We start from the raw sequence: 55308 nt of genomic DNA on the forward strand, positions 1-55308 counted from the left end.
CCGAGGTCTCCAAGCGGCTGCGCGCGCTGCACCGGAACACGCTGCCGATCCCGAAGGGCGTGGACCCGCGCAAGGCACGGCCGGACCGCAAGGGGATGCGCGGGCGCTGAGCCGGCTCAACCTGCGCCCGGCCCTACCGCCCGGCCTCCACCGGTACCCAGTCCCGCCCGAACCACCGCCGCGCCCGGTCCGCCCCGAACTCCTGCTTCTCGACGCCGTTCGGCAGCGACGGCCCGTCCATCCCACCGAACGGCGCCTGCCCGGGTAGGAAGGTCACGTCGACCTTCGCGACCTGCCCGCCGCCGAACTCCATGTAGCAGATGCCCTGCCCGCCGTATTCGGCGTCGGAGGTGGCGCCGCGGGCCCGCTCGATGAGCTGCGCGGCTACCACCCTCGCCTGGCCCTCCGAGAACACGCCCGCCTTGGGCGTGCCCACGCTCGTCACGTCACCGATCGCGAACACGTCCGGGAACTTCGTCCGCAGAGTCCTCGGGTCCACCGGGATCCAGCCGTCCTCGGTCAGCCCCGCCTCGACCACGACCGGCGGCGCGACGTGCTTGGGCACCGCGAGCAGTAGGTCGAAGCCGATCTCCTCGCCGTCGCCGAGCACCGCGACCCGACGCGCCGGATCCAGCGAGCGCACCAGGGAGCCAGGGTGCCACCCGATCCCCCGCTCCTCGAACGCGGCAAGGATCGCCTCCGACGCCAGGGGCGACGGCGGGATCGGCCTGGGCAGCGGCATCACGAGATCGATACTCGAGCGCCGGCGAAGGCCACGTTCGGTCAGGAAGTCGTGCACCAGCAGCGCGGTCTCGCTCGGCGCGGGCGGGCACTTGAACGGGGTCGAGGTCACGGCGATGACCACCCGGCCGCCGTCGAAGGCGTCGAGCGCATCACGCGCGGCGATCGCGCCCGGCACCGTGTAGAACTCGTGGCCCGCCTCGACCAGGCCGGGCGTCGCGGACGGGTCGAGGTCCGCGCCGAGCGCCACCACGAGCACGTCCGCCGCCAGCGTCTCCCCCGAGTCCAGCGCCACGGTCCGCGCGACCGGGTCGATGCCGACCACCTCGGCGCGCACCATCCGCACGCCCGGATGGGCGACGTCCGCGTACGCCAGCTGGACCCGCTCGGCGCTGGTGCGTCCGAACATGAAATCGAGTTTCGAGAACCCGAACACGAAACTCTCCGCACGGTCGACGAGCGTGGTGTCCACGTCCTCGCCGAGCGCCTCCGAGAGCTTCGACGCCACCTCCAGGCCACCGAAACCGGCGCCGAGGATCACCACCCGCAATCCGGTCTTGGTCACCCGGTCATGTTCGCATCGCGGGCGGAGTCTGGTCTGGCGAACGGGTCAGCCAATCGGAGTCCGGGTGGTCGCCACCCAGGGCTCAGTTGGTCGCCGTGACCAGCCAGGCGCGCGCGACGAACCGGACGACACCGTCGACCATCCGCTCGCGCACCTCAGCTCGTGCCTGCTCGACCGCGGTGTCCCAGCCCGCGGCGCCGAGGCGAGGTTCGAGTTCGGCGCGCAGGGCTCGTCCGGTCTGTCCGCCGAGCACGATCGCCAGCCGCTCCGCCACGCCGTCGCTGCCGTCCACGCCGTAGTCGCAGACGCCGTCGACCGGCTCGACCGCCACGTCGCGCCAGCCCGCGTCCGCGAGCACCTGGCGCACGTGCGCGGCCTCGCCGAGGCCCAGCGGGCCCGGAACGCCCGACGGCGGTGGGCCGGGTGGGTCCGCCAGCCTCGCCAGGAGCGTGCGCAGACCGAGTTCGAACAGATCCCGCTCCTCCTCGCGCCAGCACACGAACGCCAGACGGGCGTCCGGCGCCGCGGCCGTGCGCAGGTTCGCGAAGGCGGCGCACGGGTCGGCGAAGAACATCACCCCGAACCGGGACACGACCCGGTCGAACGGGGCGCCCGGAGCAGCGGCGAAGAGGTCGCCGTCCTGCGCGTCGGCGACGATCACCGAGGCTCCGGGCACCCGGAGCCGGGCCGCGGCGACCATGTTGTCGGAGATGTCGACGCCGACCGGATGCGCACCGGCAGCGGCCGCCGCCTCGAGCAGGGTGCCGGTGCCGCAGCCCACGTCGAGGACGCGCTGACCGGGAGCCAGTTCCGCAGCGGCGAGCACCGCCGTCGTGAAGGGTGCGAACGCGGCGTCGTAGATGCGCTGGTGCCGCACCCAGCCCGCGGAGCCGGACGCCCAGACCTCACGCATGCCCTCGTTGCCCATCCGGCAAGGGTAAGGCGCCGCCCCCGGGCTGGTCAGAGCCGAACGATCCTGGTCTTCGCCCAGATGTCGTGCAGCCCGCGCCCGTCGGGCCCGGTGATCACCGGCGGCAGCACCAGGCCGATCGCCACCGTCCGCACGGCCGCGCGCAGCGGCCCGGGCGCCCCGCCCTCGATCCCGCGCACCCCGATGCCGAGGAACCGGTGCCCGATCGTGAACCCGATGGTCGCGACGAGCAGATACGTCATCAACGCGAACACGCCGAGCGTGGCGAGCGGGTGGTAGTCCAGGAACGCGTAGCTGATGACGCTCGCGAGGGCCCAGTCGAGCGCCAGGGCGACCAGACGCCGACCGAGCGGCGCGTTCGCGACGTTCGCTGCGCCGTCGGGCGTTGCTCTGCCTTTCGTCCCGGCCGGTCCACCACTCATACTTCGAGAGCGTAGTCCCGCGGCGGCTCCGGACGAGACGGCCCGACGGCGCAGGTTGCGTCGCGTTTAACATGGCGGACACATACGGGTCACGGTAGGGAAATGCCGCGCACCTACCGTGTGTCCGAACCCAGGACGGGTGTCCTAGACCAAGGAGCAACGGATGTTCAGTACTGCCGAGGAGGCCATTGCCTTCACCAAGGAGCAGGGCGTCAAGTTCGTCGACGTCCGGTTCTGCGACCTGCCGGGGGTGATGCAGCACTTCAACATTCCGGTCGAGGCCTTCACCGAGGACGCCTTCACCGAGGGGTTGATGTTCGACGGGTCCTCGATCCGTGGCTTCCAGGCCATCCACGAGTCGGACATGAAGCTCGTGCCAGACGTCTCCAGCGCGTTCGTGGACCCGTTCCGCGCGCAGAAGACCCTGGTGGTCAACTTCTCCATCGTGGACCCGTTCACCGACGAGCCCTACTCCCGCGACCCGCGCAACATCGCGGCCAAGGCCGAGGCCTACCTCGCCTCCACCGGCATCGCGGACACCGTCTACTTCGGCGCCGAGGCCGAGTTCTACATCTTCGACGACGTGCGCTTCTCGACCAGCGCGCAGCACTCCTTCTACTACCTCAACTCCAACGAGGCCGCGTGGAACACCGGCCGCGAGGAGGAGGGCGGCAACCTGGGGTACAAGACCCGCTTCAAGGGCGGCTACTTCCCCGTCTCCCCCAACGACCAGATGGCGGACCTGCGCGACTCGATGGTCACCCAGCTGCAGGAGGTCGGCCTCGAGGTCGAGCGTGCGCACCACGAGGTGGGCACCGCCGGCCAGCAGGAGATCAACTACCGCTTCGACAGCCTGCGCGCGGCCGCCGACGACGTGATGAAGTTCAAGTACGTCGTCAAGAACGTCGCCTGGGAGGCCGGCAAGTCCGCCACGTTCATGCCCAAGCCGCTGTTCGGTGACAACGGTTCCGGCATGCACTCGCACCAGAGCCTGTGGAAGAACGGCGAGCCGCTGTTCTACGACGAGCGCGGCTACGGCGGCCTGTCCGACATCGCCCGCTGGTACATCGGCGGGCTCCTCAAGCACGCCCCGTCGCTGCTGGCGTTCACGAACCCGTCGGTGAACTCCTACCACCGCCTGGTCCCCGGCTTCGAGGCCCCGGTCAACCTGGTCTACTCGGCGCGCAACCGCTCCGCGTGCATCCGGATCCCGGTCACCGGCACCTCGCCGAAGGCCAAGCGGGTCGAGTTCCGCGTGCCGGACCCGTCGTCCAACCCCTACCTCGCGTTCTCCGCGATGCTGATGGCCGGCATCGACGGCATCAAGAACCGCATCGAGCCGCCGGAGCCGGTCGACAAGGACCTGTACGAGCTGCCGCCCGAGGAGCACGCGCAGATCGCCCAGGTGCCGGACTCGCTGCCCGCCGTGCTGGACGCGCTCGAGGCCGACCACGACTTCCTCACCGAGGGCGACGTGTTCACCCCCGACCTGATCGAGACGTGGATCGACTACAAGCGCTCCAACGAGGTCGACGCGCTGCGGTTGCGCCCGCACCCGCACGAGTTCGAGCTGTACTACGACATCTGATCCGAGGGTTTTCACCCTCTGTCAGTAGTCGCCGAGAACGGCCTCTGACCTGCACAAACGTCTTTCACCGTTTGTCAGCGTCAGGGGTCGTTCTTCGTTGGCCTGCGGCCGAGCGCGAGCGTCATGACAGCCGATCGCACGCTCGGAGCACCCATCAGTCGAAGTAGTCCTACTCTCACCCACTAACGTTTGCCGTTAGTATCGTCACGCGTTAGTACAGTCCCGTGATCCGGTCCTTCAAGAACACCGACACGGAGAAGGTCTGGAACCGCGAAACACGTCCGATCACTCGGACCCGAACTGCAACGCGCCGCGCAGAAGAAGCTCCGCCTCCTCAACGCGGCCTCCGAACTGAACAGCCTGCGGGTGCCACCCGGCAACCGCTTGGAGAAGCTGGTCGGCGACCGTGCCGGCCAACACTCCATCCGCATCAACGACCAATACCGGATCTGCCTCGTCTGGACCGATACCGGCCCGGCCGACGTCGAGATCACCGACCACCACTGATCAACCAAGGAGAGGAGACCGATCATGACTGCGACAACCAAGGCACACGACCCGATCACTCCCGGCGAGATCCTGCTGACCGAGTTCCTGGAGCCGCTGGGCATCACGCAGTACCGCCTCGCCCAGGCCACCGGTCTCCCCCAGACCCGGATCAGCGAGATCGTTCGCGGCAAGCGCGCCATCACCACAGACACCGCCCTGCGCCTGTCCAAGGCATTCGGCGTCGACGACCGGTTCTGGATCAACATCCAGACCGACTACGACCTCGAGGTCGAGCGCGACCTGCACGCCGACGAACTGGCAAAGGTGACCGCCCTGGTGGCGAGCTGAAAGTCGGCCGCCGGAGGCCCCCGCCGTCGGACCGAGGTTGCTCGGGCCGGCGGCGCTTCCGCGTCAGATCAGGGCAAATGGCCGACGGCGGAGCCTTGGTTGAGCGGACGGCCGGAGGCTGGGTGTGGCTCACCTCCGCGCCGGTCAGGCGTCGAACCCGGTCGCCCGGATCATCCTGGCCGGAACCCCCGCGACGATCGTGTTCGCGGGGACGTCCCTGGTGACCACTGCTCCGGCCCCGACGATGGCGCCGTCCCCGATCGTCACGCCGGGCACCACCGTGACGTTGGCGCCGAGCCACACGCTCCGGCCGATCACGACCGGCGCCGGGATCATGTCCCCGCGCCGGGCCGGGTCGACGCCGTGGTTCAGCGTGGTCAGGGCGCAGCCGTGTCCGATCAGCGCCCCGTCCCCGATCGTGATCCCGCCCGTGTCCTGGAAGGTGCAGCCCATGTTGATGAAGACGTCCTTGCCGAGGGTCAGGTTCTTGCCGAACTCGCAGTAGAACGGCGGGAACACGGTGACGGACTCGTCGACCACCCGTCCGGTCAGTTCCGAGAGGAGGGCCTGCACCTCGTCGGCTGGGTGGTAGCCACTGTTGAGGTCGGCGACGATCCGGAGGGCATCCTGCGCGACCCGGTGCATCAGCAGGTGCGCCGGCGAACCCGCCTCGATGAGGGCACCGGAGCGTACGTGATCCAGGAACGCGGGCAGGTCCATGGGCCCTGACCATAGCTCGCCGGTCGGGGAGCCACCCGCGCAGAGTCGCTGCGACCGTACAGCTCACGTCCGCTCTGGGACATCATCAGTTGTGGCAGGGACTTCCTCACCATCGAGGACCCAGCGAACACCCCTCGGGGTGTCGACTCGTCATGCCCGCCGCCTGGCCGACTCCGGGGCCCGCGATCTTCGCGACCTGCCGCTGGGCCCCGAGCGAGTCAGGCGCCCTCAGCGCGCAGCTGGGCCGGCTCCGGGATCACCTGTGGCGAGCCTTGGGCTGGGTCGAGCAGGTCGAGCAGCCTTGCTGCTGAGGCATCGGCCTGATTGGCGGAGACGACGGAGACGACCCACTCAGGTGTCGACGCGCGTGGTAGGTGGACCACTGTGAGACCGGCGGCTTGGGGCTTCTCCGCCACATGTTGCGGTACGAGCGCGATTCCGAGGCCGCGATGGATCAGGTCGAGGAGCGTGTGGATGTCATCGACGGTGCACCGGACTCTTCTCGAGACCCCATGTGCCGAGCAGGCCGCGTCGTTGAGGGATCGCACCCCCCACGACTCGCGGAAGTCGATGAACTCGTGATCGCGTAACTCGGCCCATTCCACGCCCCCGGTGACCCCGAGGGGATGCCCCGGTGGTACCAGCAGTACCACCGGCCGCCGCCCGAGCTCCGCACTGTGGGCGGTGGCCAGGTGCTCGGTCGTGGCAACGAACGCGACGTCCAGCTCGCCTGTGCGGACCTGCGAGACGAGGTCATGCGAGCCGGCCTGGGTGAAGTTGATGTCGACGAGCGGGTACCGGCGATGGAACCGCTCCAGCAGCGGTGGCACGTCGACGATGCCGAGGCACTGCTCGGCACCGACATGCAGCCTGCCGGAGAGCGAATGGGTCGCACGCACGACGGCGTCGCGGCCCGCGGCCGCCTGTGCGAGCGTCGCCCGCGCGAACGGCAGCAGAGCGAGCCCGGCATCCGTGGGATCCACGCGGCGGGTGGTACGGGTGAAGAGCGGTGTGCCGAGCTCGTCCTCGAGGTTGCGGATCGCGGCGGACAGACCCGACTGCGAGACACGGCAGACAGCCGCTGCGCGGGTGAACTGCTGTTCATCCGCGAGGGCGACGACGTATTCCATCTGCCTGAGATCCATTGATCGATGTCCTTTCTGAATCGCATCACAACTAGTTGTTTTACTTCTACCCTGTCGCTCCCTAGCGTAGATGTACAAGGCATCGAACGAAGGGCACGTCTTGCAGCAACGAAACCTGGGCACGCACTCCGTCAGCGCGATCGGACTCGGCGGCATGCCGATGTCGATCGAAGGGCGACCCGATGCGGCCCGGTCGATCGCAACGATCCACGCAGCCCTCGACGCCGGCGTCACGCTCATCGACACCGCCGACGCCTACCACCGTGATGCCGGCGAGGTCGGCCACAACGAAGAGCTCATCGCCCGAGCGCTGCGCAGCTACCCCCGATCGGCCGATGAGGTGCTCGTTGCGACCAAGGGCGGGCACGTGCGCCCCGGTGACGGCACCTGGACCCTGAACGGTCGGCCGGACCACCTGAAGGAGGCGGCCAGAACGTCAGCGGGCCGGCTCGGCGTCGAGGCGATCGGTCTCTACCAGTTCCACCGGCCCGACCCCGACGTCCCCTACGCGGACTCGATCGGCGCGCTTCGCGAGCTCCTCGATGAGGGCGTGATCATGATGGCGGGCATCTCGAACGCCACCATCGCTCAGATCGACGAGGCCAACGAGGTGCTCGGAGGGCGTCTGGTCTCGGTCCAGAACCAGTTCTCGCCGGCCTTCCGCTCCAGCCTGGTTGAACTCGACCACTGCGCTGCTCTCGGCGTCGCGTTCCTGCCCTGGTCGCCGCTGGGCGGCATCAGCCGCGCGGCCGCGGTGGGCGAGCGCCACACGGCGGTCCAGTCCGTCGCGGACGCGCACGGGGTGAGCCCCCAGCAGATCGCGCTCGCATGGGAACTGTCTCTGGCGCCGGTCGTCATCCCCATCCCAGGCGCCTCCCGCCCCACCAGCATCACCGACTCGGTCCAGGCCAGCGAACTGGTTCTGGACGCCGACGAACTCGCCGCCCTGTCGAGCATCGACTGACCCTTCGCCGCGCCACAGCACAACCCCTCTGAAAGGACATCCTTCGTGAAGACTCTCACTCTGCCGGGGACCGAGATCGTCGCTCCCAACGTCGTGCTCGGCCTGATGCGCATCGCCGACAAGACCGACGAGGAGGTGCGTGAACTGGTCGGCACCGCCCGCGACGCCGGCATCGACTTCTTCGACCACGCCGACGTCTACGGCAACGATCTGCACGGGTGCGAGCGCCGCTTCGCCGAGGCGATGCAACTGACCCCGTCGCAGCGCGACGAGATCACCATCCAGACGAAGGCGGGAATCGTACGGGAAGGTCCCTACTTCGACTTCTCCTACGAACACCTCATCGAGTCCGTCGACGGGTCCCTCGCAGCCCTGCAGACCGACCACATCGACATCCTGCTGCTGCACCGCCCCGATGCACTCGTCGAACCGGAAGAGGTCGCCCGGGCGTTCGACGAGCTCCAGTCCTCCGGCAAGGTGCGTGCCTTCGGTGTGTCGAACCAGACGCCGCGGCAGATCGACCTGCTACGCAAGTACGTGCGCCAGCCGATCGTTGCCAACCAACTGCAACTGTCGATCACGCACGAGCCCATCATCGCCCAGGGCGTCGCCGCGAACATGCTCGCCGAGCAGCAGTCCGTCACTCGCGACGGCGGCGGCATCCTCGACTACTGCCGCCTCCACGACATCACGATCCAGGCGTGGTCCCCGTTCCAGGCCGGCTTCTTCAACGGTGTGTTCCTCGGCTCGCCCGACCACCCGGAACTCAACGCCGTGATCGACCGCCTCGCCGCCCGCTACGACGTCCCGCCGATCGCGATCGCGACGGCGTGGATCACCCGCCACCCGGCCCAGATGCAGGTCGTGCTCGGGACGACGAACCCCGAGCGTGTCGCAGGCGCCGCGCAAGGTTCCGAGATCCCGCTGACCCGGGCCGAGTGGTACGAGCTGTTCCGCGCCTCCGGGCACCTCGTTCCGTAGCGGCCGTCCCACGTCAGGGTGCCCGCAACGCCAGTCGTCAGCGAGCACCACCCACCATCCAGCACCAGGAGAACGTGTCATGACTCAGGACTCCGTCACCTACCGCACCCTCGGCCGCAGCGGTGCTGCCGTCTCCACCCAAGCGCTCGGCACGATGACATTCGGCGCCGAGGCCGACGAGGCCACGTCGCACGCACTGCTCGACGCCTACGTCGCCGCGGGTGGCAACTTCATCGACACCGCCGACGTCTACAGCGCCGGGGTCAGTGAGGAGGTCATCGGCCGGTGGCTGGCCACCCACCCCACCGAGGCCAACCAGCTCGTGCTCGCGACCAAGGGGCGCTTCCCCACGGGCGTGGGCCCCAACGACCTCGGAACCTCCCGGCGCCATCTTCGAGCCGCCCTCGACGCCTCGCTGCGCCGGCTCGGCGTCGATCACGTCGATCTCTACCAGCTGCACGCATGGGACGCGATCACCCCCGTGGACGAGACGCTGCGGTTCCTCGACGACGCCGTCACGGCCGGCAAGATCGACTACTACGGGTTCTCGAACTTCACCGGCTGGCAGCTCACCAAGGCCGTCCACATCGCGCGAGCGCAGGGCTGGGCGCTGCCCGTGACGCTCCAACCGCAATACAACCTCCTCGTCAGAGGGATCGAGCTCGAGATCGTTCCGGCCGCCCTCGACGCCGGCATCGGCCTGTTGCCGTGGTCACCGCTCGGTGGTGGCTGGCTCAGCGGGAAGTATCGCCGTGATCAGACGCCCAGCGGTGCGACGCGTCTCGGCGAGAACCCGAACCGCGGAATGGAGGCCTGGGACAAGCGCAACGCTGACGAGCGCACCTGGCGGGTCATCGACGCGGTCACCGCCGTGGCCGACGAGCACGGGGTGACACCGTCGCAAGTGTCACTGGCTTGGGTCGCCGCACAGCCCGGGGTGACGTCGGTCATCCTCGGCGCCCGAACGCTCGAACAGCTCGGCGACAACATGGCCGCCGCCACGCTTGCCCTGACCGCCGAGCAACTCGATCGACTCACCGCCGCAAGTGCCCCAGACATCGAGGACTATCCCTACGGCGTGGGAGGCACGCAACAACGCCACCGCAACCTCGGCGGCGGACGCTAGAACCGTACGCTCTGCGCGCCAGCGTCAGGCAACGCGTTGCGGCACGGCCTCCCACTCGTACCCGTCCGCGTCGGTGAACGGGTCCGCATCGGTCCCGATCGCCAGCCGGTGGGACCCCGAGCCTTCCGGGGACCGGCCGACCTCCTTTGCCGCCGACTTGCGCGGGTACAGGGCCAGCGTGATCCCACCCGAGGCCGAGCCGAACTCCGCGTACTTGCCGCCGAAGCTGCGGGTCGCCTCGAATCCGTGCTCCACGTAGGAACGCTTGCTCGCCTTCACGTCGGCGACACCGAGCAGAAGCACGATCTCATCGAACGCGGGGGCAGCCGGACCCGTGTCCTTCTTCGCCGAGCTCGCGAACTTCCAGATCGCACCGTCGGGCGACTCGAGGATGGCGCCATAGCCCCAGAAGGACTTCTCTGCCGGCTTGAGCACCCTCGCACCGGCGTCGACGGCGGCGCTCACCAGCGCGTCGACGTTGCCCGGCTGCGCGGTCACCAGGGAGATGGAGTACCCGCGGAAGCCCTGGCTCGGCGCGCCACCGGCGCGCACGCCGATCCGCTCGCTCACGCCGAGGGCGTCACACACGGCGGCCGTTGCCGGCGGGTCGGTGGACTCGAGGGTCAGGGACGTGATGGAGCTCATCGGATTCACCTGTTCTGGTCGACTGGGCCGGAGCGCCGAATCAACCGACGAGGTGGCGATCTGGCGTTTCCACCACGCTAGGTCGGCGCCAGTGGCCGGTGCTTCTCGATTCCTGACCAGCCTCCGACCCGTGGGGGCCTCTCATGGCGCGGGCTGCACGGGGCGATGCACCAGCTCTCGCAGGTGACGGGCCAGCAGGTCCGGCTGATCGAGCGGCACGAGGGTCGCCGCGTCCGGGATGCGCACGAGCTCGGCGTCGGGCAACAGGTCCGCCAGGCGCGGGCCGTGCTCGGCGGGCATCATGCGGTCGTCCTCGGCCCACGCCACGAGGGCGGGACCGGTGAACGCGGCCAGTCCGTTGGACCAGTCCCGAGTGGCGGGGATCGGGAACCGGGCGCTGAACCGGCGCAGGTCCTCGCGGATGCCCGCCTCGCGTGAGGGTTCGAACCATCGACGCATGCGTTCGTCCGGGATGGGATGGGCGGCCATCGAGGCGGCGAGCCGGCGCCGCACCGCCCGCACCTTCGTCAGCTGCCCCTGGACGGCGAGCCCACCGGGGATCCTGGCCATTCGCGCCAGCATGCGCCCCGGTTGCCCGGCGGGCACGTTGTCGAACGCCTCACAGGCGACCAGGGCAAGCCGGCTGACCCGATCGGCGAGGCCCAGCTCGACGATGATCTGCGCGCCACCCCAGTCGTTGAGCACCAGCGTCACGTCATGCAGGTCGAGCGCGACGAGCAGGTCCGCCACGAGCCGGGTCAGTGACTCGTTGGTCAGGTCGTTCCCGGGTGCCGGTCGGCGGTGTGCCCCGAGCGGCAGGGTCGGGGCGATGCACCGCATGTCCGGCAGCCGCTCGATCACCCCGGCCCAGATGCTGGCGTCCAGGAGTGGCCCGTGCAGAAGCACCAGCGCGGGTCCCTCGCCGCCGGTGTCGGTGACGTCGAGGGTCGCGGTCTGCAGGTCGATCGCAGTCATGGCCGTCACCGGATGCGCTGGTGGATGGTGACCAGCACGCCGTCGCCGTACGTCGTCGCCTCGGTCAGCCTCCAGGTGCTCTTGTCGGGTGTCTGCGTCCACAGGGTCCGGCCGAACCCGAGGATGACCGGCGAGACCATCAGGTGGATCTCGTCCACCAGGTCGTGCGCGAGCAGGCCCTGGGCCAGCTGGATGCTTCCGGCCACGGAGATCTCGCCGTCGACCTCCGTCCTGAGCCGGGACACGTCCTCGACGAGGTCGCCCGAGAGCACGGTCGTGTTGGTCCACGTCGGGTCGGTGAGGGTGCTGGAGACGACGTACTTCGGCATGCTGTTGTACTTGTCGGCGAGCTCGCCCTCGTACTGCGGCCAGGCCTGGGCGAACCCCTCGTAGGTCTTGCGACCGAGAAGCAGCGCAGCGGACTGGAGCGCTTCGACCTCCTTGAACCGCTCGCCCTCGGCGCCGCGGTCCACCATGAAGCTCCAGTCCGGGTACTTGAAGTCCTCGCCTCCGGGTGCCTCCACGACTCCGTCGATGGAGATGAACTCGGTGATCACGATCTTGCCCATGTCAGTTCTCCTTGATCCTGTCGCCGGAACCCACTGTGTCGAGGAGCCGGTCGAGGGTGGCGTCGAAGCCGGTGTGCACCTCGACGCTCCGGTCCCCTCGCGGTGCCAGCAGCCCTTGCTCGTCGGCGCGATAGAGGTCGGCGACGCTCGTTGCGATGTGCGGGCGCAAGCCCGCGTCCTCCAGTGCGCCGGCCCAGGCCTCATCGGGAAGCGTGGCGACGTGGAGCTGCCGGCCGAGCGCCGCACCGAGCGCAACGGCGACCGCGCGCTCGGTGTACGCGGGGCCGATGATGTCGACCGCTTCGCTCGCGGCAGGCGGCGAGAGGAGTGCGTCGGCGGCGACGGCCCCGATGTCCTGGGTGGCGACCATCGGCTGCGCAACGTCGGCGGATGCTGCGAACACCGGGTAGACACCGCTCCCGCGTGCGACCTCGATCAGGTCGGTGACCTTCTCCTGGAAGTGGCCGGGACGCAGGGCCGTCAGGGTCGTTCCGGTCGCGAGCAGCGCCTGCTCCAATCGGTGCAGTCCGGTGATCGGCCCGGTTCCTTCGGCCAGATCGGCCCCGCCGGAGGAGAGCATGACCACATGCGGCACCTGTCGGTCGGCGACCGCACCGGCGATCGAGTCGATCAACCGATCGGCGTGCACGTCGAGGTCGTCGACGGTCAGGTCGAACGGCAGCAGCACGAAGAGTCCCGAGCAGCCGTCGAGCGCTTCGCCCAGGCCGGCCCGGTCATCGAGGGTGACCACACGCGCTTCGGCACCCCGTGCCTGCCAGGCCTCGGCATCGGCCTGACGGCGAACCAGGACTCGAACGTGCGCACCCGCGGCGAGCAGGCTTCTCGCCGTGGCCGATCCGACGCGGCCGGTCGCTCCTGCGACGACGATCGTGCCCACGTCAGTTCTCCTCGATGAAGGTGCGTAGCGCGTCGGCGAGCACCTCGGGGGTGGTGCTGTGTTCCTCACCGGGCACCGGCTTGAGGGTCGCGGTGGGCAGGTGCGCGGCGATCGCCCGCGCCGCGTCGGCGAGGAACGGCCAGGTGTCGATGCCGTGCATGGCCAGCACGGGTACCTCGACCCGGTCCCAGAGATCGGCACGCAACGGCCTGCCGGACATGGCGTCGCCGACCTGACGGCCGTCGTAGGCGATCGTCGGGGCGATCGCCTCGAGGCCTGGCCAGAAGTCCTCGTCCCGCATCCCGGCGACCATCTCCTCCGGCATCATCACGGCCGCGGTCATGAACAGGGCAACGGCATCGCCCGGCCTGCCGTCGGCCACGGCAGCCTCGAGGCGCTCGACGTAGTCCGGAGGCAGCGGCGGCCGTGAGTCGTCGGTCACGGCGTTCGCCTCGAACACCGCCAGCCGCGCGATCGGGACGCCGGACTGGGCGGCGTTCAGGGCCAGGTTGCCTCCGGACGACCAGCCGAACACCGTCGCCGGACGGCCGTGGCCGGCCTGGTCGATGATCGCTGCGAGGTCTTCGAACTCACGCCCGACGGCGTAGGGCAGCTTGTCGCCGCTCTCGCCGCGTCCGCGGCGGTCGTAGTTGATGACGAGGAACTCCTCGGCGAGCAGGTCCGCCGTCCTCTCGTTCTCGGGGGTGCTGGCGCGGTAGGCGGTCGCGCCGTCGATGATGACGATCGGATCGCCGTCACCCCACGCCGTGTAGGCGATGGTGGTGCCGTCGACCGAGGTGACAGTGCCGTCGGACATTGATGCTTCTCCTCATTGTTGGGATTCGCGGTGTCGATCACCGCGATGAGTTGACGTTAGGAATCCACCGGGTCCCGTGGCTTGTACAGGAGCGACATCGGCTCGGCGGCGGCGTCGCGCTGCTGGAGCTGGGTAGCGGTGCGGCCGATGAACCGCTGTAGCGACCGCGCCAGATGCGGCTGGTCGTAGTAGCCGAGCCGGTGCACGGCGTCGAGTGGTGCGGCGCCCTCGCCGAGCAGCACGGCCGCTTCCCGCGCCCGGTGGATCTGCCGGATCGCCCCCTGGGTGAGCCCGGTCGCCGCGGCCACCCGGCGTTGCACCGACCGCGAGCCCACCTTCGCGATGCCGCCCCACACCACCTCGTCCACGAGCGGGTCCCGGACGAGCACACCGGCGCCGACCAGCTTGCGGACCAGGAGCTCGGCATCGTCGAGGTCGGGGATCTCCCACGCCTCGTCCCGCAGCTCGAACGTGCGCCCGGTGACGCGCGGGCTCTCCAGCTCGCTGTCGACGAGGCCGGCGATCGGCAGGTGCGGCATGGACGTCCCGTGCGCGAACGTGATCCCGAATGCCTCGGAGTCGCCGGCGATCGGTACCGTGGAAGCGGTCGTCTCCGGGCCCCGGACGGCGGCATGGACCACACCCTCGTCCTCCCAGAACACGAGCTCCCAGGTCGACGTCGCGACCGAGGTCATGGTCCCGACACCGCAGGTGCGACCGCGCCAGACCCGGTCCACATAGGGCGAGTCAGAGCCACGGTGGACGCTCTCGATCTGCATGCCACACCTTTCGACAGGAGTGCGGGAACCAGCGAAGATCCGTTGACGATATGGGCGCGTCAGCCGGCCCGCGTCGGCTGTTGAACGTAAGCGCCGCTACGTCGCCCGACGTACCCGAGCACGCCAGGTGATGCTCCCGCGATCAGCCTCTCCTCGGAAGTGCCGAAGCCGGCCCGGTCCGCGTCCGGGCCGCATCGACGTACGTCACACGACGTAGGCGAAGTGTCGCGGCTCGCGGTACCCGGTCGGTCCCCGGACGCGCGAGCGTAGATCGTCAACGAATCGATCAAGGAGGTCATCATGAAAATCCGCCGCACCGCGTTCGGCCTCGCCGCCGGCGTGCTCGCGCTCGCCCTGCTCGCACCGGCCGTACCCGCGCACGCATCGCCGCCGACATCGACATCATCGGTCACGCGATGGGCCGAGTGTCACGCCGTCGCCGTCCCCGACGATCCGGACCGACCGGGTCGCGATCTCACGGCGATCGCTCGCGCCACCGCCGGCGCGGACGTGATCGGGCTCGGCGAACCCGGCCACACGATCGGCGAGGTCACCACGCTGCAGGCCCGTTACCTGCGCCACCTCGTCACCCACGAACGGGTCCGGGCGATCGCGTTCGAGATGGACTGGACGCTCGCCCTCAGCGTCAACGACTATGTGCTCGGCGTCCGCGACGACCTCGACGCCGTGCTCGACGTGCAGGAGCGGATCTGGCAGACCGCCGAGGTGCGCGACGTGCTCGAGTGGCTTCGCCACTACAACGACACGCACTCCGACGACGTCCGGGTGGCCGGATCCGAGTACTTCGCGACCGGCCAGGCCGCCTACGACGCTGTCGAGGCCTACGTCGCCGCCAACGCACCCGACCGGATGGCCGAACTCCTGAGGCACTTCGAGTGGGTGCGACCGGACCCGGACGTCGACATCGGCACCCACCTGGGCGAGTACCTCGCGATCGTGGACAAGGCGCCCTACGTGGAGGCCGCAGCCGCGGTCGAGAGCCTCGTCGAGGCGATCGGAGCCAGCGACGGACACGACCTCGCCGCGCACCACGCCCGGCAGATCCACTCCTGGTATGAGGGCTTCAGTCTGGCGTGGGGCGAGATTCCGGACTACCGGGACGCCCGAGCCGCGGAGAACGTTCGCTGGTGGCAGCAGCACACGGGGGCCCGCACCATCTACTGGGCGGTGTCGGCGCACGTCGCCGACGCCCCGCAGCTGACGATCACCGAGCCGGGTGAGCCGGACATGACCCTGGCAAGTGCCGGGTCCCACCTCGAGGACTGGTACGGGCGAGGCTATGTGACCATCGGGTTCACCTTCGACCACGGCACCTACCTCACCGACGCCGGCGCGACGATCGAGTTGCCGCCGGCGACTCCTGGCTGGTTCGAGCAGCCGCTCGCCGACGTCAGGTACGCCCAGTTCGTGCTCAGGCTCGACCGACACGTCCCACGGCCGGTGCGCGACTGGCTCGATGCCCCGCTGACGACCCGGGGCCTGCCCGAGTACGGAAGCGAGTCCGTCGCCCACGGCGGCACGCTCCGGGATTGGTTCGACGTCCTCGTCCACACTCAAGAGGTCACCCCCGCCGAACGCCTGTGAGCACCGGTGTCGTGGTCGGTCGTCACCGCGGCCGACCGCGACAGCAGGTCGGAGAGCCGCCGACGGCGTTGGTAGGACAGCGCGGCGAACGCCAGCGACACACCCCACAACGGCCAGAGCAGGTGCGGTAGCGACACCAATGGAGACCCGAGGACCCGGTCCCAGGCCCCAACGGGGGCCTCGAGCATGCCGATCAGGACGGCTCGCGACGCGGCCAGCACCAGACCGGCGACGGCCATCGCCGGGATCACGGCGAGGTCCACGGGTACCCGGCGCCCCGCGAGTCCCACCATCCAGCGTGGGAACCGCTCACCCCAGGGGCGCATGAGTCCCCAGGTCAGGATCGCGCCCGTGATCGAGGCGAAGGCCAGGCCCAGCCCAGCGAGCCGGGTCATCTCGTCGAACCCACCGAAGCCCGGTGCCTCGACGAACATCAGGAGCCGGCTCGCCGCGTACACCAGCGGCGCCTCCATGGCGATCATGGTCCACCGGCGGTTCCGCGCGGTGGCCGCAGCCAGCGCGGACCGGACGTCGGCGGGCGGTTCGGCGGGTGCCCGCCGCCGCACCGCGAGCAGCAGCGCCACGACACCGACGGCGACCGACACCTGCACGCCGAGGCCCGGCGAGGCGAGATCGGCCACCGCATCGGTGTTGCCGGCGATCAACCTCCCGATGAGCATCGGCAGATAGCCGAGCAGCATCAACAGGGTGTGGTCGAGGGTCAGCAGCCCGAGGATCGCGGCGGCACCCACCACGACACGGCGCGCCGGCCATCGCCGGTCGGCGTCGCCCACAACGGCGGCGAACCCTGCCAGGAAGGCGCCCGCGACGAGCACGCTCCAGATGCCACCGGCGGTATCGCCGAACGGTGCGAGTGCGCCGCCGAAGTTGTCGCCCGGGTCGGCGAGGGGATGCGGTGTGTCGGCGCCGAAGCCGCGGGCTGCGGCCCAGGTCAGCATGAGGGGCGCGATCAGGACAGGAAGTGCGGTGCGGATCATCATGGCGACCAGCCTTGTTCGCCGTCGGCGTGGACGGCCTCCGCCTGAAGTGCCGAGGCCCTCCCCCGAAGGTTGGAATCAGAAGATCCCGTTCTGGTAGGCCCAGACGACGACGTGCAGCCGGTCCCGTACGCCGACCTTCCTGGTCAGGCTGCCGACGTGGCTCTTCACCGTGGACTCCGCGACGAACAGCTCGCGGGCGATCTCGGCGTTCGAGAAGCCTCGGGCCAGTAACGCCAGGACGTCCCGCTCGCGGTCGGTCAGGGCCGCGGCGACCCCGACGGCGCCCGGCGCGACCCGTGCGATCCGGTCGATGAGCGCCCTCGTCGCGCGCGGCGACACCATCGAGCGGCCGGCATGGACCTCGCGAACGGCCGCGGCGACGTCCACCGAGGGGGTGTCCTTGGTGAGGAATCCGGACGCTCCAGCCGCCACCGAGCGGAACAGGTACTCGTCGAGGTCGAACGTCGTCAGGATCAGGACCCGGCTCCGGGGTCGGTGCCGGCGGATCTCGGCACACGCGGCGATCCCGTCCAGCTGGCCCATCCGGATGTCCATCAGGACGACGTCGACGTCCGTCTCGAGTGCGGTCCGCACGGCAGCCTCACCGGATCCGACGGAACCCACGACCTCCTGGTCATCCTGCACGCCGATGACGGCTTCGAGCGCGCGTCGCATCAGCTCCTGATCATCGGCGATCAGCACCCGGATCACGCGATCGGCAGCCATGCTCGCACCTCCGTCCCGGAGCGGTCCGCGACGATCTCAAGGCGTCCTCCGACGGTCCGCGCCCGCTCGCGCATGCCGGCGATGCCGAGGCCTCCCGATGCCGCCGCGTCCGGCCGGATGCCGGGGCCGGTGTCGCGGATCCGGAGCCGGACCTCCCGCTCGTCCACCTCCACCCGGACCTGGCAGCGCACCGGAACCGTGCCGTGCTTGGCCGCGTTGGTCAGCGACTCCTGGACGATGCGGTAGGCGGCGCGGGCCGTCTCGGTGGTCACGCGTTCGGCGTCACCGGCGACGGCGAACTCGACCTCGAGCTGCGGTGTCCGGACCGCCGGGACCAGCCGGTCCAGGTCATGCAGCGAGGTCACCGGTGCGGCCTCGGGCGGTTGACCATCCCGGAGCAGCCGCACCGCCGATCGCATCTCCGTCATCGCGTCCCGCCCCGTGCGGACCGCGTTCTCCAACAGCTCACGGGCCCGAGCCGGGTCCCGCTCGCCCACCAGGAGCGCCGCATCCGCCTGCGCCACCATGACGGCCACCGAGTGTGCGACCACGTCGTGGACCTCCTGCGCCATCAACGTCCGTTCGCGGTTCACGGCGTCGATCAGGCGCTGCTCCTGCGCCTGCCGGTTCTCCCACTCGCGTACGCCGAGCGCCACGGTGCCCAGCACCACTGTTGCCGCGACCGGGACGAACACCCAGAACGCGCCCCAGCTCAACGGGTCGGGCACGGCCGCCGCGGCACGCACCAGGATCAGGCCGAGGCCGATCATCGTGACCGTGAGCGGCAGACGCCACCAGCCGGTCTCGGCGACTACGGCATGCAGCACCGGGAAGTGGCACAGGCTGATCGGCAGGAGGATCATCGGCACACCGTCCGGAAGGCCGGGCAGTGCGAGCAGCACCAGCAGGATCCCGCAGCAGATCAGGAAGCTCGCACGCGGGAACGCGCGCCGCACGAACAGCAGTGCCGCCAGGCCGGCGATGCACGCGCCGCCCACGGCTACGACCCACGGCGCCGCCGACGCGAGCAGACTGATCGACGTGGGAACGGTGAAGGCGACCACCAGTCCGGCAATGATCCAGTCGCCTGGTTTCAGCCTTCGAAGCCGCATGGACGCCCATCCTGCTCGTAGTGGATCTCGGTGACGGACCGTACCTCCGCCGAGGCTCGCGGCAGCAACCGCGTCATCCGATGGTCCCCCGATCAGCCGGGAAGTACAGCGGCCACCCGGAACTCGCCGCCACCCGTGCTCACCGTGATCTCACCTCCCACGTCGTCGACCCGCCGACGCATGCCGGTGATCCCGAAGCCCTCGGTCACCTCGGCCGAGGGCTCCATCGGATTGGCGACCTCGACCTCGACCGCATCGGCGGTGTATCGCACCGCAACGCTCGCATGCCGCCGCGCCGCGTGCTTGGCCACGTTCGTCAGCGACTCCTGCAACACCCGGTAGGCGGCGACGTCGACCGCCGGATCGAGCGCCCGCGGCGTCCCGGTGACCGCCAGATCGACGGCGATACCCGACTCGCGCATCCGGGCGCACAGATCGCCGACGCGAGCCAGGCCGGGCGTCGGGGCACGGGCCTCCCGTGCGGCAGCGGACTCGCTCGGTGCGATCGAGGCAAGGGTCGCACGCAGTTCGGCGAGCGCCTCCGCGCTGGTGCGACTGATCGCATCCAGGGCGATGTCCGCCTGCTCGGGCTTGCGGTCCCGAACATGACGGGCGATGTCGGCCTGCATCTGGATCGCCGCCAACCCGTGTCCCACGACGTCGTGCACCTCCGATGCCAGCCGCAACCGCTCGTCGTCCAGGGCACGGCGCTCGGACTCGGCACGCTGACGCTCCGCGGCCTCGACGACCAGACGGCGGGCGAGCCCGATGCTGAACGGCACCACGATCCAGGCCGAGCCCGGCAGGAACGTCATCAGCCCTTCGACCGCGGTGCCGTTGGTGAACACGTGCGCCAGCAGCAGCGCAAGGGCGGCGGCTGCGGCCACCACGGCGACCCGGAGCGGTGTCCGGCGGGCGACCGTGTAGGCCGCGACCGCGGGGCAGAGCAGGATCCCCCCGTAGGGGTAGCCGAGCATCAGGTACACGGACGTCGCGACCGTGCAGATGCTGAAGGAGACCACCGGCCACCGGCGAAGCGCCGCCGATGCCGCGGCCACCACGGCGAGCACGACAGCCGCCGCGTCGACCGGGCGGGACTGGGTCCCCCAGACGACCAGGAACGGCAGAGTCCCCACGGCCACGAGCAGCAGGACCCCCGTCAGGATGAGGGTTCCGGCGAGTTCGCGGCCCGTGTGCATCGTCACCCCACCATGCTGCCGCAGTCAGGCTGCCGTCACGAGGGAACCCCGCCGGGCGATGCTGACGCCGGTAACCACGAGGGCGACCATGCAGCTGAGACGGCCGAGCGGCAGGAACAGGGAGGCGTAGTAGATCACGATGGACAACAGCGAGAGCACGGCAAGGCTGCCGGCGATCCACGCGACCACGCGCACCGACCGGTTCAGGCCGCCCGACGCGACGACCGCGAGCACGAACACGCCGAGCGCGACGACGTGGGTGAACCCGCCCGTGTAGAACGACACGTTGCGGATTCCCGAGACGAGGTCGGTATCCGCCGTGGTCGCGACGAGAGCGAGCACGATGGACAGCGCGGCACTGGTCAGGATCGCGGCCACGGCGATCCAGCCCGCGATCCGTCCGAGCCCGGGCAGCCACCCGCGACGTTCGTGAACCGGGGCCTGCCTGGTCAGGGGTCCGGCGACGACCACCGCGAGGCCGAGCCCGGAGAGCCCCTGGAGCAGCCCGGTGAGCAACGACGGAACCGTGTTCGCCGCGAGATAGTCATGGACCTGGGTCGGCGGGGATCCCGGCAGCGGCAGCTCGCCGACGCTGAACGCTCCGGCGATCGGCGATACCGCCAGGTAGCACAGCAGGAAGGCCAGGGCGCCGATCAGCGGCGACAGTGTGCGTGTTCTCATGCGCCTCAGCCTCACCCTGGCGCGGCCCGGCGTCACCGTGCCGGGGGCGTAGGTCGGGATACGTCCGAGGACGTATGCGTCGCCGGACCCTTGTGCCGATACTGGGGTGTCGACCGCGGACGAGAGGAGCCGAGATGACCGCGACCGCCCCGGTACGGAACGCGTCGCCCGAGAGCCGGCCCACGCCGTCGGGCCGTCGTGTCCTGCCGCGACTCGCCGCGCGCCCCCGAAGGATCACGCTGGTCGTGCATCTCGCCTCGGCGGGCGCCTGGCTCGGCATGGACGTCGTCCTCGGCGTCCTCGTGTTGTCCGCGCTCAACGCCCCGTCCGCTCCCGCCGCGGCCTTCGCGGTCGCGATCGGCGCGTTCGTCGGCTGGCCGCTCGTTGCGGCCGCACTGCTCACCCTGCTCAGCGGCGTAGTGCTCGGTCTCGGCTCGAAGTACGGACTGGTGCGCTATCGGTGGGTGCTGGTCAAGCTCATCATCACGCTTGTCCTGATCGGGCTCGTGGTGGGGGTGCTGGTGCCGTCGGTGGCCGAGCTCACGGCGACCGCGAGCGCCGCACTCGGATCCTCCGGTGCCTTCGAGCTCGATCGGCAGCTGATGTTCCCGCCGGTGGTGTCGACGGTCGCGCTGGTGGTCGCGATGACCCTCTCGGTCGTCAAGCCCTGGGGCCGGCGCCGACGGACGGCGGGCCCGCAGTGATTCGCGTGCTGCTGGTCGATGACCAGGACCTCGTCCGGATCGGTCTGCGGACGCTGCTGGAGAACGAGGACGGGTTCGACGTCGCCGGTGAGGCAGCGGACGGGCTCGCCGCGGTCGACGAGGCGATCCGGGTGCGACCCGACGTCGTCCTGATGGACATCCGGATGCCCGGGGTCGACGGCCTCGAGTCGACCCGGCGGATCGTCGCCCAGGAGACCCTCGCCGGGACGCGGGTCATCGTGCTCACGACCTTCGAACGCGACGAATACGTCTTCGAGGCCCTCCATGTGGGCGCCTCCGGGTTCCTCCTCAAGGACACCCCGCCCGCGCAGCTCCTGGACGCGATCCGCACCGTCGTGGACGGCGGCGCGCTGCTGGCGCCGAGCGTGACCCGGACCCTCATCGCCGAGTTCATCTCCGCGGGACGGCGTCCCCTCACTCCGCATCCTCAGCTCGACCAGCTGACGGCGCGCGAGGTCGAGATCGTCACCCTCGTCGCGGAGGGGCTCAACAACCACGAGATCGCCGATCGCCTGTTCCTGAGCCCGGCGACGGCGCGCACGCACGTGAGCCGGGCGATGATCAAGCTCGGCGCCCGTGACCGTGCCCAGCTCGTCGTGTTCGCGTTCCAGTCGGGACTCGCCTGACGTCTGCATCCGGCGCAGGCGGCGCGGTCACCGCTCCAGCGCCGCCCGCGGCCGCTCCGGCGGGATCGCCGCGAGCAGCCGCTGCGTGTACTCCTCGCTCGGGTCGTCGAACAGCTCGGCGGCGGGCCGGTACTCGACGGCGACACCATCGTGCATGACCAGCACGTCGTGGCTCATGTCCTGCACGATCGCCAGGTCATGGGCGATGAACAGGTAGGTCAGGGCCAGCTCCTGCTGGAGATCGCGCAGCAACTGCAGCACCTGGGCCTGGATCGAGGCGTCCAGGGAGGCGGTGGCTTCGTCGAGGATGAGCAGGTCCGGCTCGAGTGCGAGGGCGCGCGCGATCGAGACGCGCTGGCGCTGGCCGCCGGAGAGCTCGTGCGGGAACCGCGACGCGAACGCTGCGGGCAGGCGTACCAGGTCGAACAGCTCGGTCACCCGCTCGCGATGCCGGCCGGGCCGGAGCCGGTGCACCCGGAGCGGCTCGGCGACGGCGTCGCCGGCGCGGATACGTGGGTCGAGCGAGGAGAACGGGTCCTGGAAGACCATGGCGAGGCGCCGCCGTCGGTCCCTCGGCACCTTGCCGAGCAGCGGCTGCCCGTCCAGCCAGGCGTTCCCGTTCGCCCGCACCAGCCCGGTCAGGGCGTTCGCGATCGTGGACTTCCCGGAGCCGGACTCCCCCACCAGCCCGAGGGTGGTGCCGCGCCGGACCTGGAACGAGACGTCCTGCACGGCGTGCACGTAGGTCCGGCCGGTGGGCGTGGAGACGGGGAACCGGACGTCCAGGTTCGCCACGTCCAGCAGCACAGCACCCGAGTCATCCACCGGCGGCGGCGGCGAGCCGCCGAGCCGCGGCCGGGCGGCGAGCAGCACCTGCGTGTACGGGTGCGCCGGAGCGTCGACGAGGTCCACGATCGGCCGGTGCTCGACCACCTGCCCCTCCTGCAGCACGAGACACGAGTCGGCGACCTGCCCGATCACGCCCAGATCGTGACTGATCCAGACCACGGCGGTGCCGCGCTGCTCCTGCAACTCCTGCACGAGCGCGATGATCTGCGCCTGCGTGGTGACGTCCAGTGCGGTGGTCGGCTCGTCGGCGATGAGCAGGCCGGGGTCGCACGCGAGCGCGATCGCGATCATGACCCGTTGGCGCTGCCCGCCGGAGAGCTGGTGCGGATAGGCGTCGAGCCGGTCCTGCGGGTTCGGGAGCCCGACGGCGGTGAGCAGCTCCAGCGCGCGGGTGCGGGCCGCGCGGCGGGTCAGGTTGCGGTGCGCCTCGAGTGACTCGGTGATCTGCCGCTCGAGGGTGAGCAGCGGGTTCAGTGAGGTGGACGGGTCCTGGAACACGAAGCCGATCGCGTCCCCGTGAACGCGGCGCAGGGCCTTCGGCGTCTGCCCGATCAGTTGCTGATCGCCGAGCCGCTCATCGTGCAGGAACGACGAACCCCTCACGCGCGCCCCGGGCGCGTCCAGCAGCCCGGTGGCGGCGAGCACGGTCATGGACTTGCCAGAGCCGGACTCCCCCACGATGCCGAGGGTCTGCTCCTGCTCCAGGGCGAAGGAGACCCCGCGCACGATGTCCGAACGACCGATGGACACGTGCAGGTCGGCGACCTCGAGGATCTTCATCGGTGCCGGGACTCCATCCGGGTGCGCTGCTTGGGGTCGAGGACGTCGCGCAGGCCGTCGCCGAGCAGGTTGAAGGCGAGCACGGTGACGAAGATCGCCAGCCCCGGGAACACACTCATCCACCACGCCTGGGTGACGAACCCCTGGGCGGCGAACAGCATCCCGCCCCAGGACGGCTGCGGCGGCTGGATGCCCAGGCCGAGGAAGGACAGCGCCGCCTCGGACAGGATCGCGAACGCCAGGGACAGCGACGTCTGGACGATCAACGGTCCGGCGATGTTCGGCAGCACGTGCCGGCGCATGATCCGCCACCACGGCGTGCCCATGGTCTGGGCCACCTGGACGAACGGCTCGGTGCGCACCGAGAGCGTGCTGGCCCGGGCCACCCGGGCGAAGATCGGGGTGTACACGATCCCGATGGCGAGCATCGTGGTCGCGATTCCGGGTTGCAGGATGGCCACGATCGCGAGTGCGAGCAGCAGCACCGGGAACGCGAACATCACGTCCACGACGCGCATCGACACGGTGTCGAGCCACCCGCCGACGTAGCCGGAGATGATCCCGACCGGCACCCCGACGCAGAACGCGAACGTCACCGAGACGACGGCGACCTGCAGCGAGGTGCCCGCGGCCAGCATCACCCGGGACAGGATGTCGCGGCCGAGGTCGTCGGTGCCGAACGGGTGCGCCCAGCTCGGCGACTGCAGCGCGCCGGCGACGTCCACCTCGTTCACCCCGTACGGCGCGAGCCAGGGCGCGAACAGCGCGACGAACACGACGACGACCAGCACCACCGCGGCCGCCACGGTGACCGGGTTGGCGGCGAGCAGTCGCCACGAGGCGACCCGGCGCTCGGGCGCGGAGCTGCCGACGGACGGCAGAACGCCCGGCCCGCGCTCCGCCGTCGGGCGTTGGTCGCTGGTCATGAGAGCCGGATCCGCGGATCGACGATCGCGTAGAGCACGTCCACGACCAGGTTCACGAGCAGGAACAGGACCGCGATCAGCAGCACGGCGCCCTGGATGAGGGCGTAGTCGCGCGCGGCGACGGCGTCGTAGACGAGCCGGCCGAGCCCGGGCCAGGCGAACACGACCTCCACCACGATCACGCCGGACAGGATCGTGGCGAGCTGGATCCCGACGATGGTCAGCACCGGCACGAGCGCGTTGCGCACGATGTGGCGCCCGGTGACCACGCTGGGCGCGAGCCCCTTCGAGCGCGCGGTCCGCACGAAGCCGGCGTGCGCCACCTCGAGCACGGCGGCGCGGATGTAGCGGGTCAGGATCGCCGCGGCGACCAGCCCCACGGTCAGGGCGGGCAGGATCACCCGGCGCGCCCACCCGGCCGGGTCCTCGGCAAGCGCCTCGTACCCGCTGGAGGGGAGCCAGCCGAGCACCCCGGCGAACAGCGTGATCAGCAGCAGCCCCATCCAGAAGTCCGGGATGGACACCCCGAACTGCGAGGTGACCCGGACGATCCCGTCGGCCAGGCGACCCTCCCGCAGGCCGGCCCAGATCCCGGCGGGCACGGAGATCAACAACGCGATCAGCACCCCCACCAGGGCCAGCGAGATCGTCGCCGGCAGCCGCTCGAGCAACAGCAGCGTGACCGGCTGCCCGCTGCGGAAGCTGACCCCGAGGTCCCCGGTGAGAGCCCCGGCGACGTAGGAGAAGAACTGTTCGGACAACGGCCGGTCGAGGCCGCTGGCGGCCCGGAGCGCGTCGTAGGCCTCCTGGTTGAACCGGGTGCCCAGCGCGAGCCGGATCGGGTCACCGGGTACCAGCTGCACGATCGCGAACGTCACCACGAGCACCCCGAACAGGACCACCGCCGAGTACAGCAGCCGCCTGCCCAGGAAGACCACGAGCGCCCGGGGCGAGCCCGACCTCACGAAGCCGCGAGCTCCACGGAACGGAACCGGATGGCTCGGTCCGGCAGCACCTCGTAGCCGGTCAGGTCCGGGCTCCACGCCTGGATCACCGACGGGTTGTAGAGGTAGATGTAGCTGGCCTCGTCGGCGATGATCGTGGCGGCCTGCGCGTACAGGTCGTACCGGGCGCCCTGGTCGGTCTCCACCCGGCCGGCGTCGAGCAGCTCGTCGACCTCGGCGTTGGCGAATCCCTGCGCGTTCGAGGCGCCGGCGGAGTGGTGCTGGGCGTAGTAGAAGTCGTCCGGGTCGATGTTGCCGAGCCAGCCCATCATCAGCATGTCGAAGTTGCCGGTGTTCTGTTCATCGAGCCAGGTGGAGAAGTCCGGCTGCCGGATCGAGACCTCGATGCCGAGCGGCTCCAGGTTGGCGGCGATGATCTGCGCGGCCGTGACGGTCTCCGGGTAGTCGGTGGTGACGAGCAGGTCGAGGGTGCCGCCGGTGAAGCCGACCTCGTCGAGGAGGTCCTGGGCCCGGTCGAGGTCCGTGGAGTACGTGTCGTACTCGGTGTACCAGATGCTCTGCTCGGGGATCGCGAGCTGGTTCGCGGTGGCGGTGCCGTAGCTGACGGCCTGGATGATGGCGTCCCGGTCGATCGCGTAGGCGATCGCCTGCCGGGCCCGCGGGTCGTTCCACGGCTCGTTCGCCTCGTTCAGGGCCAGGTACCAGTAGTCGCTCGACGGTGCGACGCCGAGTTCGACCGCGTCGTCACCCTCGAGCTCGGCGACCTGCTGCGGCGGCACCACGTCGGTCCAGGCGATCTCGCCCGAGCGCAACGCGGCCAGGGCCGTGGACGGCTCCGAGATGAACTGGAACTCGACACCGCCGATGGACGGCGCACCGCCCCAGTAGTCGGGGTTCGCGGTGAGGCTGATGTGGTCGCCGGAGACGTACTCGGTCAGCGAGAACGGGCCGGTGCCGATCGGTGCGGTGGTGATCTCCCCGGACTCCACGTTCTCCTGGCTCACGATGGCCATCCCCTTGAAGCCGCCGAGGTTGGAGAGCAGGTTCGGGGTGGGCTGGGCGAGCGTGATCTCGACCGTGTACTCGTCCGGCGCCTGGATGTCGCTGATGGCCGCGAACTTCCACGCGTTGGAGAGTTCCTCGTCGATGATGCGGTTGTAGCTGTAGAGCACGTCCTCGCTGGTGAACTCGGACCCGTCGTGGAACGTCACGCCCTCGCGCAGCTGGAAGGTCCAGGTGAGTTGGTCGTCGCTGGTCTCCCACGTCTCGGCGAGGGCCGGCTGCATCTCGAGGTTCGCGTCGGTCTCCACGAGGGTGTCGTAGACGTTCTCGAGGACCTGGAAGGAGAAGTAGGAGGAGGTCTTGTTCGGGTCGAGCTGATCGGGTTCGCCGCCGATCGCGACGTTCAGGATCTCCCCGGCGGACTGGCCGGCGCCGGTGCCGGAGTCGTCGTCCAGGTCGACGGGTTCGCCGGCCGAGCATGCGGCCAACAACGCGAGGCTTGCGAGGCCTGCGATCAGGGATGCGGCGCGGCGCATGAGGGCTCCTTCGATCACTCTAATGATGATTTGATCAGTATGTGCGAGACTTCGGCTTGAGGCAAGACGACCGCACGACCGTCACCAAAACGAAACACACGGGTAACCATGACCTACACGGTGATCGCGCTCGACCGCGACCACACCGCCATCGGCATCGCCACCGCGAGCCGGTCCCTCGCCGTCGGCGCGACGGTTCCGGCGCTCGATCCCACGGTCGGTGCCGCCGCCAGCCAGGCATGGACGAACCCGCGCCTGCGCACCCTGCTGCTGGACGCCGTACGGACCGGACGCTCCCCCGAACAGGCGATCACCGCCGTCGGCGACTGGGACGACGAGCCGGAGTTGCGGCAGGCCGCCGTGCTCGCGCTGGACGGGCGCGGGGCCGCGCACACGGGGCGGGCCACCTCCGCCTGGCGCGGGCACCTGCTGCACGACGGCGTCATCGTCGTGGGCAATGTGCTCACCGGGGCCGAGGTGCTCGAGGCGATGCTCGCCTCCTTCGGGCAGCGCCGGCCCGACGGCGTCCACTCGCTCGCGCAGGCGCTGTTGCGTTCGCTCGTGGCCGGGCAGGAGGCGGGCGGCGACGCTCGGGGCCGGCAGAGCGCGGCGCTGCTCGCCGCCGAGGTCGCGGCGGACGCGTTGGCCTACGACCTGCGCGTCGACGACGACCCGGATCCGCTGGCGCGGCTCGCGGACCTGGTCCGGCAGCGCGCGGGCAGCAACCCCGCCCGCTGAGATCGCACCCGGTGCGGCGAGATCGCACCTGCGCACCGTGACTTAGTACCTCCGCGCGTGCGAGGTCGACAGTTCTGGTGCTAGGTCACGGGCGCTTCCGCGGAAGCGGGACCGGGGTGGTCGGCCTCGCGGAACGCGCTGAAGTCACCGCTCGGACGCGGTGACTGCCCCGATCACCACCGTCGGCGCATCGGCCACGTTCGCCCACCAGTGCGGCGTCTCGCATCCGTAGGTCGCGGAATCTCCGGGTTCGAGGGTCTCGCGCCGGTCCCCGTGCGCGAGCAGCAGCCGCCCGCTCTCCACGGTGATGGACTCGGTGGCCAGGTGCCGGAACGGCTGAGCCTCGTTCGAGAATCCCACCGGGAGGGTCGAGCGGATCACCTGCAGACGGCTCTCGCCCCGCGGGGTGAGCAGTTCGCGGACCACCCGCTGCGGCTCGGCGCCGTCGGGCACGGGAAGCCGGTGCCGCTCGGCCGCACGCACCACGCCGACATCCTCCAGGGCCGGTTCCAGCAGGTCCGCGACGCCCACGCCGAGCACCGCCGCGAGCCGGCGCAAGGTGTGCAGCGACGGGTTCCCGCGCCCTCGCTCAAGCGTGCTGACCAGGCCGAGGCTCACGTCCGCACGGTCGGCGAACTGCTGCACGGACAGCCCGAGCCTCTTGCGCCCGGCCCGCACGGTCTGGCCGATCGCGTTGACGGCGAGCTCGTCGTCGCTGAGAGTCATGGGTCGTATCCTGCCGTGCCGCTGGCGACGATGACGACCGATAGGGCTCTTCGGCTCCCGCCGCCGGTCAGGCGTGGGTCGCCGGGTGACTGTGCTGGCCGTGCACCATCGCGTTGAACAGGTCCCGGCCCTTCGGCGCCGGCGGCAGTGGCTCTCCGGTGGTGACGGCGAACGCCTGGAGCATGTAGGCGACGAGCCGTCGCCACGCATCTGGGGCATCGTCGCCGGTGGCGTTGATGACGCCCGCGTTCGCCATCAACAGGATGACGAGGTCCCGGTCGGAGAAGTCCGTGCGTAGCCGCCCGGCGGCCTTGGCCCGGGCAACCACCTTGGCGAAGCCCCGGTACGCCCGGGAGCGCTCGGCCTCCAGCGCCTCGGCGGTCGGGAACGTCATGGTCAGGACGTCCGTGAAGCCGTGGTCCGCGGCCTGCATCCCGCAGACCCGCTCGACGTAGGTGCAGAACCCGTGCCACGGGTCGGGGTCGGCCAGCGCCTGCTCGACGGCGTCGGCGTACGTGGCCATCTTGCCTGCGAACGTGGCGGCGATGAGGTCCTCGCGGGTCGGGAACCGGCGGTACAGAGTGGCGATCCCCACCTCGGCGCGCCGCGCGACCTCGGCCATGGGCGCGTCCAGGCCGTCTTCGGCGAAGACCTCGCGAGCGGCATCGAGGATCTTCTCCCGGTTGCGCGCGGCATCGGTGCGCAGGATCTGGTCGCACGGCCCCGTGGGCGACTCCGAAGGTGAGCTCATGTCCTCACCGTACCTCCACCGGAATACCCCCTCCACTTCGTCTGTTACCGTCTGAGCCAGACAAGTGGAGGACCCTCTCCGAATAAGTCTCGACCCCATCCCTAGGAGTTCGAATCGTGCCCACTATCGCCATCGTTGGAGCCGGAACCGGCCTCGGCGCCTCCATCGCCAGCGTCTTCGGAGGCAACGGCTTCCAGGTCGCCCTCCTCGCCCGCTCCCAGGAGAAGGTGGACGCCCTCGCCGCGGAGCTGGGCACCAAGGGCATCGAGGCCGCCGGATTCGCCGCCGACGTCATGGACCGTCGATCGCTGGTCGCGGCTTTCGCACGGGTCAAGGAGCGCTTCGGTGCGGTGGACGTCCTGGAGTACTCGCCGGCCGTCAGTACGCCGGGCACTGTCCTGGACATGGTGTCTCCGCTCCAAGTGACGCCGGACAACCTGCAGCCGCAGCTGGACTTCTACCTCCACGGCGCCGTCACCGCTGCCGCCCAGGTGCTGCCGGAGATGCTCGAAGCCGGCGCCGGCACGCTGCTGTTCACCACCGGCGCCGGCTCCGTCAGCCCGATCCCAATGATGGGCAACGTCAACGCCGCAGCCGCGGCACTGCGCAACTGGACACTGAACCTTCACCAGGAACTGGCCGAGAAGGGCGTCTACGCCGCGCACGTGGCGATCGGCGTGTGGATGGGCTCGGGCAATGCCTACGACGAGCCGGCCACGATCGCGCAGACCTACTGGGACCTCTACACCGCCCGTGACCAGGCCGAGCGGCAGTACCTGCCCCTCAGCAACTGATCAACCCCGACACAACCAAACCCAAGGAGACAGACCATGCGCGCACTAGCACTTCCCGAGTCCGGTTCCCAGCCGCAGCTCGTCGACATCGACATCCCGGCGCCGGCCGCGGGCGAGGTCCGGGTCCGCGTCCACGCGGCATCGGTCAACGGGTTCGACCTCGCGGTCGCCAACGGCCACCTCGAGGGCATGATGGAGCACCGGTTCCCGGTGGTCCTTGGCAAGGACTTCGCCGGCGTCATCGACTCGGTCGGACCGGGCGTGACCGGCCACGCCGCGGGCGAGCGCGTGTTCGGCGTGGTCACCAAGACCTTCCTCGGCGACGGCTCGTTCGGCGAGTATGTGACAGTTCCCGTCGCCGTGGGTCTGGCGAAACTGCCCGACGGCGTCGCCTTCGCCGAGGCCGCCGGGCTCGGTCTCGCGGGCGTCGCCGCCCTGGACTCGGTCCGAGCCGCCGAGATCGCCGAGGGCTCCACCGTCCTGGTGTCCGGCGCGACCGGCGGCGTGGGCGGCCAGGTCGTCCAGCTCGCCGTGGCCGCGGGGGCCCGGGTCATCGCCACCGCACACACCGACGAGGAGAAGGCCCACGTCGGTGCGCTTGGTGCAACCGAGACCGTCGACTACACCCGGGACCCGGCGGGCGCCGTACTCGCCGGCCACCCCGACGGCGTCGACGTCGTGTTCCACTTCGCCGGTGATGCCGCAACGCTGCTGCCCGCGCTGCGCAACGGTGGCCGGGTGGTCTCTCCCCTGCTCGGCTCCCCCGACCAGCTGCCCACCGAGACCGCCACCGTGATCCCGATCTACGCCAACCCGGCCCCCGAGACGCTGGCCCGGCTCGCGCAGAACCAGGCCGACGGCGCGACGACGGTCATCGTGCAACGCAAATACCCGCTCGCGGACGTCCCCACGGCCTTCGCGGACTTCGCGGCCGGAACGCTCGGGAAGCTCGTCGTCACCATCGACTGATCCACCCGGTTCCCGCTCGACGCCTCGGCCGGGTCCTGCCCGTGCCGATTCGGCCGCGTCACTCACCGCCCGTTCCCAGGCCGGCGCGGCACAATCGGAGGTGCGGACCCGTCCCCGGAGACGGTGCCGCACCCTTCGGACAAGGACGGAGACCACATGACCGACGTCGTCGTGGGCGTGCTCGCTCTGGTGATCGGCCTGCTGCTGTGCTTCCGCGGAAGCGGAGCGATGCGGGTTCTGCTCGCCCTGTGGGGCGCCTTCATCGGATTCGGACTCGGCGCGGTGCTCGTGGCCGCGCTCGCCGATCAGGGATACCTGGCCACCGCCGCCGGCTGGATCGCCGCAATCGTCCTGGCCGTGGTGTTCGCGGCGCTCGCCTACTTCTTCTTCGCCGTCGCCATAGTGCTCGCGTTCGCCTCCATGGGCTTCGTGGTCGGCCAGGCGATCGCCTCGGCCCTCGGCGTCTCGCAGCCGTGGCTCCTCGTCATCGTCGGGCTGGTCGGCGGCATCGTGCTGGGACTTCTCGCGATCGCGACGAACCTTCCCGAGCTGGTGCTGATCGTGGTCAGTGCCCTCGCCGGGGCAGGCGTAGCCGTGGCCGGCCTGTTGCTCCTGTTCGACGCCCTCGACCTCGACACGCTGACCGACACCGAGCTCCGCATCGGCGACCAGCCGCTGTGGTACCTCGGGCAGCTCGTGCTCGCCGTGATCGGCATCGTCGTCCAGCTCCGCTACGCCCGCCGACGCCGGCTGGGATCGGTGCGTCAGTCCTGGGCCGCGACCGGAGCGGCTTGAGGACCGTGTACGCGGGACCCGGGCTGCCATCCGGCGGCTCTACGACGTCAACCTGACCCCGGTCAACTCGATCCGTCGCTCCAAGTAGACCGACTCCTCGGAGGCAAGTTCCGGTGCTCGAGGCAAGGCAGTACCTGCCCGACGCCGGAGCGTGCCTTTCGCGCTCCTCTCACCTCTGCTGTCCAACGGCAACGGCGGCTATGGCTCGTCGGTGAGCCAGCGCTCGAGTTCCTCACGTTCCTCCGCTGCCATTGATGGGGCCAGCTGGCTTGATCCACAGGACTGTGCCGCGGCCGCAGATGCTGGATCCCTCATACATTCGAAGGACCTCGCCCATCGCGACTTCATGCCACCTGGGGAGGGACGCCGGGAAGGCCGGCACGCAGATTGCGCGGACGCTGTGGCCCGGCAGGAGGCAGGTCGAGACCGTTCGCCAGAGTGCTGAGCGGCTCCACGACCGCAGCCTAAGGTCACCCGGTTCGGCGGACCATGGGACGCTGCCTCGATGACTGTTGAGAACGCCCAGAGTGACCAGCTCCGTGGTGCCCGCATCCACCTGTCGGACCTGACCGGCCTCGAGATCCGCGACTGCGAGGTCAGCGGTCTGAAGATCGTCGACTGCTATGGGCGCGACGTCTACCTCGGCGGCGACTTCCAGCGTGTCGTCGTGAACGACGTCGACGTGACCTCCTACGTCGAGGCCGAGCTCGACCGGCTGCACCCCACACGGGTAATGGCGCGGGACGCCGCGTCCCCCGACGACTACCGGGCTGCTTGGCAGGCCATCGAGACCCAGTGGGAGGCGACGCTCGACCGTGCCAGGCAATTGCCCGAGGCTATGCTGCACGAGCAGGTCAACGGCGAGTGGTCCTTCGTCGAGACCCAGCGGCACCTGTTGTTCGCCGGCGATGCCTGGCTGGGCAATGCCGTGCTCGAGGAGGAGGCGCCGTTCCATCCGTTGGGCTTCCCCGCCGGCGGCACACCGGCCGACGCGGCGGCGGACCTGGGACTGACGATCGAAGCCACCCCGACTCTTGACGACGTGCTCGCGCAGCGGCTCGAGCGCATGGCCACGATGCGCAAGGTCGTCGAAGGGCTCACCGCGACCGAGCTCGATCGAGTCTGCGGTCGCAAACCGGCCGACACCTATCCCGACCAGGCACTTGTCGCTGGCCGGTGCCTCAGGGTGGTGCTGAAGGAGGAGGCCGAGCACCACCGCTATGCGGTACGCGACCTCGCGGTGCTCGAGGCCGTCTTCGTCACCCTACCCACCGCGCAACGGTCAAAGTCCATAGGCTGACGACGCGACCACGACCGAACACGACATCCCTCCCTGGAGAAGACGATGCCCCGCGCGACCCTGACCGCAGGCACGATCGACTACGAGGACACCGGCGGCGACGGCCCCACCCTGGTGCTGCTGCACGGCGTGAACATGGACGCGAGCCTGTGGCACGGCGTGGTGGAGCACCTCGCCCCACGGCACCGGTGCATCAGCCCGACCCTGCCGCTGGGCAGCCATCGCCGCCCGATGGACCGTCCCGACCTCGTCACCCACCGGGGCGTCTCGGCGATGGTCGGTGAACTGCTCGAGGAGCTCGACCTCCACGACGTGACCCTGGTCCTCAACGACTGGGGCGGTGCCCAGTTCCTCCTCGCGGGCGATGACTCGTCGCGGATCGGGTCCGCGGTGCTGGTGGCGTGCGAGGCGTTCGACAACTTCCCACCGGGGCAGCCCGGCAAGGCGATCGCGACCTCCGCGCGGGTACCAGCCCTGCTCTGGCTGGCCATGCAACTGCAGCGGTTCACCTGGTTCCGGCGCGCCCCGGGCGGGTGGGGGTGGATGAGCAAGCGACCCGTGGACAAGGCACTGATGGACGTGTGGTTCGAGCCCTCGCGCAGCGACCCGCTCGTGCGCCGGGACCTGCGGACGTTCGCGCTGTCCACACCTCCCCCGAAGGACCTGCGGGAGCTGACCGAAGGACTTCGCCACTTCGACCGCCCGGCCCTGGTCGTGTGGGCGACCGAAGACCGGATGATGCCCCGCGAGCACGGACCAGCGCTCGCCGACCTGTTCCCGCGGGGCCGCCTGATCGAAGTGGCCGACTCCTACACCCTCGTGCCACAGGACCAGCCGGCGCGGCTGGCCGCGATCCTCGACGACTTCGTCACCGAGGTGGGCACGCCCGAGCGTGGCGACGCGGCGCGGGAGGAGCCACGGTAAGGCCGTCACCGCGTCCTCCCGTCATGAACCCCCGCCGAGCTCACGGGCGATGATGCCCAGCGCCCGGGCGAACTCGGCGTCCTGGCCCGGCGACGCACCGCCGGCGGCGATGACGCCGCCCACGTCCGCCAGCGCGAGCAGGGACTGCCCGAACTCGATCGCGGCGCGGACGCCCTCGGCGAACGGGTCGACGGCGTCCAGCACCCTCTGCACGTAACCGTCGGGGAGCACGGCGTCGCCGAACGAGGCGAGCACCGCGGCGCCGTCGTGGTCGATGACCACCGGGATACCGGGCAGCACCGGGAGCGTGCAGCCCACATCACGCAGCTCGCCGATGAACGCGGCGTGCCTGCCCGCGTCCCCGGCGTACTGCAGGAACAGCAGTTCGGCGCCGGCCTGCTGCTTGTGCAGCGCCCGCAGCGCCCGGCCCTGCACCGGCGCCGAGACCGGCGCCTCGGGCACCGCGGTGAACAGGCCGGCCCGGCTCGCCAGGTGGGCCGCGCTGATGCCGTCCAGGTCGAAGACTCCCTTCGCGTCCGGCCGGTGCCCGGCCGTGACCGGGTCACCGGTGACGCACAGCACGCCCGCCGCGCCGGAGTCCGCGATGGCCAGCAGTTCGCCCTCGATGGCGACCCGGTTCCGGTCCCGGCAGTTGATCCCGAGCCAGCCACGCAGGCCGTGCTGCTGCATCAGGGCGGCCCGGTAGGACGGTGGGAACTGCACCCGGGCCCGCGCGGAGTCCCCGGTGAGCACGGCGTCGGCCACGCCGGCGAGGTGATCGGCGGCCACCGCGAACGCGCCGGAGTCGAGCGGCGGCACCGGGAGCCCGGTGAGCACGAGCGGGCGGCGGGCCAGGATGGCGCGCACCTCCTGGGCCGCGGCGCTCGGCGGCGCCGCAGGCGCGCCGATCGCGGTGTTGCCCAAGCCGGCCCCCACCGGACCGGGCCACGGGGACGAGGCCCGGTCGACGCCGTCGTTCACGTCCGCACGCCCGGCGCCCACCGAGACGCCCGCGGTCATGGCGCCTCCTGAGGTTCCAGACGCATCACAGGCGAACACACCTCTCGACCTGGGTCAGGCGGGGCATGCGGTCGTGTGCTGGACATCGTCGTGGCTCCCGGGCAGGAGGAGTGTCAATGGAACTGACATCGACGGTAGGCCGGGCAGGTTTCGTGGAGGTGTCGCCAAGACCTCCCGTGGCGCCTCTCAGGCGACGGCGGAGTCACCGACGGTGGTCCGGAACGAGCCGCGATCCGTGTGGATCCGCCACAGTCTGTCGGCAAGCGCCTCGGGTGCGAAGAGCGGGTCGCCCCCGCCGATCGCGCCCGGGATGATCAGCTGCCCGACGTGGATGCCCTCGGGAGACAGCGCCTCGTGCAGCATCGTCCCGTAGGCGGACTCGGCCGCGAACGCGGTGGAGGTGCCCGCGACGCGTCCGTTCGGGGTCGCCGCGCTGGATCCGTTGACGAGCAGGATCGTGCCCCGGCCCAGGTCCGTCATGCCGGGCAGCACCTGGCTGACCGCAGCCGCAGGCGCGAGGATCGAGAACTCGGTGGCGGCAGCGAGATCCTCGACGGTCGTCTCCAGCACCGGCCGCAGGAACTCCCGGCTGGGAATCGGGCTGTACTGCAACACCTCGATGGTCCCCAGGTCCGCCGACGCTGACTCCAGTGCGTCGACCAGCGTGTCTCGGTCCCGGACGTCGGCGGCGAAGCCGCCCGCCTCGATCCCTTCCACGGCCAGGGCGCGGGCCATCTCGTCGAGCTTGTCCTGGTTGCGGGAGATGAGCGCGACGGCGAAACCCTCGCGCCCGAACCGGTGTGCGGCGGCGAAGCCCAGGCCGGGTCCGGCGCCGATGATCGCGATCGATGTCATGGTCTTCCTCGTCCCGTCCGCGCGATCACCGGGTGCTGGGTGCGTCCCGTGCGCGCGGACACGTCCTCGACCCTATGCGTGTCCGGAAACCTGGCGGGCCCGGCTCGAACGTCGCCCCAAGAACCTGGACGGAGCATCTAGCCTCGAAGGATGAGCAACCTCAGCGCGGAACGCTCCCGGCACGCACTGACCGAGCACACCCGACGGCTGACTGAGGCGGCCGGCGCGGCCGATCCGACCGCACCGGTACCGACCTGCCCGGGCTGGACCGTGGCGGATCTGGTCGCGCACGTCGGCCAGACGCAGCACTGGGTGGCGGACATCGTCGAGCAACGCATCGCCGACCCGGCCCTGCTGCCCACCGAGATGGCCGAGGTGCCCGCCGACGTCTCGGCATGGCCGGCCTGGCTGATCGACGGCGGCGCCCGGGTGGTCGCGGCCTTCGACGACGCGGCGCTGGTGGAGCCGGTCTTCAACGCCGCGGGTGACGACCGCACCGGCGGGGTGTTCTGGTTGCAGAGCCAGCTCAACGAGGCGGTCATCCACGGCTACGACGCCGCCGCGGCTGCGCTCGGCGACGTCGTGGTCGACTTCGACATCGACGTCGACGTGGCTGCCGAGCTCGTCACCAACCATCTGGCGATGCTCACCTCGCCGACCTGGGCGGCCCTGCGACCGGAGTCAGCCACTGCAGTGAGCGGCGCCGGGGAGTCGTTGCACTGGCACGCCGACGATCTCGACTCCTCCGGCGAATGGCTGATCGAGCGTGGCGCCGACGGTGCGACCTGGCAGCCCGGGCACGGCACCGCGGATGCGACCGTGCGAGGACCAGCGGGCGTGCTCCTGCTGATCCTGACCCGTCGCCTTCCGCTCACAGCCGTGAGCCCCGGCGTGGTGCGCCTCGTCGGCGACGCCGAGCTCGTCGGTCATTGGGTCGCCAACACTGCCCACATCGCGGACTGACGGGGTCAGCGGCAGCGCGGGGGTTCGCATCGGACGACGGCTCTTGGGGACCTGTCCGGTGGCTCGGTTGAACTCAAGACCGCACGGCTTCTGCTCGGATAGGTTCTCGACCATGTCGGGATCCTCAGACGAGCAGACGTACAGCTACGCCCGACTTTCGACACTCACCTTCGGCGACGGGCAGACGGATCTGAAGCTCTCCACCAGCGGGGGCCGCACCACAACCGGGCCCACCGCGCACCCGATCTTCTTCGACGGCTTCCTCGGCCACCCCGAGCAGGCTGCCGCCTCGTTGCTCGCGGTCGCCAGAGTCGCCCGCACCCGCTTCTACGTGCCGCCTGGCATGGTCGCCGCAATCCTGCGAGCGGCCGACCCCGTCGTCACCAGCAACGGGGACAGGCTCCGGTTCGAGAGTTTCTCCGCCTGTTGCGGTGTGTACGCCCGATATGACGCGCTACCGGGAAGCCTCGAGGGCACCGTGCTCGACGCCGGCACCACCAATGTCGACTTCAACGCGCCGCTGCGCGACGCCCTCGCTCGCATCAGCGGCCTCGAGCCACTCCATCTCCAAGTTGGCGAGGACGTCGTGGTCCGCACCCTCGACGTTGAGGTGACCGAGAAGAAGGTCCCGCTGCCCGAGCGCTGGCTCAAGGGCTTCGCCGAAGTGCAACTCTCCTCCGCTTCGGTGACGCCCGTATTCGAGGTCGCTGCCTCTGAAGCCAGGTGATTCATCCGGAGCCTGCCGCGCTCCGGCAGCCGCAAGCCCGTCTGGGTCGTCCCAGCCGGCCGCGGCCTGCGCATCACCACGCGCCCGACGCCGGAGGGCGTGTCTCTCTCCGGACTCGACCGGCTCAAGCCGCTCGAGCCGTTGCTGCGGTTCGCCCGGTCCCTGCGGGCGTACGCCGCCCCGCACGACCCGCTCGGCGCCACGGGGCTCTGGGAGTTGGACCTGGACGATGCTCGCCTCGTTCTCGCCCTCAGCCCAGAATCCAGCCGCGGCTTCTCCGGTGAAGGTGGAGTGCTCTGGGACCTCACCGACGAGCAGTCCGCCGACGACGCGGACCTCATCGCTGCCCTGCTCGCGTTCGAACCACGGATCGAGATCGCGCGTCTGGCTGTTGAGTCCGGCCTGGACACCGACCGCGTCACCCGCGCCCTCGGCCGTCTCGGCGCAGCCGGCAGAGTCGGATACGACGCCGCCGAAGCCGCGTACTTCCACCGCGAACTGCCCTACGACCCGGAACGACTCACGAGCATGCACCCACGCCTGCGGGACGCGCTCGCCCTGGTCGAGAGCGCAGCGGTCAGACTCGACGGAGAGACCGCCTACGTCCGCAGCGGCGATTCCGACCACGTCGTACGCCGCACGGTCGACGGTGATCGCTGCACCTGCCCGTGGTACGCCAAGCACAAGGGAGGCAGGGGTCCCTGCAAGCATGTGCTCGCGGCCGATCTGGTCCGGAAGCAGCAACCATGACCCTGGACGGCGTGCTCTCCTGGTTGGAGCACGGTGACACACGCTACGTGCGGGACGCTCTCATCAACCTCACCGAGAGCGACCGGAAGGCGCTGGGCCCGAAGGCTCGCGGTTGGCTCACCCGGGGCAATCCGACGCGCATCCCGGCGACGCATGCAGCACTGGCCGTCCTCGCCACCGCAGATGGCTCGCGGCAGGCCATGATCGCCGGTCAGCACAGCTTCGAGTACAGCCGCTCCTTCGTCGAACACGCGGCAGCGATCCTGCAGGCTCGCGACCCGGCCTGGCTCCCCGCGTTCGTCGACGCCGTACTGGACTTGGCGGACAACGGGAACTGGCGCCTCGCTCGCGGTCTCGTCCGCTCCGGGGCCGTGGCTGCCCCCGAGCATCCCGACTATGTGCGCGGGATCGTCCGCGGCGTGCCAACCTACGGCGCCGCAAACCGGCGGCCCTTGATCGACCAACTCGAGGAGGATCCGGGCCTCGTCGGGGAACCGCTGCTGCGCATGCTCGCAACCGAGGGGTCGGGACGCCTGTTGGCCTACCACGACAGCTTCCAGGAGAACCCCGTCACGTACCTGCCGGCTCAGACCCCGTCCGCTGCGGCGACCTGGCGCGTCACGCTCCTGGTGTTCTCCCAGCAGGGCCGCCTGGATCGCGGCCGGTTGCTCGACACCGTTCTCGCCGCTCCCCTGCGCGACTGGGCCACCGCCGACCTCGGCTGGTACACGGGCATGCACGACGCTCTCCAGCCTTCGCTCGACGAGATCGCAACTCGGCAGGGAACCTACGTGAGGCTCCTCACCGTGGAGCATGGACCATCTGTCAGGACCGCACAGCGCGAACTCCTCCGGCTCGTCCCGGACGAGAGGTTCGAACCGCAGCCGTTCCTGGCCGCCAGTCGCGCGACCCTCGGCCGGACCGACAAGGCCGCCGTGGCCGCTCAGTTGCGCCTGCTCAGCCGATTCGCCGAGGCCCAACCCGGCGCCCCGATCGCCGACATCGTCCAGTTCGCCCTCGATCATCCGCGAGCCGACGTTCGCGAGCAGGCAGCGAAGATCCTCGCACGCCTCGGCGTCGACGTAAGCGTGGCCAGCGAGCGTCCCCGGTTCGTTCCCACCGAGCCGAAGGCGCGCCCGCCGGCCGCGCCTGTGTGTCCCGTGGAGACGCCCGATGAACTCGCTGAGGTGCTCCTGGGACTCCTCGAAGTCGTCGAACCCATCGAGACCGAACGCGCGATCGACGGACTGTTGCGCTTCGCCGAGGATCGTCCCTCGACGGCGGACCTGCTCTTGACCCGTCTGTCCGCTTCGCAGTTCTTCCCGGGCGACCCACGCGTCGCCGCCCACGTCCTGGCCCTCGCCTGGCTCGCACCGCGCGAGCGTGTCCGCGACGGCGACTGGCCGATCCTGCTCGGCCATGCGTCCTATCCCGGCGGGGCAGCCGCCCCGCAGACCTTCGTGGGAGCGATCGGCAGGCGTCTGACCGGCGTCGCCCACGCGGTCCGCGATGGCAGGCACACCTCCTTGGCGATGCCGACGCGCACGGACTTCAGCCTCGATGCGAGGAGCTCGATCGTCGGATACGCGACGTGAGTCGATCGGGGCCGGTCCTTGAACTCGAACTCGTGGTCGCCCTGCTGCGGATCCCTGCCGATGAGAGGGCGGGAATCGCGATCCCGAGCTCATTGCGGAGTTCCGAAGCGGTCGCCGCGGCCCGGGAGTCAGGGCCGCCCGCCTGGCAGCGTCAGGTCGCCCGTGACCAACCCAGTGCCTGGGGGCCGGAACTCCGGATGTCCCTGTTCCGTGACGAGCAGGGGAACGAGGGGCATGCCGCAGCGGGAATCCTCGCCCGATCGAGACCGGAGCGCACCTTCGACTCCGAGGCCGACTATGGAGCGCACGAGCCACGCTTCGAGGAGACACTGGCCCTGGGTGCAGCGCTCCTGCCTCACGACCACGACGTCCTCGCCGCCCACGCGCACCCCTACCTGCAACTAGACCTGCTCAGGCCCCGTGCGTGCTCGGTCCCGGTCGTCGATGCGATCGCGCGGGCAAGGGCGCGCAACCGGGCACCGACATCGTCTGCGCTCGTCCTCGCCCTCGCCGCGAAGGATGCACGCGGCCGGACGGCTGCCCAGGACGCAGTGGTCGACCTCGCTCGCCATGGCGTGCTCGACGGCAAGGACCTTGGGCGCCAAGCCGCGCTGCTGCTCGCTGACGACCTCGTCGTCGGGCGACGGGTCAGCAGTGGGTTGAGCGAGTGTGCCCGCGCCGATGACGCTGCGGTGCTGCCCGTCCTCGACGCACTGCAGGAGATCGGGGCCGTCCTGCCAGGACGTCGCGACGCCGGAGCCTTCCTCGAGTTGGCCGCGAACCTCGCCGAGCGGACGGGCCGCACCATCGCCGTCGCGCCAGAGTTCGAGAGGCTGGCGGCGGGCACGTCGGCATCGATGCTCGCCAAGGCTGCGCGCCGCCTTCTCCGATGAGCCGTCGCCGAGCATCGTCCTCACGTGGCGCTGCCACGGGTTGCGCACCCGTGCCGGCCGGCGCCGCGAATCCCGGGACCGTGGCGGCCCGTCGCCGGTAAAATCCGCTGATCGTCGAGTACCGTCGCTCGCGAAGCTGTGGAGGTTGCCATGCTCTCCATCGTCGTGGAGACCGCGATCGGACTCGCGTTGATCTTCTATCTGATGGCCTTGGTGTGCAGCGCCCTCACCGAGGCGATCGCGAACGCGATGAGAAAGAGGGCCAAGTACCTGCTGCGCGGACTGCGCGAACTGCTCGACGACCCCGGAGATACGGGGACCGGGCCGAGCATCGTCGCGCCGGTGGCCCCGATCGTGGCCGAGCAGGCGCTCTACAGCCAGGCTCTGGCGGCCAACGCAACGACCGTCCCGCCCACCTCCGCAGCCGCGGACGGCGCGTCCGATCCGTGGACGACGGCGGTCATGGGTCACGCCCTCGTCAGACCGTTCAAGGAAGCCCGCTCCACCCGGCAGAAGACCCGGAACCCCAGCTACCTCCCCGCGCGGGCGTTCGCCTCCGTCCTGGTGGACCTGATCGTGCCCGACACGGACGGCGAGACGACCCTCACCGCGATCCGCGGCCACGTCGCCGCCCTGGACGACTCCACCCCGTTCAAGGGCGCCCTGACCAGCATCCTCAAGCGGACCGAGGGAGATGTGAAGACCTTCGTCTCCGCGCTCGAGGAGTGGTACGACGACCAGATGGACCGCATCAGCGGCTCCTACAAGCGCTGGTCCAAGCGGTGGCTGGTGGTCATCGCCGTCGTCCTGGTCGGCGCTGCCGGGATCGACACCCTCTCGATCGGGCGATCGCTGTACGAGGATGCACCGCTGCGTGCCGCGGTCGTGGCGGCCGCCGCCAACGAGAGCCTCTGCGAACAGGACGAATCGTTCGACGAGACGCGCGAGTGTGTGAGGTCCACGCTCACGGAACTGGGATCCAGCAACGGCCTCCCGCTCGGTTGGTCCGAGGACAGCAGGCCCACGACGTTCGCCGGCTGGCTGCTCAAGGCGCTCGGCCTGGCGATCACCGCCGCTGCCGCCGCCCTCGGGGCACCGTTCTGGTACGACGCCCTCAACCGGCTGGGGTCGCTGCGCAACACCGGGCCGAAGCCGAAACCGGCGAACGCCTGACGACGCGCGACTCGGACCCGCGCAGACCTGCCCGTCGCAGTCGCTAGCGCGCGGGTACCTGCCCACCGTTGCGGCTCTCGGGGGGAGGCGCCGTCGAGGACCGCAGGATCAGTTTGGCCGGCCGCATCACGAGTTGCGGGGACTCACCCTCGACCAGCTCGCCGCGGATCCGCTGCAGGAGCAGCTCGGCGGCTCGGGCCCCCACCCAGGCGGCGGCACTGTCGACGGTCGTGAGCCCGATGCCGGGCAGGGATCCGGCCGTGATGTTGTCGTGCCCGATGATCGACACGTCCCAGGGCACGCTCAGGGCCAGTTCCGCGCAGGCGACGAGCCCACCGAGCGCCATCACGTCGTTGGCGAAGTGCAGTGCGGTGGGCCGCGGCGTGCGCGCGAGCAACTCGTGTGTGCCGAGCCGCCCGTCCTCCATCATCGAGCCCACGGTGACCGTGACGGACTCCGGGAGGTCCGCCGTCGCCGCCTCGAAGCCGTGCAGCCGGTCCAGGAACGGCTTGACGGTCGGGTTGCTGCCGACGTACCCGATCCGGGTGTGGCCGAGGTCGCGCAGGTGCTTGACCGCGATCTCGGCACCCTGGATGTTGTCGATCACCACGGTGTCCCAGATGAGCTCGGGCAGATCGCGGCTGGCGAGGACGGTCGGCAGGCCGAGCTCCTCGACGAACTCGAGGTCTCGGGAGCCGCCCTGGACCGAGGCCAGGACCAGGCCGTCCACGCGCCGCTGGACCATCGACCGGATGATCTCGATCTCCCGGCCGGTGTCGCGACCGGAACTGCCCAGGATCAGGTTGTAGCCGCCGGCCTCGACGACCTCCTGCACGCTGGCGACCAGGTCGGGGAAGAACGGGTTCTTGATGTCGGCGATGACCAGGCCGATGGTCATCGAGGAGCCGCTGGTCAGGCTGCGGGCGATCGGGTTGGGGTGGAAATCGAGCTCGCGGATCGCGTCCTCGATCTTCTTGCGCGTCTTCGGTGCGACCGAGTAGCCCAGGGCGACGTTGAGGTACTTGGAGACGGTCGCCTTCGACACCCCGGCCCGCGCCGCGACGTCGTTGATCGTGGGTTTGTTGCTCACCCGAGTACCCCGCCACCGTTCAGGTGCAGCGTCTGTCCGTGGAACAGCGAGGCGCCGGGCCCGACCAGGAAGGCGACCGCGGGGCCGATCTCCTCGGGCAGGCCGAGCCTGCCGATCACGGAGTCGCGGGTGCGTGCGTGCACCCAGTCCGGCGTCGCGTGCGGGGTCACCATCGGGGTGTCGATCGGCCCGGGTGCGATGGCGTTGACGCGCACGGTCGGGCCGATCTCGCGGGCCAGCGCCCGGGTGAAACCGAGCAGCCCGGCCTTCGCCGTGCAGTACGCGACGAAGTCGGTCGCCCCCTTGAAGGCTAGTTGCGAACTCACGTTCACGATGCGCCCCTCCCCTCGCTCGAGCATCCCCGGAACGACCTGGCGGGTGACGATGAAGACCCCGTCCAGGTCGACGGACATGGTCCGGCGCCACTGGGCCAGGTCGGTGTCGACGAGTCGCCGTGACTCCATCCATCCCGCGTTGTTGACCAGGATATCGATCGGACCGAGCTGATCCTGCGCGCGGGTCAGCGCGGCGGCGACCTCGTCGGTATCCGTCACGTCCGCGGACACCGAGACGGTGCGGGCGCCGAGGCCCTCCAGCTCGACGCACAGGGCGCGAGCCTCGTCGTCCTGACGCAGGTGATGCACCACGATGTCGGCCCCGGCGCGGGCGAGGTCGAGGCAGATGGCCGCCCCGAGAGCGCCCACCGCACCGGTGACCATGGCCACCGACCCGCTCAACGGTGCCTGCGCCGTCGGGCCTTCGCGTTCGACGTCAGTCATCGCCCGCCCCCTACTCCGGGCGCGCTGGGCTCAGCGGCCGGCTCGTCGTCCACGAACGGTACAAGGCGGCCGGCGGCCTGCGCCCGCAGGGCACGTCGGCCGAGCATGGTCTCGTGGATCTCGCTGGTGCCGTCGAAGATCTGGGTCACCTTCGCGTCGCGGTGCATCCGGTTCACCGGCTCGTCGCTCACGATGCCGAGGGCGCCGTGGATCTGCATGGCTTCGTCGGTCGCCCGCCGGGCCGCGTCGGAGGAGAACATCTTCGCCATCGAAATGAGGTCCTGGTCTCCCCCGTCTCCCTCGGCGAACGAGCGCGCCGCCCGCTGGGTCAGCGCCCGGGCCGCGTGGTAGTCGGTGGCGATGCGGCCGATCTTGCGCTGGATGATCGCCAGGTCGGCGAGCGGCCGCCCGAACGCGGCCCGCCCGTTCGCCCGTTCGAGGCTGGCGACCAGTGCCCCACGGAGCAGCCCGCACGCGTAGGCGGCGGCGTCGATCCGAGCCATGTTGAGCCCGTCCATCATGCCGGCGAAGCCCTCCACCTCCAGACGGTCGGTGGCGGGCACGGACACGTCGGTGAAGCTGAGCTCACCGTTGGGCATGCCCCGAAAGCCCGAGAGCTCCGGCCCTGGGCGCCCGGACGCGCCGGGGCTCGACATGTCCACCACGAGCGCGACCATCGCCGCGTCGCGGTCGGCGGACCCGACCTTGGCGAGGACGATCGCGAAGTCGGCGACCGGGGCGAAGCCGACCCAGCACTTGCCGCCGTTCAGGACGTACCGGTCCCCGTCGAGCTCGGCGACGGTGCTCATCCCCCTGATGTCGGTGCCGGCGTGCGGCTCGGTGATCGCGAACGCGCCGAACGTCCGCCCGGCGAACGTGGGCTCGAGCCACCGGTCGACCAGGTGGGCCGGCGCGTACTTGCCGAGCAGGTACGTCGTCAGCCTGGTCCCGGCGACGACGAGCGCGACCGCGGGCGAGTGGGCGGCGATGGCCTGCGACACCTCACAGGCCTCCTCGATCCTGCTCGCGTCCGGGCGGCCGCCGCGGCCCGCGAGGATCCGTTGCAGGCCGAGGGCGGCGGCCGTCTCGACCAGCTCCGGTGGGATGGTCGCGTCGCGGTCGATCGCCTGCGCCCGCGGGGCGACGTCGGCGCGGATGAACTCTTCGAGACCGCTGATCATGAGGCACCATCCTCGTCGGGGTAGCAGTACAGGATGTGGGTTCCGACCAGGACGAGTTCCTCGCCCTGGTGGGTGGTCGCGCGCATCTCGGCGAGGGCCTGGCGGCGCTCGGGATCGACGGAGGCGATCGCGTACTCCACCCGGACGGTGTCCCCGAGGAACACGGGCCGGATGAACCGGACCCGGTTGTAGCCGTAGGAGACCGCCGTGACGTCGTGCTCGGTGCACAGCCGGGCGGCCGCGGTGGAGGTGAGCGCCAGCACGAGGGTGCCGTGCGCCATCCGCGTGCCCTGCGGGCGGCCCTGCATGTACTCCTCGTCGGTGTGCTGCGGCGCGAAGTCACCGGTGATCCCGGCGAACAGGCCGACGTCGGCCTCGGTGACCGTCTTGCGGAACACAACTGCCGAGCCGACGGCGGGGAGTCCGTCGCGCCGTCCGGTGGCACTCATGAGGTCACTCGCTCGGCAACGTGCCCGGCGCCGGCGCCGAGGGCACCCGTCGCCAGGAGTGCGTCGAGCTCGTCGGTGAGGCCGAGCTCGGCGATCAGCTCGCCGGTGTGCTCGCCGAGCAGCGGGGCCGGCCGCCGGGCCGGCAGCTGGGCGCCGTCGAGCCTGATCGGGTTGCCGACCAGGTCGAGGCGGCCCGCCTCGGGGTGGTCCACCTGCACGCGACGCTCCGGCCAGGCGACCATCGGGTCGGCCATCATCGCCGGATAGTCGTTGACCGGTGCGCACCACACGCCCGCCGCGCTCAGCGCGTCCAGGCACGGGGCCGAGTCCATGGCCGCGACCAGAGCGCTCACGCGGGCGTTCAGTTCCTCGCGGCGCTCGGTCGCGGCCTCCTTGTCCGGGAAGTCCGCGAGGAGGTCCGGCCGGTCCAGGCCGTCCGCGAGCGCCTGCATGGTCGTCAACGAGATCGCGATGTAGCCGTCGCGGGTGGCGTGGACCCCGTAGGGGGCCTCGATGGATGCGCTGCCGGGCACCGTCGGCCGGACCGGCGCCGTTCCGGAGTTGATCGCGGTGACGACCTCCTGGGTGGTCTGGTGCAGCATCGCGCCGACCAGGTCCACCTCGATCAGGCGACCTGTGCCGGTGCGGGCCCGCTCCACCAGTGCCGCGGCCGCGCCGAGGGCGAGCATCGTGGCGGCGTGGACGTCGGCGACGAACGGACCGGCGGGGGTCGGGTCGGCGTCGCGGGTCCCGGTCAGCCAGAGCGCCCCGGTGCGGGCCTGGGCGAGCAGGTCCTGGCCCGGCATCCGCTGGTCGGCGGCGTGCGGCCCGTACCCGGAGGCCGAGCAGTACACCAGCCGGGGGTTCAGTTCGTGGACCCGGTCCCAGCCCAGCCCGAGACGGTCCATCACACCGGGCCGGAAGTTCTGCACCAGCACGTCGGCGGTCTCGATCAGGCGCAGCGCGATCCGCAGCCCGTCCGGGTCCTTGAGGTTGACCGCGACCGACCGCTTGTTCCGGTTCATCGAGAGGAACTGCGAGCTGTGGCCGTTCAGGAACGTGGTGCCGGACAGGCGGCCCCGCTCACCGCCGTCGACGGCTTCGATCTTGATCACGTCGGCGCCGAGGTCGGCGAGCATCTCGGCCGCCCAGGGGCCCTGCATCATGTGGGCGAAGTCGAGGACGCGGATGCCCTCGAGGGGAAGGGTGTTCGTCATGGAGGGCGTCCTTACGCGTCGATGAAGGTCGGCAGGCGCTTGGCGAGGAAGGCGCTGGTGCCCTCCTGCAGGTCACGCGTGGGCAGGGTCTCGTCGATCAGGGCCTCGAGCGCGCGACGGACCTTCGGCAGGCCCGTCGTGACGAGCTCCTCGTTGAGGAACCGCTTGGTCAGCCGCTGTGCCTGCGGGGAGGCGGCGCGGATCCGCGCGATCGTCTGCTCGAGCTCCTCCCCGAGGTCCTCGTCGGGGACCACCCGGTTGACGAGCCCGAACCGCGGCGCGTCGGCGGCGCTCACCCAGCCCATCTCGAACGCCATCTCGTTGGCCAGCTTGCGTCCGCTCTCGTGCGCCGCGACGCCGACCTGGACGGTGGGCCAGGCCCCGATGCGGCCCTCAGGCAGCGCGAACCTGGCGGATTCGGCCGCGATGGCGAGGTCGGAAACGAGCACGAGTTCGCAGCCGCCTCCGACGGCCAGCCCGTTCACGCCGGCGATGACCGGGTACGGGTGGGTGGCGATCGCCTCCATGGTGCCGAGCAGGCCACCGATGAAGAAGTCGTGGGCGCGTTCGCGGGTGGTGTGCTGGGCGAACGTGGCGATGTCGTCGCCGGCGCAGAAGGCGCGGCCGGTGCCGGTCAGGACCACCGGCCCGGGTGCCTCGGCGGCGGCCTGGTGCAGCGCCGCCGTGATCCCGTGCCACCCGTCCAGGTCGAGGGCGTTGAGCTTGCCCGGCCGGTCGATGACGATCCAGGCCGCATCGTCCCGGACCTCGAACTTCACATACATCTGCGACTGCTCCTCGGCTTGGTGGTGGCGGGCTTCATCGGTGGCGCTCACTTGATCGCGCCGGCGCCCCAGCCGGCGATCAGGTACTTCTGCAGGTACAGGAAGGCGAGCAGGACCGGCAGGCTGACCAGGGCCGCGGCGGCCATGAGCAGCGGCCAGTCCTGCAGGCTCGCGTTCTGCAGGTCGTGCAGGGCGACGGGCAGCGTCTTCATGTTCGTGTCGGTGATGAGCACCCGGGCGAACAGGTAGTCCTCCCAGGCGAGCAGGAACGTGAACACCGAGACGGCGATGATGCCGGGGGTGGCCTGCGGCAGGACGACGTACCAGGCGCTCTTGACCCGGTTCGCGCCGTCCAGGAACGCGGCCTCCTCGAGCTCCTTGGGGATGGAGTTGAAGAACGGGCGCAGCAGCCACATGCTGAACGGCACCCCGAACGAGGCGTATGCCAGGATCATCCCGCCGTAGGTGTTGATCAGGCCAAGGTCGCGGAACAGCCCGTACAGCGGGACCACGACGACGATCGGGGCGAACGTGTACGCGTACAGGATCCCGGTGGTGAAGGCCTTGCTGCCGGGGAACTTGAAGCGGGTCAGGCCGTAGGCGGCCATCGCCGAGACGGCGATGGACAGCAACGTGGCTCCGGTGGAGATGATCACGCTGTTCTTGGCGTAGGTCAGGAATCCGGTGCTCTCGATGAGCCGGACGTAGGCACCGAAGTCGGGCATCGTGGTGAAGAACCGCGGCGGGTTCGAGAACAGCTCGGTGCCGGGCTTCACCGACGTCAGGACCATCCAGTAGAACGGGAACAGGTTCACCGCCACCACGATGACGATGCCGATGGCCAGGACGTACCGCGGCTGGGTGAGTCGCTTCAGGGTGCTCATTCGGTGTCCTCCGAGCGTCGGTGCAGGGTCTTGAGGTAGACCGTCGTGAAGACGACGAGCAGGACGAACATCACCATCGCGAGGCTCGCCCCGGCGCCGAGCCGGGACTCCCCGAAGATCGTCTGGAACGTCAGCAACGGCAGCGTCCGGACCTCCTGGCCGGTCCCGGCGAAGAGGTAGACGATGTCGAACTTCGTGAACATGAACATGAATCGCAGCAGCGCCAGGGTCAGCAGCACCGCACTCAGCTCGGGCAGGATGATGTGCCAGAACCGGCGCCACGGGCCGGCCCCGTCCACGGTTGAGGCCTCGATCACGGACGGGTCGACGGTCTGCAGCCGGGCCAGCACGCTGATCACCACGAACGGCGTGTACATCCATACCGAGACCACCACCAGGGACGCGAAGATCCAGGTCGGGCTGAGCAGGTTCACCGCGTCCGCCCCGGGCAGCACGGTCCGCACGAACCAGGAGTACGCGCCGTTGTTGGGCTCGAGCAGCCAGCGCCAGACCAGGGCGACGATGATCGCCGGGATCATGTAGGGCGCGATCGCGATCAGCCGGACGACCCCACGGCCACGGAAGTTCTGGTGCATCAGCAGGGCCACGACGACGCCGAGGACGAGCTGGATCACCACGGTCAGGACCGCGTAGAGCAGGGTCGTGCGCAGGCTCTGCCAGAACTGCGGGGAGGCCGCGAGGTTGGCGAAGTTCCCGAGCCCGATGTCATTGATCCGGGGTAGGTAGGCGTGGGCGTCGGTCAGGCTGAGCCGCGCCAGGTACACGATCGGCACGGCGATGACGCCGAGGACGAGGACGGCTGACGGGATGACCAGCAGCACGCCCCAGAACCATTGGGGCATGCGGGGCTTGCGAGCCGCCTTGAGCGGCGGACCGGTGCCGGTCTCGGCACGCACGGGGGTGTCTGTGAGCATGGGAATCCTCGGGAGGGGGTCGGGAACGGTGGCGTTGCGGCCCTGACCGGGCGGGTTGGCCGCCGGTGGGCTGACGGGAGCGCCGGTCAGGGCCGCAACGGCGTTGTCAGTCCTGGTACTGCGGGGAGAGCAGCTCGTCGGCCCGCTGCTGTGCGGTGGCGGCGGCCTCGGCGGGATCGACGCCGCTCTCGACGACCTCCATCACCATGTCGACGAGGATCGCCGAGCCGTACAGGTCGCTCAGGTACGGCAGCGACATCTCGTCGGCGCTGGTCACCATGAGCGGGTAGGCGTGCCCGGACTCGAGAGCCTCCCGCTGCACGTCGATCCAGAAGCCCCAGTCCTGCACCTCGGGCAGCGCCTGCCACTCCGGGTCCTCGAACATCGACGGCATGACCGGCAGCAACTGGGTGGGCACCGTGCCGATCCAGCTGAGGTAGTTGTCGTGCTCGTAGAAGAACTTCAGGAAGTCGATGGTCGCGTCCGCGTCCGGGGAGTCCTTGAACACCACGAACGGCTCCGCGTCGAGCTGGGTGATCCAGTCGTCGCCGGAGGGCCCGATCGGACGCGGGCCGTAGACCTGGATGTCCTCCCCCGGCACCAGGTCCGGGGCCTGCTCCTGGAACGTGTACACCGCGCGGCCGAAGGAGTAGATGGTCGCCGCATCGCCGTTCGCGAGGCCGCTCAGGCTGTCCGCGTAGGCGGCGGAGGACCACTCGGGGGCGAGGATGCCGGTGTCCTTGAGCTCCTTCCAGTACTCCAGGACCTCGATCATCTCCGGGGTGTCGATGGTGACGTGGCCGTTCTCGTCGAACAGCGTGCCGCCGTTCGAGCCCAGCCAGAGGTAGAGATCCTCGTTGACGTTGTGCGCGGCGGAGCCGGCGAGCAGGAGCGGGGAGACCCCGGGGTTCGCCTCGGCCACGGCGGACCACTGCTCGATGGACTCCGCCCAGGTGGTGACGTCCTCGGGGGTGCCGGCCTCGGGCGCGTTCGCGTACATGTCGGCGCGGTAGGTGGTGGTGTCGGTGCCCCAGGCGTGCACCACGCCGTAGGTGTGGCCGTCCTCGAGCTCGAACATCTCCTGCAGCTGCGGGAGGTAGTCGCCGTCGAAGGATTCGACGACCTCGTCGAGCGGGAGCAGCAGGTCCTGGCCGTACAGCGTGCGCACGAACATCGGCTCGACGTGAGTGATCTCGGGCAGGTCGCCGGCAGCGAGTGCGGCCTGGAACTTCACCTGCAGGTCACCCCACGCGACCGTCTCCTGGATGATCTCGACGCCGGGGTTGGCCGCCTCGTACTCGTCGATGATCTCCTGCATCGCCTCGACGGTGATGGGGGTGGACTCGGTGTGCCACAGGTTGATGGTGGCGCTGCCGTCTCCTTCGTCGGTGCCGGGCGTGCCCGAGCCCGAACACGCCGTGAGTGCGGCGGTGGTCGCGATCGCCACCGTCGTTACCAAGCGGGCTTTCCTACGCATACGGCCTCCTTGCCGGGTTGGTTCCGCAGCATCGGCGATCGGCACGAAGGCGATGTCGATGCTCCGGTGCCCTCCATCACGGGAGTTCGGAGAGCGTTGTTCGCACACTCTCTAACACCGGTTTCCATCTGTCAAGGCGTCAGTTCGTGCTCGCTCCTTCCTTAATTTGCACCAATTCGGCGATTTCGCGGGCGCGCCGGCACCGTGACTTGACATCTGAAATGGAAACCGGTGTCATCGGTACGGACACCTCAGCTGGAAGGACAGCCCATGCGAGCAGAGTTGCTCTCGGTCGACGACGCCGCGGCGTTGGTCAGGAACGGCGCCACCGTGGCGCTGGCCGCCAACGGCGGCGGGATGCTCGAACCCACCGAGCTGATCGGTGCCATCGAACGGCGCTTCCTGGCGACCTCCTCACCCCGCGCCCTGCACGTGGTGCATGCCCTCGGCGCCGGCGACCGCGCCTCGCGGGGCCTGAACGGCTTCGCCCACGAGGGGATGGTCCGGCGGGTCACCGGCGGGCACTGGACCTGGTCGCCGGCCATGATGCGCCTGGCCGCCGAGGAGAGGATCGAGGCGTACACGATGCCCGCCGGGGTGATCACGCACCTGCTGCGCGAGTCCGGCGCGCGCCGGCCGGGGTTGATCACCCGGACCGGGCTGCACACGTTCGCCGACCCTCGGCTGAAGGGCTGCCGGGCGAACGCGAGCGCGCGCGACGACGTCGTCGAACTGCTCGAGCTGGATGGCACCGAGTACCTGCGCTACCGCCCGTTCACGGTCGACGTCGCGATCATCCGCGGCACCGAGGTCGACGAGCGCGGGAACATCGGCGCCGACGCCGAGCCCGCGACCCTCGACGCGCTCGAGTGCGCCCAGGCCGCCAGAGGCTCCGGCGGGATCGTCATCGTCCAGGTGAAGCGCCGCACCACGGCGCCGCTGGACCCGCGCCGGGTGTTCATCCCGGCCGCGCTCGTGGACTACGTGGTGGTCGTTCCCGAGCAGCGCCAGACCTACCTCACCGAGGAGGACCACACCCTGTTCGACCCGGCGCAGCCGGCACCCGAGGGCGTGCCGGCCGGCTTCACCGACCCGATCCGGGCCGTTGTCGCCCGCCGGGCGGCCATGGAGGTCCGCGCGGGCGACGTGCTCAACCTCGGCTTCGGAATGAGCGCCGACGTGGGCGCTGTACTACGCGAGCAGGGCCGCCTGCACGAGGTGACCCTCGCCGTCGAGCAGGGTCTCTATGACGGCGCCCCGGAACTCGGCGACCTGTTCGGGATGTCCGTCGGGCCGTCCGCGCGGGTCAGCTCCGCGGTCCAGTTCGACTCCTTCGCGACCGGCCTGATCGACGTGACCTGCCTCGGCATGGCGCAGGCGGACCGCCACGGCAACGTGAACGTGTCCGCGTTCGGCGGCAAGGTGATGGGCCCCGGCGGCTTCGTCGACATCAGCCAGTACGCGCGTACCTCCGTGTTCTGCGGCGCCTTCCGCGCGAAGGGCCTCCAGATCGAGCTGCTCGACGGCGGAGCCCGCCTCGTGCGGGAGGGTCAGGTCGCGAAGTTCGTCGCCGACGTCGACGACGTCACCTTCTCCGGGCGCCTCGCCGCTGCCGAGGGCCGGCGAGCCCTGTACGTCACCGAGCGGTGCGTCTTCGAGCTGACCCCGGACGGACTCGCGCTCATCGAGGTCGCGCCCGGACTCGACCTCGAGCGCGACGTCCTCGCGCACCTGCCCTGGCGCCCGATCATGCGGGACGTGCGCCCGATGCCCGCCGAGGTCTTCGCCCCCATCAACCCCGTCCTTCTGGAGCAATCGTGATCATCGAGCACAAGTCCGACCACGTCGTCGTGACACTGGACCGTCCCGCCAAGCGCAACTCGATGGACCTGGACGCGTGGACAGGTCTGCGTGAGGCCGTCGAGTCCGCATCCGGGATCGCGGCCAACCGGGCCGTGGTGATCCGCGGCGACGCCCGCTCGTTCTGCGCCGGCAACGACATCGACTCGATGCGTGACCTGGCCGGCCCGGACGCGGCCGTCGCCTACTTCGTCGACGGGATGCTGCCGACCTTCGCCGCGATGGCCGCCTCTCCCCTGCCGGTGATCACCGTGGTCGAGGGCGCCGCGCTCGGCGGCGGACTGGAGATCGTCGTGGTCAGCGACGTCGTGATCGCCGGGCCGGGCGCCACGTTCGGGCTGCCGGAGACCCGGATCGGCGCGTGGCCGACCGTGTTCCTCGCGGCGGTCCCGTCCTCCTCCACCCGGCGCCTGGCCGCGCGGCTGGCGCTCGTCGGCGACACGATCGGACCCGCCGAGGCGCTGCAGCACGACCTGGTCAGCTACGCCGTCGACGACGTCGACGGGACCCTCGAGCGGGTCCTGGCGGGTATCGGCGCGGCCGCGCCCGACGCAACCGCTCGCAGCAAGCGGTGGCTGAACCGCGAACTGCTCGCGTCCGGCATGCCGGACGCGGCCGCGGCCCTGACCGAGCTCTCGCGCGAGACCCTGCAGGGCACGGAGTTCGGGGAGCGGATGGCGGCGTTCCTGGCGGCTCGGGCGGCACGGGCGGCCCAGCGGGCCGGGGTCCCCGCTTGACCGGGGCGCCGGCACGGCAGTCGAGGGTCCGATGCGACCCCGCACGCACCCTCCCTCCGTTCCGCTGACGCACGATGCGGGTCGGTCCATGCCCGACCCGCATCTTGCGTCAGCCGAACAGGTGCGCTCGTCACTCCCCTGGCGCGAAATGTCGGTCGGTCGGCGCGCGACCCGCATGGTGCGTCAGGGGAATCGACGGCGCCCCGGCGGACCTCAGCGCGCCGCGTCGAGCGCCACCTGGATGACATCCTCCCGATCTGCGAGCAACGCCTGGGCCGCCGTCCTCCCGGTCGCGGCCAGGTAGGCGTCGACCAGCCGGTTGCCGGCGGAGTAGCCCGCGCCCGTCGGCAGGCCGACCGGGGTGGCGCCGTACCGGCGGGCGTGCGCGTCACCGTGCACCCAGGCGGTGAAGTTCTGCATGCCGGTGACGTCGAGCCCGGTGACGACCTTCGCGAACACGGCGTCGTCGGCCAGGCCGGCGAGCCCGATCCGGGTGTAGCCGAGGTCCCCGTACAGCTGCCGCGCGAAGGCGTCGGCCAGCCCTTCGGAGACGACGTGCTCGCCGACCGTCACCGTGGTGGGGTCCCAGACTCGGTTGGCGTAGCGCAGGTTGTGGTTGAGCTCGTGGACCGTGCTCGCCTCGATCCGGGCGAGGTTCTCCTCGCTTGGCCAGAGGTTGAGCCAGAGGTAGCCGGTGACGCTGCCGTTGCCGCTCATCCCGAGGCCGACGTCCATGAAGAGCTCGTCGGCCGGGTTGCCGAGCACGATGAGGACCACGATCTCCTCCGGGACGGTGATGCCCGGAGTCGCCTCGAGCTGGACCGAGAGGGCGTCGGCAAGCGCCTTCTCCACGCGTTCCCATACGTTCGCGTCGGCCATGCGCTCGAGGGCCGGCAGGTAGCGCGCGTCGTCGGTGTCGAGGCGGAACCCGGCGCCGAGGTGATGGAGCTCGACGACGTCCGGCTCGCCCGGGAAGTAGCGGTACATGCCCGCGGCCTGCGCAAGGAACGGGCGAGCGGCCTCGGCGCGCTCGGCGACCGGCAGGCCGAGGACCTCACGCATCGCGGTCAGACTGTCCAGAACGGTGAAGGTCATGTTCTCGACGCTAGGCGTTGACGCGGCGGCAGAGTCAAGCCCCGGACCCGACTCACAGCTCCACTGTCCGGTACACATATACGTTCGGCGTCACCAGCACCCGGCCGTGCGGCGGCCCCTCGAAGCCCGGGACCACCTCGAGCTCGTGCGTGAGGTCGACCACGCGGAGCTCCGCCTCCGACGCCCGCCCGTCCAGGACCAGCGTGACCCGGGTCTGCTGCGCCCCGCGGAGCAGGAACCCGAAGTCCCAAGGGCCACCGTCGCCGTCTGACGCCGGGCCGGGGGCAACGGTGGGCAGGTCGCGCCCCTGCACCGTGGCCGAGACCACGTCGGCGGCGGCCACCCACAGTCCGATCGCGGGGGCGCCGCGGGCCGAGGTCACCTCCAGCACCAGTTCCCGGTGCGTGCCG

59 protein-coding genes (2 of these 59 running past the window's edge) are annotated in these 55308 nt (G+C 70.3%); 24 read left to right on the top strand and 35 right to left on the bottom strand.

What is annotated here, in order from left to right:
* Nucleotides 1-110: the 3' end of a DUF4191 domain-containing protein gene (locus tag GKS42_RS14190; RefSeq protein WP_154794412.1), read on the top strand. It extends 604 nt beyond the left edge of the window; the window shows 110 of its 714 coding nt (coding positions 605-714); its start codon lies beyond the left edge, outside the window; its stop codon occupies nt 108-110.
* A 23-nt stretch (nt 111-133) separates the two neighbouring features.
* Here GKS42_RS14190 and GKS42_RS14195 read toward each other — a convergent pair whose 3' ends face one another.
* The 3 genes from GKS42_RS14195 to GKS42_RS14205 all read right to left on the bottom strand — a co-directional run bounded on the left by GKS42_RS14195 (nt 134) and on the right by GKS42_RS14205 (nt 2659).
* Nucleotides 134-1306 carry an NAD(P)/FAD-dependent oxidoreductase gene (locus tag GKS42_RS14195; RefSeq protein ID WP_154794413.1) on the bottom strand — a complete coding sequence of 391 codons (1173 nt, stop codon included), beginning with the start codon at nt 1304-1306 and terminating at the stop codon, nt 134-136.
* A gap of 82 nt (nt 1307-1388) precedes the next feature.
* A complete protein-coding gene (locus GKS42_RS14200) occupies nt 1389-2234 on the bottom strand; it encodes a class I SAM-dependent methyltransferase (protein ID WP_154794414.1) in 846 nt (281 codons plus the stop codon).
* 32 nt (nt 2235-2266) lie between these two features.
* A complete protein-coding gene (locus GKS42_RS14205) occupies nt 2267-2659 on the bottom strand; it encodes an RDD family protein (RefSeq protein WP_154794415.1) in 393 nt (130 codons plus the stop codon).
* A gap of 163 nt (nt 2660-2822) precedes the next feature.
* Between GKS42_RS14205 and glnA the strand changes: the two genes are divergently transcribed.
* The 3 genes from glnA to GKS42_RS14220 all read left to right on the top strand — a co-directional run bounded on the left by glnA (nt 2823) and on the right by GKS42_RS14220 (nt 5084).
* Nucleotides 2823-4247, top strand: coding sequence for a type I glutamate--ammonia ligase (gene glnA, locus GKS42_RS14210; RefSeq protein ID WP_154794416.1), 1425 nt, complete (start codon nt 2823-2825; stop codon nt 4245-4247).
* 300 nt (nt 4248-4547) lie between these two features.
* Nucleotides 4548-4754, top strand: a complete 207-nt coding sequence (locus GKS42_RS14215) for a type II toxin-antitoxin system RelE/ParE family toxin (RefSeq protein ID WP_290368059.1) — start codon at nt 4548-4550, stop codon at nt 4752-4754.
* Between the two features lie 24 nt (nt 4755-4778).
* Nucleotides 4779-5084, top strand: coding sequence for a HigA family addiction module antitoxin (locus GKS42_RS14220; RefSeq protein ID WP_154794417.1), 306 nt, complete (start codon nt 4779-4781; stop codon nt 5082-5084).
* Nucleotides 5085-5228: 144 nt separating this feature from the next.
* On the opposite strand, the gene GKS42_RS14225 is transcribed toward GKS42_RS14220, so the two are convergent.
* Nucleotides 5229-5804 (bottom strand): sugar O-acetyltransferase, encoded by a 576-nt coding sequence (locus GKS42_RS14225; protein ID WP_154794418.1) that lies wholly within the window; start codon nt 5802-5804, stop codon nt 5229-5231.
* Nucleotides 5805-6022: 218 nt separating this feature from the next.
* On the bottom strand, nt 6023-7027 hold the full coding sequence (locus GKS42_RS14230; protein ID WP_232847677.1) for a LysR family transcriptional regulator: 1005 nt from the start codon (nt 7025-7027) through the stop codon (nt 6023-6025).
* Nucleotides 7028-7049: 22 nt separating this feature from the next.
* Here GKS42_RS14230 and GKS42_RS14235 point away from each other — a divergent pair, with 22 nt between their 5' ends.
* The 3 genes from GKS42_RS14235 (at nt 7050) to GKS42_RS14245 (ending at nt 10020) form a co-directional block, all read left to right on the top strand.
* Nucleotides 7050-7913 (top strand): aldo/keto reductase, encoded by an 864-nt coding sequence (locus GKS42_RS14235; protein WP_154794419.1) that lies wholly within the window; start codon nt 7050-7052, stop codon nt 7911-7913.
* 45 nt (nt 7914-7958) lie between these two features.
* Nucleotides 7959-8894 (top strand): aldo/keto reductase, encoded by a 936-nt coding sequence (locus tag GKS42_RS14240; RefSeq protein ID WP_154794420.1) that lies wholly within the window; start codon nt 7959-7961, stop codon nt 8892-8894.
* Nucleotides 8895-8973: 79 nt separating this feature from the next.
* Nucleotides 8974-10020 (top strand): aldo/keto reductase, encoded by a 1047-nt coding sequence (locus GKS42_RS14245; protein ID WP_154794421.1) that lies wholly within the window; start codon nt 8974-8976, stop codon nt 10018-10020.
* 24 nt (nt 10021-10044) lie between these two features.
* Here the strand turns inward: GKS42_RS14245 and GKS42_RS14250 are convergent, their stop codons facing one another.
* From GKS42_RS14250 to GKS42_RS14275, 6 genes are all read right to left on the bottom strand, one after another.
* Nucleotides 10045-10665, bottom strand: a complete 621-nt coding sequence (locus tag GKS42_RS14250) for a VOC family protein (RefSeq protein ID WP_154794422.1) — start codon at nt 10663-10665, stop codon at nt 10045-10047.
* Nucleotides 10666-10806: 141 nt separating this feature from the next.
* Nucleotides 10807-11640 (bottom strand): alpha/beta fold hydrolase, encoded by an 834-nt coding sequence (locus tag GKS42_RS14255; RefSeq protein WP_154794423.1) that lies wholly within the window; start codon nt 11638-11640, stop codon nt 10807-10809.
* 5 nt (nt 11641-11645) lie between these two features.
* Nucleotides 11646-12209: a dihydrofolate reductase family protein gene (locus GKS42_RS14260; RefSeq protein WP_154794424.1), complete on the bottom strand. Its 564-nt coding sequence runs from the start codon at nt 12207-12209 to the stop codon at nt 11646-11648.
* Between the two features lies 1 nt (nt 12210).
* Nucleotides 12211-13107, bottom strand: coding sequence for an NmrA family NAD(P)-binding protein (locus GKS42_RS14265; protein ID WP_232847678.1), 897 nt, complete (start codon nt 13105-13107; stop codon nt 12211-12213).
* A gap of 1 nt (nt 13108) precedes the next feature.
* Nucleotides 13109-13924 (bottom strand): alpha/beta fold hydrolase, encoded by an 816-nt coding sequence (locus GKS42_RS14270; RefSeq protein WP_154794425.1) that lies wholly within the window; start codon nt 13922-13924, stop codon nt 13109-13111.
* A gap of 56 nt (nt 13925-13980) precedes the next feature.
* Nucleotides 13981-14703 carry a helix-turn-helix domain-containing protein gene (locus tag GKS42_RS14275; protein ID WP_154794426.1) on the bottom strand — a complete coding sequence of 241 codons (723 nt, stop codon included), beginning with the start codon at nt 14701-14703 and terminating at the stop codon, nt 13981-13983.
* A 300-nt stretch (nt 14704-15003) separates the two neighbouring features.
* On the opposite strand from GKS42_RS14275, the gene GKS42_RS14280 reads away from it, so the two are divergent.
* The gene (locus GKS42_RS14280; RefSeq protein ID WP_154794427.1) at nt 15004-16308 is read left to right on the top strand and encodes an erythromycin esterase family protein; all 1305 of its coding nucleotides are present in this window, start codon (nt 15004-15006) and stop codon (nt 16306-16308) included.
* On the opposite strand, the gene GKS42_RS14285 is transcribed toward GKS42_RS14280, so the two are convergent.
* From GKS42_RS14285 to GKS42_RS14305, 5 genes are all read right to left on the bottom strand, one after another.
* Nucleotides 16278-17309: a hypothetical protein gene (locus GKS42_RS14285; protein ID WP_154794428.1), complete on the bottom strand. Its 1032-nt coding sequence runs from the start codon at nt 17307-17309 to the stop codon at nt 16278-16280. The genes GKS42_RS14280 and GKS42_RS14285 overlap by 31 nt on opposite strands.
* A gap of 75 nt (nt 17310-17384) precedes the next feature.
* Nucleotides 17385-18035 (bottom strand): response regulator, encoded by a 651-nt coding sequence (locus tag GKS42_RS14290; RefSeq protein WP_154794429.1) that lies wholly within the window; start codon nt 18033-18035, stop codon nt 17385-17387.
* Nucleotides 18017-19147 carry a sensor histidine kinase gene (locus GKS42_RS14295; protein WP_154794430.1) on the bottom strand — a complete coding sequence of 377 codons (1131 nt, stop codon included), beginning with the start codon at nt 19145-19147 and terminating at the stop codon, nt 18017-18019. The genes GKS42_RS14290 and GKS42_RS14295 overlap by 19 nt, the downstream gene beginning before the upstream one ends.
* A 92-nt stretch (nt 19148-19239) precedes the next feature.
* On the bottom strand, nt 19240-20346 hold the full coding sequence (locus GKS42_RS14300) for a sensor histidine kinase (RefSeq protein ID WP_154796740.1): 1107 nt from the start codon (nt 20344-20346) through the stop codon (nt 19240-19242).
* Between the two features lie 24 nt (nt 20347-20370).
* Entirely contained in the window at nt 20371-21027 is a 657-nt protein-coding gene (locus GKS42_RS14305) for a hypothetical protein (protein ID WP_154794431.1), read from the bottom strand.
* A gap of 134 nt (nt 21028-21161) precedes the next feature.
* Between GKS42_RS14305 and GKS42_RS14310 the strand changes: the two genes are divergently transcribed.
* Nucleotides 21162-21731: a hypothetical protein gene (locus tag GKS42_RS14310; protein WP_210769188.1), complete on the top strand. Its 570-nt coding sequence runs from the start codon at nt 21162-21164 to the stop codon at nt 21729-21731.
* A complete protein-coding gene (locus tag GKS42_RS14315; protein ID WP_154794432.1) occupies nt 21728-22378 on the top strand; it encodes a response regulator transcription factor in 651 nt (216 codons plus the stop codon). Before GKS42_RS14310 ends, GKS42_RS14315 begins: the two co-directional genes overlap by 4 nt.
* Nucleotides 22379-22405: 27 nt before the next feature.
* Here GKS42_RS14315 and GKS42_RS14320 read toward each other — a convergent pair whose 3' ends face one another.
* From GKS42_RS14320 to GKS42_RS14335, 4 genes are read right to left on the bottom strand one after another with little or no spacing between them, the layout of a single operon-like run.
* Nucleotides 22406-24007: a dipeptide ABC transporter ATP-binding protein gene (locus GKS42_RS14320; protein WP_154794433.1), complete on the bottom strand. Its 1602-nt coding sequence runs from the start codon at nt 24005-24007 to the stop codon at nt 22406-22408.
* Nucleotides 24004-24933: an ABC transporter permease gene (locus GKS42_RS14325; protein ID WP_154794434.1), complete on the bottom strand. Its 930-nt coding sequence runs from the start codon at nt 24931-24933 to the stop codon at nt 24004-24006. Before GKS42_RS14325 ends, GKS42_RS14320 begins: the two co-directional genes overlap by 4 nt.
* Nucleotides 24930-25898, bottom strand: a complete 969-nt coding sequence (locus GKS42_RS14330; RefSeq protein ID WP_154794435.1) for an ABC transporter permease — start codon at nt 25896-25898, stop codon at nt 24930-24932. The genes GKS42_RS14325 and GKS42_RS14330 overlap by 4 nt, the downstream gene beginning before the upstream one ends.
* Complete coding sequence (locus tag GKS42_RS14335) at nt 25895-27436, bottom strand: ABC transporter substrate-binding protein (protein ID WP_154794436.1); 1542 nt, start codon at nt 27434-27436, stop codon at nt 25895-25897. Before GKS42_RS14335 ends, GKS42_RS14330 begins: the two co-directional genes overlap by 4 nt.
* A gap of 108 nt (nt 27437-27544) precedes the next feature.
* Between GKS42_RS14335 and GKS42_RS14340 the strand changes: the two genes are divergently transcribed.
* Nucleotides 27545-28174, top strand: coding sequence for a DUF1028 domain-containing protein (locus GKS42_RS14340; RefSeq protein ID WP_154794437.1), 630 nt, complete (start codon nt 27545-27547; stop codon nt 28172-28174).
* Nucleotides 28175-28318: 144 nt separating this feature from the next.
* Here GKS42_RS14340 and GKS42_RS14345 read toward each other — a convergent pair whose 3' ends face one another.
* Nucleotides 28319-28900, bottom strand: coding sequence for a helix-turn-helix domain-containing protein (locus GKS42_RS14345; protein ID WP_154794438.1), 582 nt, complete (start codon nt 28898-28900; stop codon nt 28319-28321).
* 67 nt (nt 28901-28967) lie between these two features.
* Complete coding sequence (locus GKS42_RS14350) at nt 28968-29651, bottom strand: TetR/AcrR family transcriptional regulator (RefSeq protein ID WP_154794439.1); 684 nt, start codon at nt 29649-29651, stop codon at nt 28968-28970.
* A 116-nt stretch (nt 29652-29767) separates the two neighbouring features.
* Here GKS42_RS14350 and GKS42_RS14355 point away from each other — a divergent pair, with 116 nt between their 5' ends.
* The 5 genes from GKS42_RS14355 to GKS42_RS14375 all read left to right on the top strand — a co-directional run bounded on the left by GKS42_RS14355 (nt 29768) and on the right by GKS42_RS14375 (nt 34433).
* Nucleotides 29768-30445: an SDR family NAD(P)-dependent oxidoreductase gene (locus tag GKS42_RS14355; RefSeq protein WP_154794440.1), complete on the top strand. Its 678-nt coding sequence runs from the start codon at nt 29768-29770 to the stop codon at nt 30443-30445.
* 36 nt (nt 30446-30481) lie between these two features.
* Complete coding sequence (locus tag GKS42_RS14360; RefSeq protein ID WP_154794441.1) at nt 30482-31414, top strand: NADP-dependent oxidoreductase; 933 nt, start codon at nt 30482-30484, stop codon at nt 31412-31414.
* 156 nt (nt 31415-31570) lie between these two features.
* On the top strand, nt 31571-32209 hold the full coding sequence (locus GKS42_RS14365; RefSeq protein WP_154794442.1) for a DUF4203 domain-containing protein: 639 nt from the start codon (nt 31571-31573) through the stop codon (nt 32207-32209).
* Nucleotides 32210-32714: 505 nt separating this feature from the next.
* Complete coding sequence (locus tag GKS42_RS14370; protein ID WP_154794443.1) at nt 32715-33509, top strand: DinB family protein; 795 nt, start codon at nt 32715-32717, stop codon at nt 33507-33509.
* 45 nt (nt 33510-33554) lie between these two features.
* Complete coding sequence (locus tag GKS42_RS14375) at nt 33555-34433, top strand: alpha/beta fold hydrolase (protein WP_154794444.1); 879 nt, start codon at nt 33555-33557, stop codon at nt 34431-34433.
* A 21-nt stretch (nt 34434-34454) separates the two neighbouring features.
* Here the strand turns inward: GKS42_RS14375 and GKS42_RS14380 are convergent, their stop codons facing one another.
* Together GKS42_RS14380 and GKS42_RS14385 are read right to left on the bottom strand one after the other, a co-directional pair.
* The gene (locus tag GKS42_RS14380; protein WP_154794445.1) at nt 34455-35453 is read right to left on the bottom strand and encodes a methylenetetrahydrofolate reductase; all 999 of its coding nucleotides are present in this window, start codon (nt 35451-35453) and stop codon (nt 34455-34457) included.
* 186 nt (nt 35454-35639) lie between these two features.
* Nucleotides 35640-36308, bottom strand: coding sequence for an SDR family NAD(P)-dependent oxidoreductase (locus GKS42_RS14385; RefSeq protein WP_154794446.1), 669 nt, complete (start codon nt 36306-36308; stop codon nt 35640-35642).
* Nucleotides 36309-36458: 150 nt separating this feature from the next.
* Between GKS42_RS14385 and GKS42_RS14390 the strand changes: the two genes are divergently transcribed.
* The 6 genes from GKS42_RS14390 (at nt 36459) to GKS42_RS14410 (ending at nt 42409) form a co-directional block, all read left to right on the top strand.
* Nucleotides 36459-37271 (top strand): maleylpyruvate isomerase N-terminal domain-containing protein, encoded by an 813-nt coding sequence (locus GKS42_RS14390; RefSeq protein ID WP_154794447.1) that lies wholly within the window; start codon nt 36459-36461, stop codon nt 37269-37271.
* Nucleotides 37272-37383: 112 nt separating this feature from the next.
* A complete protein-coding gene (locus tag GKS42_RS26545) occupies nt 37384-37998 on the top strand; it encodes a hypothetical protein (protein ID WP_232847679.1) in 615 nt (204 codons plus the stop codon).
* A 99-nt stretch (nt 37999-38097) separates the two neighbouring features.
* Nucleotides 38098-38748 carry an SWIM zinc finger family protein gene (locus GKS42_RS26550; protein WP_232847680.1) on the top strand — a complete coding sequence of 217 codons (651 nt, stop codon included), beginning with the start codon at nt 38098-38100 and terminating at the stop codon, nt 38746-38748.
* On the top strand, nt 38745-40343 hold the full coding sequence (locus GKS42_RS14400) for a DUF6493 family protein (RefSeq protein WP_154794448.1): 1599 nt from the start codon (nt 38745-38747) through the stop codon (nt 40341-40343). The genes GKS42_RS26550 and GKS42_RS14400 overlap by 4 nt, the downstream gene beginning before the upstream one ends.
* Complete coding sequence (locus GKS42_RS14405) at nt 40340-41236, top strand: hypothetical protein (protein WP_154794449.1); 897 nt, start codon at nt 40340-40342, stop codon at nt 41234-41236. Before GKS42_RS14400 ends, GKS42_RS14405 begins: the two co-directional genes overlap by 4 nt.
* A 150-nt stretch (nt 41237-41386) precedes the next feature.
* Entirely contained in the window at nt 41387-42409 is a 1023-nt protein-coding gene (locus GKS42_RS14410; protein ID WP_154794450.1) for a hypothetical protein, read from the top strand.
* A gap of 43 nt (nt 42410-42452) precedes the next feature.
* On the opposite strand, the gene GKS42_RS14415 is transcribed toward GKS42_RS14410, so the two are convergent.
* The 9 genes from GKS42_RS14415 to GKS42_RS14455 all read right to left on the bottom strand — a co-directional run bounded on the left by GKS42_RS14415 (nt 42453) and on the right by GKS42_RS14455 (nt 51176).
* Nucleotides 42453-43499: a LacI family DNA-binding transcriptional regulator gene (locus GKS42_RS14415; RefSeq protein WP_154794451.1), complete on the bottom strand. Its 1047-nt coding sequence runs from the start codon at nt 43497-43499 to the stop codon at nt 42453-42455.
* Complete coding sequence (locus GKS42_RS14420) at nt 43496-44278, bottom strand: SDR family NAD(P)-dependent oxidoreductase (protein ID WP_154794452.1); 783 nt, start codon at nt 44276-44278, stop codon at nt 43496-43498. The genes GKS42_RS14415 and GKS42_RS14420 overlap by 4 nt, the downstream gene beginning before the upstream one ends.
* Nucleotides 44275-45459, bottom strand: a complete 1185-nt coding sequence (locus tag GKS42_RS14425) for an acyl-CoA dehydrogenase family protein (RefSeq protein WP_154794453.1) — start codon at nt 45457-45459, stop codon at nt 44275-44277. Before GKS42_RS14425 ends, GKS42_RS14420 begins: the two co-directional genes overlap by 4 nt.
* Nucleotides 45456-45908, bottom strand: a complete 453-nt coding sequence (locus GKS42_RS14430; RefSeq protein WP_154794454.1) for a MaoC family dehydratase — start codon at nt 45906-45908, stop codon at nt 45456-45458. Before GKS42_RS14430 ends, GKS42_RS14425 begins: the two co-directional genes overlap by 4 nt.
* Nucleotides 45905-47125 (bottom strand): CaiB/BaiF CoA transferase family protein, encoded by a 1221-nt coding sequence (locus GKS42_RS14435; RefSeq protein ID WP_154794455.1) that lies wholly within the window; start codon nt 47123-47125, stop codon nt 45905-45907. The genes GKS42_RS14430 and GKS42_RS14435 overlap by 4 nt, the downstream gene beginning before the upstream one ends.
* Before the next feature lie 11 nt (nt 47126-47136).
* On the bottom strand, nt 47137-47961 hold the full coding sequence (locus GKS42_RS14440; RefSeq protein WP_154794456.1) for an enoyl-CoA hydratase/isomerase family protein: 825 nt from the start codon (nt 47959-47961) through the stop codon (nt 47137-47139).
* Nucleotides 47958-48794 (bottom strand): carbohydrate ABC transporter permease, encoded by an 837-nt coding sequence (locus tag GKS42_RS14445; protein WP_154794457.1) that lies wholly within the window; start codon nt 48792-48794, stop codon nt 47958-47960. Before GKS42_RS14445 ends, GKS42_RS14440 begins: the two co-directional genes overlap by 4 nt.
* The gene (locus GKS42_RS14450; RefSeq protein WP_154794458.1) at nt 48791-49729 is read right to left on the bottom strand and encodes a carbohydrate ABC transporter permease; all 939 of its coding nucleotides are present in this window, start codon (nt 49727-49729) and stop codon (nt 48791-48793) included. Before GKS42_RS14450 ends, GKS42_RS14445 begins: the two co-directional genes overlap by 4 nt.
* Before the next feature lie 106 nt (nt 49730-49835).
* Nucleotides 49836-51176: an ABC transporter substrate-binding protein gene (locus GKS42_RS14455; protein ID WP_168217841.1), complete on the bottom strand. Its 1341-nt coding sequence runs from the start codon at nt 51174-51176 to the stop codon at nt 49836-49838.
* A gap of 300 nt (nt 51177-51476) precedes the next feature.
* On the opposite strand from GKS42_RS14455, the gene GKS42_RS14460 reads away from it, so the two are divergent.
* Both GKS42_RS14460 and GKS42_RS14465 read left to right on the top strand, forming a co-directional pair.
* The gene (locus GKS42_RS14460; RefSeq protein ID WP_154794460.1) at nt 51477-53027 is read left to right on the top strand and encodes an acyl CoA:acetate/3-ketoacid CoA transferase; all 1551 of its coding nucleotides are present in this window, start codon (nt 51477-51479) and stop codon (nt 53025-53027) included.
* A complete protein-coding gene (locus tag GKS42_RS14465; protein WP_154794461.1) occupies nt 53024-53803 on the top strand; it encodes an enoyl-CoA hydratase/isomerase family protein in 780 nt (259 codons plus the stop codon). Before GKS42_RS14460 ends, GKS42_RS14465 begins: the two co-directional genes overlap by 4 nt.
* Before the next feature lie 213 nt (nt 53804-54016).
* On the opposite strand, the gene GKS42_RS14470 is transcribed toward GKS42_RS14465, so the two are convergent.
* Both GKS42_RS14470 and GKS42_RS14475 read right to left on the bottom strand, forming a co-directional pair.
* Entirely contained in the window at nt 54017-54898 is an 882-nt protein-coding gene (locus GKS42_RS14470; protein ID WP_154794462.1) for a DUF2268 domain-containing putative Zn-dependent protease, read from the bottom strand.
* Between the two features lie 52 nt (nt 54899-54950).
* Nucleotides 54951-55308: the 3' end of a M28 family peptidase gene (locus tag GKS42_RS14475; RefSeq protein WP_154794463.1), read on the bottom strand. It continues 1958 nt past the right edge of the window; 358 of the gene's 2316 nt are visible here — the last part of the coding sequence; its start codon lies off the right edge, out of view — the gene reads right to left on this strand; the stop codon is at nt 54951-54953.

The organism is Occultella kanbiaonis (genome assembly GCF_009708215.1).
In the GTDB taxonomy this organism is placed as follows: Bacteria; Actinomycetota; Actinomycetes; order Actinomycetales; family Beutenbergiaceae; genus Occultella; species Occultella kanbiaonis.

Coding starts and splice junctions, on each gene's coding strand:
- GKS42_RS14375 (WP_154794444.1), top strand. CDS start 33,555: ATGCCCCGCGCGACCCTGACCGCAGGCACGATCGACTACGAGGACACC.
- GKS42_RS14460 (WP_154794460.1), top strand. CDS start 51,477: ATGCGAGCAGAGTTGCTCTCGGTCGACGACGCCGCGGCGTTGGTCAGG.
- GKS42_RS14350 (WP_154794439.1), bottom strand. CDS start 29,651: ATGAGCTCACCTTCGGAGTCGCCCACGGGGCCGTGCGACCAGATCCTG.
- GKS42_RS14290 (WP_154794429.1), bottom strand. CDS start 18,035: ATGGCTGCCGATCGCGTGATCCGGGTGCTGATCGCCGATGATCAGGAG.
- GKS42_RS14225 (WP_154794418.1), bottom strand. CDS start 5,804: ATGGACCTGCCCGCGTTCCTGGATCACGTACGCTCCGGTGCCCTCATC.
- GKS42_RS14420 (WP_154794452.1), bottom strand. CDS start 44,278: ATGACTGACGTCGAACGCGAAGGCCCGACGGCGCAGGCACCGTTGAGC.
- GKS42_RS14400 (WP_154794448.1), top strand. CDS start 38,745: ATGACCCTGGACGGCGTGCTCTCCTGGTTGGAGCACGGTGACACACGC.
- GKS42_RS14320 (WP_154794433.1), bottom strand. CDS start 24,007: ATGAAGATCCTCGAGGTCGCCGACCTGCACGTGTCCATCGGTCGTTCG.
- GKS42_RS14280 (WP_154794427.1), top strand. CDS start 15,004: ATGAAAATCCGCCGCACCGCGTTCGGCCTCGCCGCCGGCGTGCTCGCG.
- GKS42_RS14390 (WP_154794447.1), top strand. CDS start 36,459: ATGAGCAACCTCAGCGCGGAACGCTCCCGGCACGCACTGACCGAGCAC.
- GKS42_RS14450 (WP_154794458.1), bottom strand. CDS start 49,729: ATGCTCACAGACACCCCCGTGCGTGCCGAGACCGGCACCGGTCCGCCG.
- GKS42_RS14410 (WP_154794450.1), top strand. CDS start 41,387: ATGCTCTCCATCGTCGTGGAGACCGCGATCGGACTCGCGTTGATCTTC.
- GKS42_RS14305 (WP_154794431.1), bottom strand. CDS start 21,027: ATGAGAACACGCACACTGTCGCCGCTGATCGGCGCCCTGGCCTTCCTG.
- GKS42_RS14325 (WP_154794434.1), bottom strand. CDS start 24,933: ATGACCAGCGACCAACGCCCGACGGCGGAGCGCGGGCCGGGCGTTCTG.
- GKS42_RS14370 (WP_154794443.1), top strand. CDS start 32,715: ATGACTGTTGAGAACGCCCAGAGTGACCAGCTCCGTGGTGCCCGCATC.
- GKS42_RS14430 (WP_154794454.1), bottom strand. CDS start 45,908: ATGAGTGCCACCGGACGGCGCGACGGACTCCCCGCCGTCGGCTCGGCA.
- GKS42_RS14260 (WP_154794424.1), bottom strand. CDS start 12,209: ATGGGCAAGATCGTGATCACCGAGTTCATCTCCATCGACGGAGTCGTG.
- GKS42_RS14470 (WP_154794462.1), bottom strand. CDS start 54,898: ATGACCTTCACCGTTCTGGACAGTCTGACCGCGATGCGTGAGGTCCTC.
- GKS42_RS14445 (WP_154794457.1), bottom strand. CDS start 48,794: ATGAGCACCCTGAAGCGACTCACCCAGCCGCGGTACGTCCTGGCCATC.
- GKS42_RS14255 (WP_154794423.1), bottom strand. CDS start 11,640: ATGACTGCGATCGACCTGCAGACCGCGACCCTCGACGTCACCGACACC.
- GKS42_RS26545 (WP_232847679.1), top strand. CDS start 37,384: ATGTCGGGATCCTCAGACGAGCAGACGTACAGCTACGCCCGACTTTCG.
- GKS42_RS14335 (WP_154794436.1), bottom strand. CDS start 27,436: ATGCGCCGCGCCGCATCCCTGATCGCAGGCCTCGCAAGCCTCGCGTTG.
- GKS42_RS14365 (WP_154794442.1), top strand. CDS start 31,571: ATGACCGACGTCGTCGTGGGCGTGCTCGCTCTGGTGATCGGCCTGCTG.
- GKS42_RS14200 (WP_154794414.1), bottom strand. CDS start 2,234: ATGGGCAACGAGGGCATGCGTGAGGTCTGGGCGTCCGGCTCCGCGGGC.
- GKS42_RS14380 (WP_154794445.1), bottom strand. CDS start 35,453: ATGACCGCGGGCGTCTCGGTGGGCGCCGGGCGTGCGGACGTGAACGAC.
- GKS42_RS14270 (WP_154794425.1), bottom strand. CDS start 13,924: ATGTCCGACGGCACTGTCACCTCGGTCGACGGCACCACCATCGCCTAC.
- GKS42_RS14345 (WP_154794438.1), bottom strand. CDS start 28,900: ATGACTCTCAGCGACGACGAGCTCGCCGTCAACGCGATCGGCCAGACC.
- GKS42_RS14360 (WP_154794441.1), top strand. CDS start 30,482: ATGCGCGCACTAGCACTTCCCGAGTCCGGTTCCCAGCCGCAGCTCGTC.
- GKS42_RS14300 (WP_154796740.1), bottom strand. CDS start 20,346: ATGCACACGGGCCGCGAACTCGCCGGAACCCTCATCCTGACGGGGGTC.
- GKS42_RS14205 (WP_154794415.1), bottom strand. CDS start 2,659: ATGAGTGGTGGACCGGCCGGGACGAAAGGCAGAGCAACGCCCGACGGC.
- GKS42_RS14250 (WP_154794422.1), bottom strand. CDS start 10,665: ATGAGCTCCATCACGTCCCTGACCCTCGAGTCCACCGACCCGCCGGCA.
- GKS42_RS14245 (WP_154794421.1), top strand. CDS start 8,974: ATGACTCAGGACTCCGTCACCTACCGCACCCTCGGCCGCAGCGGTGCT.
- GKS42_RS14340 (WP_154794437.1), top strand. CDS start 27,545: ATGACCTACACGGTGATCGCGCTCGACCGCGACCACACCGCCATCGGC.
- GKS42_RS14220 (WP_154794417.1), top strand. CDS start 4,779: ATGACTGCGACAACCAAGGCACACGACCCGATCACTCCCGGCGAGATC.
- GKS42_RS14385 (WP_154794446.1), bottom strand. CDS start 36,308: ATGACATCGATCGCGATCATCGGCGCCGGACCCGGCCTGGGCTTCGCC.
- GKS42_RS14425 (WP_154794453.1), bottom strand. CDS start 45,459: ATGATCAGCGGTCTCGAAGAGTTCATCCGCGCCGACGTCGCCCCGCGG.
- GKS42_RS14310 (WP_210769188.1), top strand. CDS start 21,162: ATGACCGCGACCGCCCCGGTACGGAACGCGTCGCCCGAGAGCCGGCCC.
- glnA (WP_154794416.1), top strand. CDS start 2,823: ATGTTCAGTACTGCCGAGGAGGCCATTGCCTTCACCAAGGAGCAGGGC.
- GKS42_RS14275 (WP_154794426.1), bottom strand. CDS start 14,703: ATGCAGATCGAGAGCGTCCACCGTGGCTCTGACTCGCCCTATGTGGAC.
- GKS42_RS14295 (WP_154794430.1), bottom strand. CDS start 19,147: ATGCGGCTTCGAAGGCTGAAACCAGGCGACTGGATCATTGCCGGACTG.
- GKS42_RS14285 (WP_154794428.1), bottom strand. CDS start 17,309: ATGATGATCCGCACCGCACTTCCTGTCCTGATCGCGCCCCTCATGCTG.
- GKS42_RS14435 (WP_154794455.1), bottom strand. CDS start 47,125: ATGACGAACACCCTTCCCCTCGAGGGCATCCGCGTCCTCGACTTCGCC.